Source organism: Proteus hauseri ATCC 700826 (assembly GCF_001654965.1).
GTDB classification, from domain to species: Bacteria; Pseudomonadota; Gammaproteobacteria; order Enterobacterales; family Enterobacteriaceae; genus Proteus; species Proteus hauseri.
In genome coordinates this window covers 1-57,671 of sequence record NZ_LXEV01000012.1, presented here as the reverse complement: position 1 = coordinate 57,671, position 57,671 = coordinate 1, and the positions used below count along the sequence as shown (strand labels likewise).

Here is a 57,671-nt window from a genome sequence, read left to right as displayed (position 1 = left end):
AAAATCGTAAGGCCTTAGCCGGTAAAGGGATTGAAGGCTATTTAAACAACCAACACATTTTAGTCAGCGCGCCTTCACAGTTGAAAGAAGCATCTCTTTCATCACAATGGCAACAAGAGATTGCACGCCTTGAAGATGAAGGCAAAACAGTAGTCGTGGTATTAAAAGATGATCAGCTCATTGGCGCGATTGCCATGCAAGACACCTTGCGTAGCGATGCTATTGAATCAATGAAGTTATTGAAATCGATGAATATCAATGCGGTGATGTTAACAGGTGATAATCCAAGAGCCGCAGCCGCAATTGCACAAAAACTGGGGATGGATTTCCGCGCTGGATTACTGCCAGAAGATAAAGTCACGGCAGTAATGGAAATCAGTAAAACACACAACACCATGATGGTGGGTGACGGAATTAATGATGCTCCAGCAATGAAAGCGGCAACCATTGGTGTAGCGATGGGAAGCGGCACCGATGTAGCACTTGAAACAGCAGATGCAGCATTAACCCACAACCGCTTAACTGGATTACCAGAAATTATTCAGTTATCTCGCGCAACCCGCAAAATTATTCGTGAAAACATCACTATCGCACTTGGATTAAAAGCGGTGTTCTTAGTGACCAGTTTATTAGGAATAACGGGGCTTTGGGTGGCAGTATTAGCGGATTCAGGTGCAACAGCGTTAGTTACTGCCAATGCGGTGAGATTATTAAACGTTAAATTAAAATCATCATCTCAAAACTAAATGAGATTTAAAAAATAAAAGCAAAACCCAACCCTTAAAGATTATTAGGGGTTGGGTTATTTTTTATCTTCATTGTTACTCAAAAAGCATCGTAACACCTATAAACCACTGTCTTTTTTACGAATAAGATAACGGTAAGGCGCTGATTCAATTTCTTGATTTAATAAATCATGCTCCATAAAACGGCAAAAACCTGGGATATCACGCACAGTAGCAGGATCGTCAGCGATAACTAATAATGTCTCACCTAACGCCATATTTCTTATGGTTTTACGCACTAACATCACCGGTTCAGGACAGCGTAATCCCAACGTATCGAGAGTTTTCGTTGCATCATCAAATTGGGCATTCATTCTATTAACCATTTGTTCTTTCACTTACAGATAGCGTTATTATATCGCGCTTTAACGCTGACATCACGATGCATTACGACAAAGACATTTTGCCGTAAACTTTGCTTTTGTTGCGCAACGGGCGTATTATGCGCTCCCACTCCATTGAGAGTGGATAATGAATGTCTTATTGGGTTCCCTCACCCCAATCTCTAAAAAGGTACAATTTATGTATTTGTTTACTCCCCGCCAAAAAGCGGTGGCACTGCTATGGCTTTCTTTGTTTCACATCTTGATAATTACCTCTAGTAATTATCTAGTGCAATTACCTATCTCCATTTTTGGCTTCCATACCACTTGGGGCGCATTTACATTTCCGTTTATTTTTCTGGCTACAGATTTAACGGTTCGTATTTATGGTGCACCACTTGCTCGGCGTATTATCACTGCTGTTATGCTGCCTGCATTAGCCATTTCTTATCTTATTTCTACCCTCTTCTTTCAAGGAAGTTGGCAAGGTTTTGCCTCATTAGGTGACTTTAATTTAATGGTAGCAAGAATTGCGACAGCAAGCTTTATGGCGTATGTATTAGGCCAGATTATGGATGTCTCGGTATTTAACCGTTTAAGACAACAACAAAAATGGTGGGTAGCGCCAAGTGCCGCAATGTTTTTTGGTAATTTGCTCGACACGCTCGCATTTTTCTTTATCGCTTTTTATCGCAGTACTGATGCTTTTATGGCCGCTAATTGGATTGAAATTGCATTAGTTGACTATGTCTTTAAGCTTACGATTTGCATGCTCTTTTTCTTGCCTGCTTATGGTGTATTGCTTAATTTCCTTTTGCGTTATTTTTTCTCTCAAGAAAAACAAAAGCAAGATTATGCTGAAATCAGCTCATAATCTGTCCTATCTCGCAAAATAATAATGATATCAATGTCATTATTCCCCAATAAAGCTTCATAACTCAACTTTATGAAGCTTTACTCCGATATTGTTATTTATTTTGTCTTCTTATCGGTAGAAAATGTTTTATTTCATAATTAATCGCATGATAAGTTAAGCAGCTTCTAATTTATTGTTTAAATATAGCAATGCACTTTTTGGCTTGTGTTAATATAAATATTATTAATTATTTTCAATGAAATATTTTATTCGGTGATTAAACTGATACTGTATTCCTAAATTATCTTCTCTTAATGACGTTTACTGGGATGACAATTCCCACCATAAGGATTTTTTACTCTCTTTTACGAATAGTAGGAGTCTATTATGTTAAAAGTTATTCAATCTCCAGCAAAATATATCCAAGGCCCCGATGCGCTGTACCATATAGGTAAATACACTAAACCCTTCGGCGATAGAGCATTAATTATTGCTGATAAATTTGTCATGGATCTCGTTGGTAGTACCGTAAAAGACAGTATGTCTCAATATGAGGTAAACGGGCATTTTGAACTGTTTAATGGTGAATGCACACACAACGAAATAAATCGGTTAGTTGAATTAGCAAAAAGCCAAGCATCTCAAGTAATCATTGGTGTTGGCGGCGGTAAAACTCTTGATACCGCTAAAGCAGTCGCGTTTAAATGCCATACTCCTGTTGTTATCTCCCCCACTATTGCATCAACAGATGCCCCCACCAGCGCACTGTCTGTTATCTACACTGAGTTAGGTGCTTTTGATAGTTATCTGCTTTACCCAACCAATCCTGACGTTGTTGTTATGGATACAAACATTATTGCAGCAGCACCTGCGCGTTTGCTGGTGGCAGGTATGGGCGATGCGTTAGCGACTTACTTTGAAGCAAGAGCTTGTAGTCAGGCTCAAAAACAGACAATGGCGGGTGGAAAATCAACATTAGCGGCATTAGCGCTCGCAGAGCTTTGCTACAACACATTGCTTGAGGATGGTTATAAAGCCAAACTGGCTGTTAGCCGAGGTGTTTGCACAACCGCAGTAGAAAATATTATCGAAGCCAATACATTTTTAAGTGGTATTGGTTTTGAAAGTGCAGGTTTAGCGGCGGCTCATGCAATTCATAATGGATTTACTGCTCTTGAAGAGTGTCATTCAATGTATCATGGCGAAAAAGTTGCCTTTGGTACATTAGTACAATTGGTATTAGAAAATAGTCCACTTGAAGAGTTAGAAGAATTTCTCGATTTCTGCATATTAGTAGGTTTACCCGTCACACTCGAAGAACTTGGTGTTACTGCTATCGGTGATGAACTTAATGAAAAGATCATGGCTGTTGCAGAACTGAGCTGTGCTGAAGGTGAAACTATTTATAATATGCCATTTGATATTGATTCAGATAAAGTTTATGCCGCTATTCTTACCGCAGACCAACTAGGACGGGAATGGCTTTATTAAAAAAGTCTGAGTAAATAGGGAGTTTAGTCCTCCCTATTTATGCTTACAATACAAAGGGGCTTTATGGTCAGTATCGTATTAGTTTCAAAGAGTCTTACACTCGCAAATGGTATCAAAGAACTCGTTAATCAAACGGTAGAACATCAAGTTAATTTAACTGTTGCGACAAACTATCAAACACCTTCAGATCTTGTTAACGAGGTCACGCCTGAAACCATATTGTACGCCATAAAAGAAGCCTACAACGATGATGGTGTCCTTGTTTTACTCGATACTTATCATTCAGCACATAATGCAGCCCTTGCGATAGCTAACCTTGAATATGATATCGCCGCACACGTTTCGTTATGTTCAGCACCGATAGTTGAAGGAACCCTTGCTGCGGCAAGTAGTATCTCTTTAGGGGCCTCTCTTGAAGAAGCCAAAAGAGAAGCGCACAAAACCATTTCAGTAAAAAAACTACTATTAGGCGAAAACATACCAGACTTCACTATTTTCCCTAAAAACACCAACTATGAACCCGTGAGATCAATTACTGCACCTGTTTGGCTTTATCCCTATAATCGTTTTGTTATCCCAAGAAAAAAACTTTATCCACATCTATTACTAGAAGAACAAAAACGTCTTATTAACGTAATAGAACAATCTAAAAGAGATATTGATTGGCTAACGGAAGAGGTACATAGAAAATTAGGTGAGCAATACACACATATTTTTTCGAGCCATCGTTTTTTACTTGAAAATACAGAGTTACAGCTCACAGTTTGCAGCATGATCAACAAATATCACTGTAACGCCGAGTTTGCATTACAACAAACTTTCATCGATTTAATAGATACTTACGCACAAATGGATGATGATAATATGCGTGCACGTGAAAGTGATTTAGATGATATTCTCTCCCGCATGTTACGCTATTTAACCTCGTCCCCACCGCCTTTAACTCAGCCCCCGTATCCAAATGTAATTTTAGTCACTAAACAACTCCACCCATCAACATTAATGACATTAGAACCCAATCGAATTAAAGGTATTTTATTAAGCCACGGAAACCCATTATCGAACACCACCTTATTAGCCAACGCATTAGATATTCCTATTATTAATGGCGCTGGAAAATCAGCACTTACACTTACCAATGGGCAAAATATTACACTCAAAAAAATACAGAATATGTGGCTATATCAGAATAGTTATATTTCTCATTAAAATAACTGACTATTAAAATAGCTAGTTATTAAAAGTAGCTAGCTGTTAATTTAATAATTAATAACAACATTTTTTATTTACTATCAATAATTCTATCTCAATATATTATTTATAAGTCTATTTATTAAAATAATAAAAAAGGGAATAAAAGATCCTCTTTTATTCCCAGTAGCTTGTTACCTTCGTAATCAACAACTTTATTATTATATAATCGGCGTTCTTTATAGTGCTCTTGCTAGTAAACTAATCGGGTGCTCACATTTTTTCGTGGTAGACATCTCAATTTGCCATTTACAGGTTTCGCAGTCTGTTATAACTAAATCACAACCACTTTCTTCGATTTGACGAAATAACCCCGCACCAATACCTTGAGCGACATCGTAATTTTCAGATTTAAAACCATAGGTTCCTGCGATACCACAGCATTGAGAATCTAATACAATGACTTCAACACCCGGAATACGTTTGATTAAATCAATGGAATAGGCTGTCCAACCCATTTTCTCCATATGACAAGGCGTATGATAGACCACTTTTAACGGCGTATTTTTTAACGGTAACTCACGACCTTGTTCTAATAAGCGATAAATGTAACGCGTTGCCAGCTCAATATTTTCGCGTACCTTTGAGGTATCAATATCAAGGATATGCTCATATTCATCACGAATAGTAAATGTACAAGTTGAAGAAGTAGCGACAACCGGAATATTGTTTTCAACAATTTTCTCAGTTAATGACTCTAAATTTACTGTCGCTTGTTTTTTCGCTTGTTTAACAAAACCATTAGCGATTAACGCAACACCACAACATTTTTCGCGTTTTAATAACTGAACCCCAATCTCCATTTTATTAAACACCTTAACCAAGTCTTTCCCTAATTGAGGGTGGTTGTAATTTGCGTAACAACCATGAAAAAAAGCGACTTGTTCTTTAAAGCGTTCTTGTTCTTTTACTTGTTTTTTCATCCATGTTCTGAATGTACCAAATGAATATTTTGGTAATTCACGACGATGGTCTATTTTAAGTGCCTTATCCAAGATATGGCGAACGGGTTTTAGCCCTGTAATGGTATTAACTATCGGCGCTAATGGCGTTGAAAGTGTCCCCATTAAATCGGTGTGACTTAAAATAGCATCACGCAGCTTAGGCTTTTTAGGATTATAGTTCAGCTTCGCACGTGAAATGATATCGCCAATTTTCACATCAGAAGGACACGCCACTTCACAGCGTTTACAATTGGTACAATATTTTAATGCTTCATCATAAAGCATTGGATCTTTTAAGCGTAAACGCTCACCATCTGGGCCTGCTTGTTTTGGGCCTGGATAAAGTGGATTAACTTTTGCAACCGGGCAATAGGTGGTGCAAACCGTACATTTGATGCAACTTTCGAAACTGGTATCGTGTAAACTCATAGTGCTGCCTCCACAACCGCAGATGTGGTCTGTTCTGTCTTATCCTGCTGTAAAATTTGTTGTGCTGCATACAGCGCGCTAATCATCGAAACACCGGCGCCACAACCTTCATTTAATGGATCAAACCCACCTAACACTGCACCAACAGCATAGACATTATCGAGAACTTCACCATATTTTATCGGTCTTAATTGACTGTCAGTATCAACACCAAATCGCATATAAGGTTGTTTTGCAAAAACATTAACCTGCGTCCATTCATTACGAGGTAATGTTTCTAGCATATCCAGTTCCATTAATGGCTCATAAACACGGTCAAATTCCGCGATCAAACCATTATTAAAGAAACTACCTGTCGCCAACACAATATGATCACTACGGATAGGAATATCGGTGTGGTTACGAGTATGAATTCCCACAACTTTGTTGCCGACTAAATCCACTTCTTGAGCACGATCACCCGGCATAATTAAGCCACCTGCTTTTTGAAAACGCAGTTTTAACGCTTGATGTAAGCGAATACCTAATAGTGAAGGTGGCAGAGTGGGTAATAAGCTAATAGGTTTACCGACTAGTTCTTGTAATAAATTTACGGGTTCTTCAGCATCTAGTCCAATACACGCTGGTAAAATAATGGCTTCAACGTGCTCATCAATCTGCTTAATTAGCTCTTGTGCCAATAGTTTTGTATTTTCAGGTTTATCTAAATAACGCGCAATATTAACTGCTCTAAATTCACTTGGGTTATCGCGTAATGTGTCTAATAACGGCAAATGAATATGATAAGGGATAGCTTCAATACCTTGCTCATTTAACGTGCTGCTAGCGAATTGTGGTTGGAAATCTAAAAAGCCTTCAATACCAACAACAGCAACTTTTTTCCATGCTAATGGCTGAGTAACACCATGTGTCGGTACGCGGGCTGGACTTAACCAGCTCATTCTTGAGCGCCCTACTGGCGTAATGCGATAATGGTTTTCATCACCATTACCTTGGTAAGCAAGGCCATGAGTGCTAGATAATAATGCTTGAGCTTGTTCAATAAAGGTCACAACATTGGATTCACCCATACGACTATAAGGGTGTTTTGGTGCTAGTTGCGCAAGCGCTGCTAATGCTTTTTTCGGTTGTGTGACTTCGGTACCATCAGGAAGATGAGTTAATAAATCAAGTGAACCAGATGAGAAATGCAGCGCGCTTTGTCCATTACTAATAATGGCGCAAGATTTACCTGCCTCAGCAAGACGAATGCCCGCAGTTAGCCCAGCAAGTCCACTTCCTATAATCACTACATCAAATTTCATCATCTGCCTCCGCTGACACTGTACTTTCAATCATATCGGCATCTAAACCGCATAATCCTTGATATACCCAACTAGTAAATTCACTTTCACGCAAGGCATTTCCCCAAGCAATTGGTCGAATGCCTTTCCAGCGCTCATTTAAGAAATGTGCCAGTTGTTGCTCTGATTGATGAGGGGTAGTAACTTGTAAACGATTAAGTAATCCCGCAGCACGGCAAGCACAAAGTTCACCTTGGCAGGTTCCCATACCCACACGGGTACGACGACGAAGATCAAGTAAATTATTGACGGTTAAAGAATTAACAGCATAACGTACTTCACCTGCGGTGACCGCTTCACATTCACAAACCAAACTTTTATCGATACGTTCGCTACTAAGTAATTTGTTAGCTAAATCACCGTGACGATATACCGCTGAGCCGCGAATAGGTGCAGGTAAAGAAACCACACTACGCAACGCTTGTTCTGCGGATTGGCGAGAACCCGGCAATGCTTCTTCAGCAGTAGTACATTTTGCTGAAATGTTTAACTTCTCACAGATTTTATCTGTTGCCCATTCAGCCATTAAGCGGTAAGTCATTAATTTACCACCTGTAATAGTGATAAACCCTTCTAAACCATCACGCTTAGCGTGGTCAAGTAATACAATACCGCGACTAACATTACGACCAGATGGATCATCATCGCTCGCCACTAAAGGTCGAACACCCGCGTAAGCACGTAAAATACGTGTTTGCGCTAATTTAGGTGCTAACATTGAACCTTCACGGATCAAAATATCGACTTCTTCTGGCGTCACATACATATTGTCGATTTGATCATAAGGCACACGGGTTGATGTTGTACCGATTAATGAAATCGTGTCACCAGGAACTAAAATGTCGGCATCAGCAGGCTTACGACAACGGTTGATCACCATATTGTTGATACGATGACCTAAAATTAACAGCGCCCCTTTTGCAGGAAACATGCGCACTTTTAAATCACCATATTCTGCGATTTTTTGTCCCCAAATCCCGCCAGCATTAGCGACTATTTGAGCACGGATTTCATACATATTTTTTGCTTGATGATCGTAAACGCGTACACCTTTAACTCGATCACCTTCACGAATAAGCCCCATGACTTCATGATAAGTCAGTACTTTAGCGCCGTGTTCACGGGCATCAAGCATATTAGCGGCCGTTAAACGAAATGGGTCAACAGTGCCATCAGGAACACGAACTGCACCAATCAAGTTGGGATTTACTGATGGCTCTAAACGAATAGCTTCTTCGGGTGAAATCGCTTGAGCATCAATCCCTGCCGCTTGGCAAGATTGAATAAAGGTTTGCTGAAATTCTAATGAATCTTCAGGTAAAGTGATAAACAGGCCATCCGTTTTTTCAACGCAGTGACGAGCAACCCGTTTTAAAATCATGTTTTCTTCTATGCACTCTCGTGCAGATTCAGGATCAGTCACAGCATAACGCGCTCCGCTGTGTAACAACCCGTGGTTTCGACCGGTTGCACCGGTTGCGATATCGTGTCTTTCCAGTAGGATACAGCGTAATCCACGGCGAGCACAGTCTCTTGCCATGCCTGCGCCTGTAGCGCCACCACCTATAATAATGACATCAGTTTCTGTTACTGGTGAACCGCTCATCATAAAGATGCCCTCTCACATTGCATTCAGCAAACGCTAATTATTCTTTAACGTTAATTATAGTGTATAAGATACACAAAAAATGTGGTTAATGTTTGATAATGAGCAAAAACGAAAGAGAAACGCTCACGAGGGAAAAATTAAAACCACAAGTGTGATACTAATCACAAATAATTTAACAAAATCTATTTCATAAAGTTAACATATCACTCAAAATCATCCATCTTGAAAATTTTTTCGACAACTGAGCAATACCTCACAGTAAATTTGATTGTATAAGTTTACTATTAAGTTCGTTAAAGAAAATTTTTTGATAACTTCGCTGTTCGTTTTGTCATTATTTAATGTCAACATATTAAAATAAAGCCATCGGAGGCTAATATGTTAAGTCTGTTTAGACCTGCGCCACATACTGCGCGTTTGCCAAAAGAGCAGATAGATCCTGTCTATCGTCGTTTACGTTGGCAGATCTTTATGGGGATTTTCTTTGGTTACGCTGCTTATTACTTAGTAAGAAAAAACTTTGCATTAGCAATGCCTTACCTCGTAGAACAAGGATTCTCTAAAGGAGATCTGGGTTTCGCTTTATCAGGTATCTCCATTGCTTATGGCTTCTCCAAATTTATTATGGGGTCGTTTTCTGACCGAGCTAACCCTCGTTACTTCTTACCCGCAGGTCTTATTTTAGCATCATTAGTCATGCTATTTATGGGCTTCGTGCCGTGGGCAACTTCGAGCATTATGGTTATGTTCGTTCTGTTGTTCCTTTGTGGTTGGTTCCAAGGTATGGGTTGGCCTCCTTGTGGACGTACCATGGTTCACTGGTGGTCACAGAAAGAGCGTGGCGGTATCGTTTCTATCTGGAACTGTGCGCATAATGTCGGCGGTGGTTTACCTCCATTACTGTTCTTATTAGGTATGGCATGGTTTAACGACTGGAAAGCGGCATTATATATGCCAGCTATAGCTGCTATTTTAGTGGCAATGATTGCATTCGCATTAATGCGCGATACCCCGCAATCTTGTGGTTTACCGTCTATCGAAGAGTATAAAAACGACTACCCACCAGATTATAAAGAAACTGACGAACAAGAACTGACTGCAAAAGAAATCTTCATGAAGTATGTTTTCCCTAACAAACTTCTGTGGATGATTGCTATCGCTAACGTGTTCGTTTACTTACTGCGTTACGGTGTTCTTGACTGGTCACCAACTTATCTGCGTGAAGTAAAACACTTCGCAATGGATAAATCATCATGGGCTTACTTCTTATACGAATACGCAGGTATTCCGGGCACATTATTGTGTGGTTGGATGTCGGATAAAGTATTCCGAGGCAACCGTGGTGCGACGGGTGTATTCTTCATGACCTTAGTTACTATCGCCACTATCGTATTCTGGATGAACCCAGCAGGTAACCCAAATATTGATATGGCATGTATGTTGATTATCGGTTTCTTAATCTACGGCCCTGTTATGTTAATCGGTTTGCATGCTCTTGAGCTTGCACCGAAGAAAGCAGCAGGTACAGCAGCAGGCTTTACGGGGCTATTTGGCTACTTAGGTGGTTCTGTTGCGGCAAGTGCTGTCGTAGGTTACACCGTTGACTACTTCGGCTGGGATGGCGGCTTTATGGTCATGATCGGCGGTAGCGCACTGTCTGTCGTATTATTACTTGTCGTGATGGTTACAGAAACCAAACACAAACGCGAAATGCTTCAGAAGTACGAATAATCACAAATGACAATGATGACATTCAATACATCTCATCGTTAAAACTAAGCCACATCTGCTGTCAGATGTGGCTTTTTTATTATCAACTGTACATAACCTCACTGTACCTAGAATTAAAATGGAGCAGCTTTATGAGTACATCTTTAAAACCCGTAGTTGCAGGCATTCTTTTAACTCTATCTTTAAGTGCTATCGCACAAGCAGCAAGTGATAAAGTGGTTATCGCTCACCGTGGTGCGAGTGGTTATTTACCTGAGCATACACTACCCGCTAAAGCGTTAGCCTATGCTCAAGGTGCTGACTATCTCGAACAAGATTTAGTCATGACAAAAGATAACGAACTGGTCGTCTTACATGATCACTATCTAGACCGTGTTACTGATGTTGCTGAACGTTACCCTGATCGCGCAAGAAAAGATGGTCGCTATTATGCTATCGACTTTACACTTGAAGAAATTAAAGGATTGAAATTTACTGAAGGCTTCGACATTGTTGACGGTAAAAAAGTCCAAAGTTATCCAAATCGTTTCCCTATGGGTAAATCCGATTTTCGTGTACATACTTTCCAAGAAGAAATTGAGTTTATTCAAGGCCTAAACAAATCTACTGGCCAAGATATTGGTATTTATCCTGAAATTAAAGCGCCGTGGTTCCATGAGCAAGAAGGAAAAGATATCACCACAAAAGTACTCGAAGTGCTTAAAGAGTATGGCTATACCCAAAAGAGCGATAATGTCTATTTACAATCTTTTGATGCAAACGATTTAAAACGTATCAAAACAGAGTTAATGCCTAAAATGGGTATGGACTTAAAACTTGTTCAACTTATTGCCTATACTGATTGGAACGAAACCTACGAGAAACAACCTGATGGCACATGGACTAACTACAGCTATGAGTGGATGTTTAAACCCGGTGCAATGAAAGAAGTCGCAAAATACGCTGATGGTATTGGCCCTGATTATCATATGTTAGTCGAAGACAGCTCAACGCCAGATAAAATCACCTTAACCGGTATGGCGGCGGATGCTCATGCTAATAAATTAACGATTCATCCATTTACTGTTCGTATCGATAAACTCCCTAAATATGCCAAAGATGGTGATCAGCTTTATGACATCATCTATAACCAAGCGGGGGCAGAAGGTGTATTTACTGATTTCCCTGATTTAGGTGTGAAGTTCTTACAAAAACAATCCCAGAAATAAAATTTCCTTTTTATCCTACTCCTTTTTATAAGGGGTAGGATCTTTGCGCCCATTCTGATTGTATATTGCTTTATTTTTGTCTAATTTATCCTCTATTATTGTTTAAAATAAAAATAATGATGTTTTACCATTAACCCGCGAGTGCCATTCTCACTACGCTATCGCTACTATTTTATTTATTTTCTATAAAGGAAAGGGATCACGATGACAATAACCTTAATTGTATTGGTTATTCTGGCAATCATTATTATTGGCTGGGGTATCTCAATTTATAACCGTCTTATTACGACGCGTAATCAGGTAAATAATCAATTTGCCAATATCGATGTAATACTCAAACAACGAGTAGACCAAATTCCACAATTGATCACCGTTGCTGAAAAAGCAATGGAACATGAAAAAGGATTATTTCTTTCATTAAGTGATGCGCGACAAAACTATTTCCGAGCCAAAAATATTAATGAAAAAGTGAGTGCATCCAATGAAATGGATAATGCATTACGTAGTATTATTGCGATAGCTGAAAATTATCCAACACTAATTTCGGGTGAGCAATTAACACAAATTCAAATCGCACTAAGTGAAGTAGAAAATAAAATTGCTCAACGTCGAGAAGGCTTTAATGATGCCACGACCAATTATAATACTGCGATAGAGCTCTTTCCTGACAGCATTATTGCTAATTTCTTTCACTTTGAGCCAATGCAATTACTTGAAATCCCCAAAGAAGAAATGAAATTTGAAGGCATTAAGTTTAAATAACATCATTAAGGATAGATGATTGTGATCAGCTATTTTTTTATTGGTTGTGCTGTGGGTGCATTAATTTATTTTTTACGCTCAAGAAGTACCAAAAAAAAGAAAGGCAGCCTGATTATTATTCCGTTCTTGGGAATCGCATTTATGGCTGGAAACTATATCTTCTTTTCTCGAGATAATAATTTTTATCCTATTGGAAGTTCTTCCAGCATTCATATTATTTCCTATATTGCATTTGCGGTTATTTTACTTTTTGCCCATGTTATCTCACTTCATATCACTAATATTGGCGAAAAAGCGGTTAAAAACTATCACCAATTACAAAATGATGGCGAGTCTAAATTTACAGCGCTTATCAACACAGTATTTATTAGTTTATTACTACTGTGTTTAACCTTCGGCTTTTTTATTGATCAACGATTGTTCTTTTTAAGTTTCGTTTTAATGTTCGTTTACCAATTTATGAAAAGAACACCTGAAAAGCGCTTTCTACGATTTCAAAAAATTCTCGCTACATCAAAAATTCGTTCTGTTGCTATTGGATTGGTTGAAATCGAAGGAAAAATTACCGCAGGTGAAACGCTAAAAAGCTGTTTAGGCAACAAAGCGTGCTATGGATATTTTTATTATGAATATAATGTTTCTAAAGATAAAGAAGGTAAAAAAAGTTACCACCAAACCCATAACGAGAATAAAATAAATAACTTTACGATGACCGACGATACCGGCTCTATTGAGGTTTTAGCCGCTGATAACCCTTTTATTCATTTGGGTATCGAACCGCATAAAGATTTTGAAGCAGGAAATAAACGCTATAAAGAGTATTTGATTGAACCTAATACTGATTATCTTCTAATAGGCAATGCTGAATCTATTAATGGTAAGGTTGTTATCACCTGCAAACCTCCTCATTATCTGTTAGGTTTATCTCCCTCAGACTATGTTACTCGTTGGAATAACGCGCGCCCTTTCCGTCGTAATTTATCAATAACCGTTGTTATCGCGCTACTGGTTATTGCCACTATTATCATCACCCCAATAGATTATAGAGATGGCTTGTTAACCTTCTATTTTAACAATATCTCATTTTAGGTAACTAACACTATGGAATGGCTTATTTTTATTATATTTATACTCACACTGGTTTATTTTTTAATCCGTCAGTTAGTGACTATTTATAATAATATGGTGATGCTAAAAAACAATTGCTATAAGGCATTTGCAAATATCGATGTTCTACTAAAGAAACAAGTTGATCTCTTACCAATGCTGACTGTTATTGCACAAAAAGCAATGGAACATGAAAAAAGTATTTTTGAATCACTGGCTACAAGTCGAAACAACTATATTAATGCGACATCGTTAAATACAAAAATAGATTCTGCTAATACACTTTTCCCACAACTAAAACAGTCGATATTAATTGCAGAACGTTATCCTGAGTTAATAAGTGGTAAAACCTTAATGACATTACAGTGCCAAGCAAAAGCATTAGAAGATTGTATTGCAGATCGGCGTGAGTTTTTTAATCAATCAGCCACTCTCTATAATACTGAAATACATATATTTCCTAATCTATTGTTTGCTTTTGTTTTTAAGTTTCAAGATATTCCGCTATTTTACCCTAATAGGGAGATAGACTAATGTTAACCATTCCCTTTTCACTTTTCGGTTTAACTGACTGGATCCTCAGTTTTGACGCTGCCGTAAGCATTATTATGTTTGCGACTTTTGGTGTTCTTTTTTCACTTTTTATCATTTTGCCGCTAATGAGCATAACACCATTAAAAAAATACACGATGCAAGTAACCGGTGCGTTATTTAGCTCTATCTTTATTAGTCTAATGATTTTAATTAGTTTACATTTAGTGCTTGGTGTTAATTCATCAATAAAATTATTACTTGTTTGGTGGGTAATTTTATTCTCTAGCTTAATTTTTTGGTTTGTTAATTTTAAATATATAAAAGAGGTTACTGGGAATAAGTTTTCTCAAATTAAAGAAAAAGCACAAGAGCTTGAAGCTAAAAAAAAGAAAAAATAAATTTTATATTGCCAACGATTTGTTATGTAATACCCAGAGAACAAAGTTATTCTCTGGGTTAGCCGTTCATAAAATAGCTCGACTCACTTTATGCGCGGTAGACCGGAAAAGCAATGACATCACTTAAGTGCTCCACACCTAACGCCAACATAATTAAGCGATCTACTCCCAACGCAACACCAGAACATTCTGGCAGACCTGCTTTAAGGGCAGCTAAAAAACGTTCATCGATAGGCTGCTCAGGTAGCCCCATTGCAACACGCTTACGATTATCACGCTCAAAACGATGGCGCTGTTCTTGTGCGTCTGTCAGTTCACGGAACCCATTAGCAAGTTCGACACCTTTGAAATAGACCTCAAAACGCTCTGCAACTCGATGATCTTCAGAGCTGATTTCAGCTAATGAAGCTTGCGATGCAGGGAAATGATAAATAAAAGTCGGTTTCTCAAGGCCAATATGAGGTTCAACCCCAGAAACAAAGAGAAGTTGAAGTAACGTATCTTTATCTTCTTCTGTATCGGCAATATTTGATAAATCTAATTTTGCCGCCACTTCACGTAGTTTTTCTTTATCCGCAGATAATGGGTCGATATCAAGATAACGTAAAAAAGCTTGTTGATAAGAAAGCGATTCAGAGGCCTCGCAATCTAATACTTCCTGTAACAAATCATCAACTTCATTTATTAACCGGTACATATCAAAACAAGGACGATACCACTCTAGCATCGTAAATTCCGGATTGTGATATCTACCGGCTTCCTCGTTACGGAAGCAACGCCCCATTTGGTAAATAGGACCACTATTTGCAGCAAGCAAACGTTTCATATGATATTCAGGGCTTGTCATCAAATAAAGCTTTAACCCCTGAGACGCACCGGGGCCGACAAAGGTAGTTTCAAAGGGGAAAAGATGAATATCGGTAACGGTAGCCTGACTCATCATTGGTGTTTCAACTTCTAACACACCACGATCAGCAAAAAAACGCCTGATATTACTGACTATTTTTGCCTTTTTCAGTAAATTGGCGATTGAGGCGCTTGGCTGCCAATCCGCTATTTCACTCATGAACAGAAAACTCCAAAAGAAAATGAAGCGAGCAGTTTACTCGCATCTGATCCAACAGACAAATTTCTCCCCCAAAAGGGGTCGCTGATCTTTTATAGCAGGTCATAAACTAAAGAAGCAAATACGCAGAAACACATAAGATAAATAAATGTAACTCTACAAAACATCTACTTTTTCGTAGGGCTACTCGATAAATTTAGCAAAAACAGCGCGTTTAGATGCCCAATTATCTACTCATTTATTATATTATTTATGGCTGAAGTAAATTGTAATAATTCTTTTTCTCAATTACGGATAACAAAAAACTAACACTATTCTTATATTTAAATAGATATTTTTCTCTCGCCTTTAAACTTAATTTAATATTTAAAATGACACATTTGGATTGGTACTATAAAAATTAAGAAATATTATTAATATTTTATTAACAATTAACAAGACAAATCGATTTGTTTTAGATAAATCGTAAAAAATTTATTTTAACTTTAAGCCTAATTTTTTATTTTATTATATTAAGCATCAATTAAGTAAAAATATTTCTTCTTTAAAATCAATTAATAATAAAAAAACATTGTCAATTACAATTAAACTTATCTATACTTTAAAAACAGATTTTTCATTACAATTAATTTTTTCATTTTAGAAAAATATATTTTATTTTATCTTCAAGTTTATCTGGCGTCTTATTATCTAAACCCAGAATTCTTGGTGTGGATCACACTTTTTTTGCGAAATACGGGAAAACCATCATTCATATCAAATTTCGGTGCCCAACATTTCGTTATACTAAAATTACAGTCAATGATAATAAAGATGTTATCAAGCGTAGTCACAAGGCAGTGAAACAATTTAGTTACGGATAGCTTAAAAAAATAGCATTACTAATTAATAATGTCAGTGAATTGAATTCTAGACAATTATTCCAATTTTCACTTGAACAATGGAGAAGCGCAGTGCAAACCTTTAATGCCGATATAGCGATAATCGGAGCCGGGGGCGCAGGCTTACGAGCAGCAATAGCTGCAGCGGAAGCGAATCCTCAACTGAAAATTGCTCTGATCTCAAAAGTATACCCAATGCGTAGCCATACCGTGGCTGCAGAAGGCGGATCAGCAGCAGTGACTCAGGCTCACGACTCCTATGACTTCCACTTCAATGATACCGTTTCTGGCGGTGACTGGTTGTGTGAACAGGATGTCGTTGATTACTTCGTTGAGCATTGTCCAACAGAGATGACTCAACTAGAACTCTGGGGCTGTCCTTGGAGCCGTAAAGAAGACGGGTCAGTTAACGTCCGACGTTTTGGTGGGATGAAAATCGAACGGACTTGGTTCGCAGCCGATAAAACCGGCTTCCACATGCTACATACTCTCTTCCAAACGTCTTTAAAATATCCACAAATTCAACGTTTTGATGAACACTTTGTTCTCGATATTCTCGTCGATGAAGGTCATGCACGTGGCGTTGTTGCTATTAATATGATGGAAGGGACGAAAGTTCAAATTCGTGCTAATTCAATCATTATGGCAACAGGTGGTGCAGGACGTGTTTATCGTTTCAATACCAATGGCGGTATTGTAACGGGTGATGGTATGGGGATTGCTTTACGTCATGGCGTTCCACTGCGTGATATGGAATTCGTTCAATATCACCCAACAGGCTTACCTGGCTCGGGTATCCTGATGACTGAAGGTTGTCGTGGTGAAGGTGGTATTCTGGTTAATAAAGATGGCTATCGCTATCTGCAAGACTACGGCCTAGGCCCAGAAACACCATTAGGTAAACCAGAAAACAAATATATGGAATTAGGTCCACGCGATAAAGTTTCTCAAGCATTCTGGCATGAGTGGCGCGCAGGCCGTACCATTAAAACTCACCGTGGTGATGTTGTTCATTTGGACTTACGTCATTTAGGTGCGAAAAAACTGCACGAGCGTCTGCCATTTATCTGTGAGCTAGCAAAAGCTTATGTCGGTGTTGATCCAGTTAACGAACCAATCCCTGTTCGTCCTACTGCGCACTACACTATGGGTGGTATCGAAACCAACCAACGTACAGAAACGCGTATTAAAGGCCTGTTTGCCGTAGGTGAATGTTCATCTGTTGGTTTACACGGTGCTAACCGTTTAGGTTCTAACTCACTGGCTGAACTGGTTGTATTTGGTCGCCTTGCGGGTGAAGAAGCCGTACGTTGTGCTCAAGAAGCAACACCAGCAAATGCATCAGCACTTGATGCACAAACTCGTGACATCGAAGAAAACCTTAAAAAGCTGATGAACCAAAAAGGGACTGAAAGCTGGTCACAAATTCGCGATGAAATGGGTGAGTCAATGGAAGAAGGTTGCGGTATTTACCGTACACCAGAATTGATGCAAAAAACCGTTGATAAACTGGCTGAATTAAAAGAACGTTTCAAACATGTTGAAATTAAAGACACCAGTAGCGTCTTTAATACTGATTTACTTTACAAAATCGAGCTTGGCTTTGGTTTAGATGTCGCTGAATGTATGGCTCACTCAGCAATCAATCGTAAAGAATCCCGTGGTGCACACCAACGTTTAGACGAAGGTTGTACCGAGCGTGATGATGTGAACTTCCTAAAACATACTCTGGCGTTCTATAACCCAGAAGGTGCACCTCGCTTAGAATATAGCGATGTGAAGATCACTAAATCCGCCCCTGCGAAACGTGTGTATGGTGGTGAGGCTACTGCACAAGACAAGCAGAACAAGGAGAAAGCGAATGGCTGATGACATGAAGCACATTAAAATGGAAGTCATGCGCTATAACCCTGAAGTTGACGATGCGCCATATTTCGTCACTTATGATGTCCCTTATGATGAGCAAACCTCATTACTGGATGCATTGGGTTATATTAAAGACAATTTAGCGCCTGATCTTTCTTACCGTTGGTCTTGCCGTATGGCGATTTGTGGCTCTTGCGGCATGATGGTCAACAAGGTACCTAAACTGGCGTGTAAAACGTTCGTTCGTGAATACCCAGATGGTGTAAGAATTGAAGCACTTGGTAACTTCCCAGTGGAACGTGACCTTGTTGTTGATATGACTCACTTTATTGAGAGCTTAGAAGCGATCAAACCTTACATTTTAGGTAATGATCGTAAGCCTTCAGAAGGTCCTAATAAACAGACACCTGCGCAAATGGCAAAATACCACCAGTTCTCTGGTTGTATTAACTGCGGCCTTTGCTATGCAGCCTGTCCTCAGTTTGGTTTAAACCCTGAGTTTATTGGCCCAGCAGCGATTACTTTGGCACAACGTTACAATACAGATAGTCGCGACCATGGGGCAAAAGAACGTATGCCTCAGTTAAATGGTGAGAACGGTGTCTGGTCTTGTACCTTTGTTGGCTACTGTTCTGAAGTCTGTCCAAAACATGTGGATCCTGCTGCTGCTATTCAGCAGGGTAAAGCAGCCAGTGCGCAAGACTTTGTCATTGCAATGCTGAAACCACGTTAAGGAGGAAACAAGACATGACAACAAAACGTAAGCCTTATGTTCGTGGTATGCAGCCAAGCTGGTGGACGAAACTGGGATTCTATCGTTTCTATATCACCCGTGAAGGTACTTGCCTTCCACAACTTTGGTTCAGTCTGGTTGTACTGTTCGGTGTATTTGCACTGAAAAATGGACCTGAAAGTTGGGCAGGATTTGTTACATTCCTGAGTAACCCAATCGTCTTTATTATTAATATAGTGACCTTAGTAGCAACGCTTTTCCACACGGCGACTTGGTTTAAACTCGCGCCTAAAGCCGTTGTCATCGTAGTAAAAGATGAAAAAATGCCACAAGAACCTATCGTTCGTGGTTTATGGGGTCTCACTATCGTTGTTACTGCCGTTATTCTGGCAGTAGCGCTGATTTAACCCAGGAGGAAAGTAATGAATCAGAATCAACTTCCTAAGCGCTCTGATGAACCTATTTTCTGGGGATTATTTGGTGCAGGTGGTATGTGGAGTGCAATTGTCTCTCCTGCCGTTATTATCCTGCTTGCCATTTTAATTCCAATGGGTATTGCGCCAGAAGCATTTACTTATGACCGTATCATGGCATTTAGCCAAAGTTTTATTGGCCGTATTTTCTTACTGCTGATGATAATTTTACCGGTCTGGTGTGCACTGCACCGTATTCACCATACACTGCACGATTTTAAAGTGCATGTCCCCGCAAGCAAATGGGTATTCTATGGTGGTGCAGCAATTATCAGCGTTATCGCAATTATCGGTGTCTTCACACTGTAATTGATAAGTAATTGATAATAAATTAAAAAGCCACTCGATTGAGTGGCTTTTTTTATAAATATATTTGCTATAATTAACTGGCTAATTTCAAACCAATAATACCAAAAATTATCATCGCTAAACTCAGCAAACGATAAATATTGGCAGATTCACCAAAGACCAAAATACCAAAAATCGCAGTACCAACAGCCCCTATACCAGTCCAAATCGCATAAGCCGTGCCCGCAGGTAAGCCTTTCATGGCATAAGATAGCATTCCCATGCTCACAATCATGGCCGTTATCGTAATAATGCTTGGTGTTAGTCGCGTAAATCCATGAGTGTATTTCAAGCCAACAGCCCAAACTATCTCAAGTAAACCAGCAACAAATAGAATTGCCCAGGACATAAATTACCCCTTTTATATACAACATATTTGGGGTCGTCCCCTGAATAAACAACAGAAAGCTGGGTCGTCCCAGCTTCAGAGAAATGAGATAGAATTATAAGAAAAAGTAATAAAGCATGCAATAGCTTGAAATTTATTCAAACTTGTTTAGGCGCGCCCTCTTCACCATAAAGAAAAGCAGAAACATCGTCTTCAACTTCACCCATTGCCATCAACGCATCAAGTGTTTCTTTGGCTTCTTCTTCATTGACGATACTCATGGCAAAGCCTACATGCACCAACACCCATTTTCCAATCATGGACGACGGCTCGCCCTCACAAACTAGAGCAATATTGACTTCTCGTTTAACGCCACAAACATCGACCATTGCGTTTTCAGTGATTGTTTTTCCTACTTCAACAACTTGACCCGGAATACCAAGACACATAACAACCCCTATTCGATCTCTATTTGCTTAATACGCATTGCATCATCATTTTCAACACGCAAATTTTGGCTGCCACAAGAAGGACATCCTGCGTTAAATTCAGAGACAGTAACAACCTGATGACAATCCCAACACCATGCTTTAGCAGGAATGATGTCGATATGGAGCTCGCATCCTTGAGCGAGAGTGTCTCGGCAAACAATATCAAAACAAAATTCAAGCGCACTCACTTCAATACATGAAAGTGCGCTAATCTCCATCCACACACTTTTTATCTTTTGCGCATTATTTTGTTTTGCTTGTGAATCGATAATTTCAAATGCGCTTTGGCAAAGTGTTATTTCATGCATGTCAGTACCTTATTGATGCCAGATAAATAATAGCAACTATAGTATCAGTACATAGTTGCCCTATTATTGATCTTAGAACAATAAATCAGCACCACTTTCAAAAGCGGCACGACGGCGGCGTTCTTTCACCATATCTTCAAGCGCATCTCTATCGATACACACTAACGCATGAGTAGGACATACCTCAACGCATGCAGGACCTTCTTCTCGGTGATGACACAAATCACATTTATTTGCTTCTGCTTTAAAGGAATCAATTGTATTAAGGGCAGTTAATTTACGCATGACAGGGCGAGATACCACTTCCATAGTACCGTAAGGACAAGCAATCACACAGGTTTTACACCCAATGCATTTTTCCTGATCCACATAATAATAATCTTTATTATGAATAATCGCGCCATTAGGACAAACATTGGCACAAGGGGCGTCTTCACATTGATGACAAACAACGGCGGTACTAATAGTGAACCCTTTTACAACATGAATACGTGGTTGAAAATTTTGCTCAGTGATTTGCTCAATGGCTAAATTATCTTGTTCAGCTTGTTGATGCGACACAACACAAGCAACTTCACAAGTGTGGCAACCAATGCATTTTTTAGGGTCTGCAATGATGAAACGGTTCATCATATTCTCCTGCTATCTGTTATATGGTCGTTATATATGGCGATAAACGTATTTAATTATCTAATTAAGAATAATAATTATGATATCTATGCACTTAATCTAGCATTGTTCATGCCAATATATTTACGAACTAACTATTCCTTATTTTTCAATTAAATAATTCACAAATAAAAATGATTATTAATTATCATTTAGTCACTTCGTCAAATTACTCGACAATTTTGACGATATAATAACTGGCTATATAAATAATTATATATCGAATTGATAAATTTAAATGTTCACTATTGATCGCAAACACGAAAATAGCGTACTGGATCAAAAATGATTCAGTCATTCATATAATTTTATTATAAACCTACTACAATATAGCTAATTTTTTAGGGCAATCGGTGGTGTCATGAAATTAAGCAGTAACAATGCTGAAACTATGGAAAGCCTTCGTAATGAGCGTAATCAATATCGGATCCTGGTCGATATAACCAATTCAGTATTAGCTCATTTGGATATGGATGGTCTTATTTCTGAAGTCTCTAAAGAAATACATCGTTTTTTTGGACTAAACCATATTAGTCTTATGTTAAGTCGTACTTCATCACAAAATAGTAATGAAGTTGTTCTTTATTCTAGTCGTTATCAGACTGGAAAATCCGTTATTCGTCAACAAAGAAAGTTTAGTAGCGCGAATAACAAAGCAGAAGAAATTATTAATCAAAATAAACCTGTCTTAATCGATATTAATAATGAAGATCAAGACGATGTATTGATTAAACGTCTCGTTAAACAAGACATGAAGACGGCTTTGTTATTGCCACTGGCTTTTAATCATAAACCTGTCGGGCTATTAATTCTTGCTCATGAAATAGCAGGTGTTTTTACTGAAGATACTTGCCAATTATTGCAACAAATTGCGGCTCGTATCGGTATTGCTATTGAAAATGCCGCAGCATATGAAGAAATAACGCATCTTAAAGACAGTTTAAAGAATGAAAATATTTGGCTTAATGAACAAATAGATAAAAATGCCTGCTTTAGTGAGATTATTTACCAAAGCGATGCTATGCATAATGTGCTGGAACAAATTGAATTAGTGGCTAAAAGTGATAGCACCGTTCTTATTTTAGGTGAAACAGGAACAGGTAAAGAACTTATTGCACGAGCAATCCATCGATTAAGCTTACGCAAAGATAAATCGATGATAAAAATGAACTGTGCCGCAGTGCCCTCAGGATTACTTGAAAGTGATCTTTTTGGTCATGATAAAGGCGCATTTACAGGCGCAACAAGCACGCATATTGGGCGCTTTGAAATGGCAGATCGCAGCACTCTATTTCTTGATGAAATTGGTGATATGCCAATAGAGTTACAACCAAAATTATTACGCGTATTACAAGAGCGAGAAATAGAAAGACTCGGCGGTAATAAAGTTATTCCTGTTGATGTACGTCTAATTGCTGCGACTAATAAAGATTTATGCGAGTTAACAGATGATGGTGATTTTAGAGAAGACCTTTATTATCGATTAAATGTTTTTCCTATTGTTATTCCACCACTAAGAGAACGCCCAGAAGATATTCCATTATTAGCCAAATATTTCACGCAAAAAATAGCTCGTAGAATGGATAGGAATATTGAATGCATTCCTGCCAATGCACTAGAGCAATTAACGCATTACCCTTGGCCAGGTAATGTGCGTGAACTGGAAAATATTATTGAACGTGCGGTTATTTTAACAAGAGGTTCAACATTAAATCTCCAATTAAAAGAGCTACATATCAATAAGCCCTCGCGTTTAAAACAGGTATTAACTCAGCCATCATCAATTGAAAAACGGATGCAAACTAATGCGCCGGAAAGTGATGATGAAGAGCGAGAACGAATTATTCAAGCATTAAGAGAAACAAATGGCGTTGTAGCAGGAGCTAGAGGTGCGGCATTAAAATTAGGATTAAAACGCACAACGTTATTATCACGGATGCAACGCTTAGGTATTTCAATTCCAGAAGTACTTTAATTCTAGAGTACTACCTCATTATTTCATGTAAAGAGAGTGTAATTAATTTATTACACTCTCTTTTTTGATACATTTGAAACTTATTTATCTCTTTCTATACTGTAGTTGATTATATTTTTTCAATTATTCCTATTTATTATAATTAATAATATAAACCATCAATGGAGCATATTATCTATGAACGACCTGCTTATAAATAAAATCCGTGAAATAAAAGAAGAATACAAGAAAAATAAACATGTTTTTATTCCTCAAGCCATTGTTATTGATTTAATTAAAAACTTAGGTGGCGAAGAAAAAGATATCAATGAACTAATAAATTATGGTGACTATTTAGCACAAGATCCCACACTGTCATTCCGTCATACTCGCACAGGGCGCTATCTTTTCGATAATGATATCAAGACTATCTCTCGCTTAGAATATCAGCCGTTTGTTCTTACTGAAGAAGATGGTTTTATTCGGGAAGACAGTGGCGCTCAGAGGCACTTTAGAGCGATTGATGATCGTTGGCAAAGCAATAGCGCCTATCAAGCATTATTAAAACTAAAAATGTTATTAATTGAAGGTAATACCTTTACACCTCGTCGTTTAACCAATCCATTATCACCAAAATTAATTTCAACTGTTTTTCATTTAAGATTAATTGCTCAGCCCAATTCTTTAAGCGAACTTTCTATTGAAGGTGTTCATAAAGATGGCGTTGATCACACCATGATAGTAATGATGAATAAGAATAATGTTAAAGATAATTCAGGTGCTTTACGTGTTCATTCACCCGCGGAGAAAATAGGTACGCCTTGGCAAGAAATTAATCATGAAAATATTCTCTATGAACATAATAATGCACAACATTTCGATATATTATTAATTGCTGATAATGAATTAAATCATAGTGGCACACCTATTTTTACACATGATAATAACAATCAGGCTTACCAAGATTTTATCGTTCTATTATCTCGTTATCCAACGATTGAATCTCACCCTGCTCATCAATTTGACTCAATAAATGTGCACCCTGATTTACCTTTAACAGTACATTTAAATCAGCCTTAAATAACGTTATAGCAAAACAGGTGTAATGGTAAATTAAAATCGTTGAGCTCGACTTAGTAACAAATCAATCATTAAGACTAGGTTTGATTCAAAAGAAGAGCTCTCGATAGTATCGCATTGAAAACTAATTGCATCGTCATAAATAGGAAAATGAATATCCGCAAGTTCAGCTAACGAATTAGCGCTCGCTCTAGTAAATGCGACTATTTTCATACCAATACTTTTGGCTATTTTGGCTTTTTCTAATACTTGAGCCGTTTCACCACTACGAGAAATCGCAATAAACACCGTATAGCGAGAAGCATTATTAATAAAAATATTCTTACTATCGCTTAGCCCTGAAAGAAACGCATCTTTACCAATAAGCTGTAAACGCTTACTAATGTATTCTGAAAAAATATGCGAAAAACCCGTACCATAAATAAAGAAAGAATTTTTACCATTGATTAAATCAACAAAATACTTTTTACGTTCATCGGGAATAAGTGAAAAAGTTTTCAGGTAATTAGCTAAAAACTGATCAAAAAGAGGCTCAGCAATAGTACTCTCATCGGTAACAAGCACTTTTGATATCGATGTTGTCGATAATAGCTGCTTACAATAATAAACCAGCTCGCTGTAGCCCGAAAAACCTAATTTTTGACACAGCCGCATAATCGTTGTTGTTGAAACAAAATTAACTTCTGCTAGCTGTCGAATAGTTAATTTTCCTATTTGAGATGGATTATCAATAAGATAGGAAAGAATACGATATTCTGCGCGAGTTAATTCTGTGGCTTTTGATAATAAAGATGATAATCGAGCTGACATAACTGTTACCTCATTGATACATCATCCTCATCAAAGGAAAATGCTGTTCCTATTATAGAACAGCATTTTATTCAATTATCATTTAACAGCAAGGTTTGAGATCAAACACGCTTACCCTTTACATAAGCTTTGCGTAATTCAGGCCAATACGCTTGATTTGCTTCAATCATATCATCCAAAATTTTCTTCGCATGAATCACACTAGGAACCGTTTTATTCAGCGTAAAAGCTTCGAGCGCCTTTTCGTAACTGCCTTCTAGTGTTGCTTCCACCAGCAATTGTTCTGAGGCTAATTGTTGCTCAAGCAAAGTACGGTGAAAACGTGGAATATCACCAATACGAATAGGTTCAGGGCCATGAGAAGTAATATAAGCCGGCACTTCTACCATTGCGTCATAAGGTAAATCCGCAATTGCCCCTTTGTTTTCAACAATCACTAAATGGCGCTGGCGCAAATCAAACGCCAAAGAGCAAGCAACATCGACAATAAAGGCACCATGAACACCAACATGGAATGCATCAGGTAAAATCCCCGTTTCTTTATATTCGCGAGCCGCCTCAAATAGCCGTTTTTCACGACCATCCATTACTTCATTTGCACGAGTGTAATCAGGATCCTGATGCTCAACAATATAATTTGGCATCAGATAATATTGTAAATACGGGTTTGGAATATATTCTGGAAACGCATCCATTAGCGGCTGAATATGACGCCATGTTTTTACCCATGAAGGATCAGAATGCTGAGGATCAGTTTGTGCGGCATCTTCAGTTAAAAGACCAAACTTGGCGATATGTTCACGTAACTCTGGCAGCTTTTCTTCCCCTTTTACACGAACAGAGGTAAACCAGCCAAAATGGTTTAAACCAAAATAATCAACATCTAAATCATGGCGATCAACATTTAATACCGCCGCCATATTACGCATTGCAGCAACTGGCATGTCACAGATATTGAGTACTCGCGCATTAGGACGTAAACGGCGCACACCTTCAGCCACTATCGCCGCAGGATTGGAATAGTTTACAATCCATGCTTTAGGGTTTGCATATTGTTCAACTAAATCAATTAACTCAACCATAGGTAAAATGGTACGTAAGCCATAAGCTAATCCACCCGGCCCACAGGTTTCTTGCCCTACAACACCATAACGTAGGGGAATTTTTTCATCTTGCTCACGCATTTTATATTGCCCAACACGCATTTGCGCAAAAACAAAATCAGCGCCATCAAATGCCGTTTTCGCATCCGTTGTTACCGTGAACTTTATGCTATCACTATGATCACGGATCACTTTTTCAACCACTGGCGCAATAGTGTCTTGGCGCTCTTTATCGATATCGTATAAACGAATCTCACTTAATGGAAAATCATCTAAACGAACCATTAGGCTTTTTACAATTCCCGGGGTGTAGGTACTTCCGCCGCCAGCAATGCTTAAGATAAAAGGTGATTTATTCATTTGTCTTTCTCCAATCAAAGTGCGGCTTCGACCGCTTCACGCATTTGTTTCACATGTAATCCATAAACGACCTGAACATTATTACCGTGGCGAACAACGCCTTTAGCCCCAGTTTTTTTCAGTAATTCTTCATGGATTGCATCGACATTTTTAACAATGACTCTTAAGCGGGTATAACAATTATCAACAACGTCAATATTGTCACGACCACCTAGTCCTTCAATAATTTCTTCACCTAAACTATTGATTGTTTTATTTATTTGTTCTGGCATGCCACTTTCGGCTTTCTTTTGATAATCTTCTTTGCTGTACAAACGTGTTTCTTCATCATCATCTTCACGACCCGGTGTTTTAAGATTAAGTTTTAAAATCAAAGTTCTAAAGATAACGAAGTAGAGCACCGACATAATCAAACCCACCACGATATACATAGGCCAGTTTGATTTTTCAGTTCCCAGCGGTAAGTTATATAAGATGAAATCAATTACACCATTTGCACCTATGGCGTGGACACCTAACAGGTAAAACAGCATCATGCCGATACCTGTTAATATGGCATGCACAAAAAATAGAATCGGGGCAACAAATAAGAAGGAAAACTCAAGAGGTTCGGTAACACCAAGCAAAAGAGAAGTAGCAGCAGCGGGAATTAAAATCGCCTTTGCCATCTGTTTTTTCTCTTTTTTCGCTACAGAAATCATGGCTGCTGCCGCGGCAGTTAAACCAAACATTTTAGCAATACCACGAGCATCCCAAATAACTGTGCTACTGAGTTGTTTGACTTCAGGGCACGCCATTTCAGCAAAATAGATATTCCTTGCACCTTGATAGGTCGTGCCACAAACATCAGCAACACCGCCTAATTCTGTATATAAGAACGGGGTATAAACTAAATGGTGTAAACCTGTTGGAATAAGAATACGTTCTAAGAAACCGTAAATAAGTGCACCAAATGCGCCTGAATCATGAATAATCAGCGCCATTTTGGTGATACCCGCCTGTGCAAATGGCCAAATTTCACACATTAAAACCGCAAGCGCGATAGTCAATGGGATAGCAATAATCGCGACAAAACAGTGCCCCGAATAAATCGCCATAATGCCGTTAAATTGACGACCTGAATAACGGTTATAAAGCCATCCAGATATTGCACCTGTTAAGATACCAGCAAACACGCCCATTTCGAGAACTTGAACACCAAGTACCATCCCTTGTCCAGCAGCTCGCATTTCTTCAGCACTGACCAGTTTTCCCTGTAATGTCAGCGTAATATTCATGGCATTAGTAAAAATGACAAACGTCACTAAGCCAATTAATCCAGCATAGCCCTTATCTTTTTTTGCCAATCCAACAGGAATACCAACAGCAAAAATAAGGGCGAGATTAATTAAAATGGCAACAGAGGATTTTGCCAGTAATTGTCCAACACTTTGAATAATTGGGTGATTTAAAAAGGGAACATACTCTGCAAGATTACCATTACCAAAAACATTACCCAGTGCAATATATAAACCAACTATCGGCAATATCAGTACCGGGCCGTATAAAGACTTTCCAAACGCTTGTAGGGCATTAATGAGTTTTTTCATACTGTATCTCGTTGTTGTTTTCTTACACTCATTTCCATATCAGCATCCTGCGCTGGCATAAAATAAAAAGCAATTTATCCACTTGATTTAGAAACAGATTACCTTAAAAGTAACATGTTACTTTTTTAACTGTGAACTCACTCAAGCTTGATAAACAAACTAAAAATAAGATGTTTTTAACTGATTAATAAAGAGAGAAAAAATGTCATTAAATCGAGGAGTAACAAAGAAAGACCAAATAAAACCAACAAAAAACCGACCTTAATGACATTCTATTCATTAAGGTCGGTTTTAGTAGCACAACCACCGTATTAACAAGATTAGCCTTCGGCGGCTTCTCTTAAACGGCGTTTAATATTGTTGTATTCTGTTTTCACAAAGTGTTCAGCCTGAGTCTGTTCTTTGATAGGCTCAACACAAACAGCACAATATTTATACTCTGGCGTTTTAGTGATTGGACTTAAGTTTTCTGCAACTAACTCATTACAAGCCCCAATCCACCATTGGTAAGTCATATAAATCGCACCTTTATTAGGGCGATCACTCACAGCAGCACGAGTAATAACTTTACCTTGGCGTGAACGTATCCAAACTAACTCTTGGTCTTTAATGCCCAGCTGTTTTGCATCTTCAGTGTTTAACTGAACATAGCCTGGTTCATCAGCCAATGCAGCGAGGGCTTTACAGTTACCCGTCATTGAGCGGCAAGAGTAGTGCCCAACTTCACGAACTGTTGCCAACACCATTGGGAACTCATCAGAGAGTTTATCAATAGGTGGAGCCCATTCGCAGGTAAAGAATTGACCTTTACCATTAGGTGTATCGAATTGACCGCCTTCATACAAATATTGTGTACCTGGGCTATCTTCTGTTGGGCAAGGCCATTGAATATAAGCCAAGTCCGCCATTTTTTCGTAAGTTGCACCGTAATAGATTGGGCATAGTTCACGCAACTCATCCCAAATTTCTTTGGTGTTGTTGTAATGCATTGGGTAACCCATTGCCGTAGCCATCAGACTAATGATTTGCCAGTCTGTTTTCACATCGCCAACAGGTTCAACAGCTTTGTAGAAACGTTGGAAACCACGGTCTGCTGCGGTATAAACACCTTCATGTTCCCCCCATGATGTCGCAGGGAAAATAACATCAGCAATAGCTGCTGTTTTGGTCATAAAGATATCTTGTACAATCAGCAAATCTAGTTTTTCAAAAGTTCTACGAATAGTTGCTAAATCAGGCTCAGTTTGTAATGGATCTTCACCCATAATATAGTGCGCTTTTAACAACCCATGATCGATATTATGAGGTACTTCACTTAACGCATAGCCCACTTCTTCAGGCATTGATTCAATGCCCCAAAATTTAGCAAATTTCTCACGCGCTTTTACGTCAGTGACATACTGATAACCTGGTAATGTGTTTGGTAATGCACCCATATCACAAGCACCCTGTACGTTGTTTTGACCACGAACAGGACCAACACCTACATATTTTTTACCAAAATTACCCGTTAATAATGCCAAGCTTGTCAATGAGCGAACCGTTTCAACACCTTGATAGAACTGAGTTACACCCATTCCCCAAAGAATTGTTGCTGTTTCTGCTTTCGCATACATACGCGCCGCTTCACGTATTATTTGCGCACCTAAACCTGTTGTTTCTTCAACCGATTCTGGTGTGTATTTTTTAACTAACTGACAATATTCTTCAAATTGTTCAGTATGATTTTCAACAAAGGATTTATCGTATAACTCCTCTTCAATAATCACATGAGCGATAGCATTTAATAACGCAATATTTGAACCGTTTTTCAGTGCCAAGTGCAAATCAGCTAAACGGGCTGTTTCGATGTAACGTGGGTCACATACGATAATTTTGGCACCCTTTTCTTTCGCCTTAACAATACGGCGAGCAACAATAGGATGCGAGTCTGCGGCGTTATAACCGAAGACAAATAGACATTTGGTATCCTCAATCTCAACGATTGAGTTACTCATAGCACCATTACCGACCGAACGCTGCAGACCTGCAACCGAAGGGCCGTGTCAGACACGAGCACAGCAGTCTATATTATTATTTCCGATAACCGCACGCGCGAATTTCTGCATAACGAAGTTAGCTTCGTTACCAGGTCCACGAGATGAACCGGTTGTCATAATAGATTTAGCACCGTATTTCTCTTTGATAGCAAGTAGTTTGCTACTGGCAAACTCAATGGCTTCTTCCCAAGAAACCGATTCTAGCTTTCCGCCTCTTTCACGACGGATCATCGGTGTTTTAAGGCGTGGAGTCAGTATCTTAGTATCATGGATAAAATCCCATCCATAATACCCTTTCAGACACAGCTCACCTTGGTTTGTTAAACCATTAGCCCCTTCAGCGCCAATGATTTTACCGTTTTCCACCTTCAGGTAGATTTTGCATCCTGAGGCGCAATACGGACAGACCGTGATGACTTTTTTCATCAACATTGCTCCTGTGTTCATCAACTTTCAGGTTAATACCTGATTCTCTCCTTTATCTATGCAGAGAGTGTGCCAAATAAGCAGTTATTTTTTATAACATCACAACAAATTGATATATAAAGAAAATAAAATATTAAGGAGATATTAAAAATGGAGATAATGAAAAAAATACAGGAGATAATCGACACTAATGACGATCTTTATGTCGATATTTGTTTGGGATAAAAGCAACCTTTTTTCTGTAAAAAAGAAACCATGAGGGATCTTGTCAATAACCTTTTGAGTCATCAACATTTTTAAGTAAATACGCCTATTTGTACGCCGCTATCTCACTATCAGCCTTATTATCTGGCGACAAATAGTTAATATTTCTATTTATATTCTTACTTATTGTAATTATTAGAAACTAATCATTTCAATAACAATAGGTTTAAAACAAAAAATTTTTAAATTTCAATAAAAAAAAGCACATAATACTGAACCAGAAAACAGCCTTGTGGTCTTAAAGACCTCTACACCATAAATTTTGATAATAATTTAATATGCAAAAGTTAAAGTTTTTAAGATTTTCTAAAGAAAACATTGCCCTTTTTTTAGCCATTTATATCGGTTTTTTCCTTAATCTTTCTGTTTATATTGGGCGTTTTGGTACCCAAAACACACATAACATCATCATTGATTCGTTATATTTGTTGGGTGAAATCGCAGTTAATATTGCCTTTACCTTCTTTTTACTCCGATTGCTTTCATTCTTTGGTACGCTATTTTTTAAAATAATCGCGTCTTTTATTTTAATTGTCAGTGTTTGTGCTAGCTATTACATCTCGTTTTTCGATGTGGTTATTGGCTATGGCATTATTATTTCAACACTAACAACAGACATTGATTTATCAAAAGAAGTTATTAGCTTAAATACCATGTTGTGGATTGCAGGTTTATCTATTTTGCCTTTAGTGGTTATTTGGCTATGCAAGAAACCGGATCCTAATTTAACTAATACGCAAAAAAAGAAAATATGGATAAAAAATACCATCACAATGGTTGTAATCGCTCTTGCTGTTTTTGCTTATTTAAAAACATTAGATTCAAGACAAAAAGCGTATGAAATTCGTAACAATCTTGATTTACCGAGTTACAGTGGCGGCTTAAGTTATGCGTTTTTACCAACAAACTGGATTATTCCATTGTTTCAATATGGAATAACTCGCTATGACGATACCTTTAATAACCAACAGCTGTTTAATCCAGCAGACCATTTCACCTATCAACCATCAAAAGTGAATGACGATGTGTATGTCGTGTTTATTATTGGTGAGACGGCAAGATGGGATCATATGGGGTTATTAGGCTATGAAAGAGAAACAAATCCACTATTAACACAAGAAAAAAATCTTGTTGCATTTCGTGGCATCTCTTGTGATACGGCAACTAAACTCTCATTAAAATGTATGTTTGTTCGTGAAAACGGTACTGATGATAACGACCAGCGGACACTAAAAGAAAACAATATTTTCTCTATTCTTAGACAGCTAGGCATGACATCTGAACTTTATTCTATGCAAAGCGAGCTTTGGTTTTACAATAAACTCGATTTAAATAATTACGCAATGAAAGAGATGATGACAGCAAAGAACAGCAATTTTGGTAAAGAATTAGATGATACATTGCTCATTGCTGAAACGGCGAACTCTGTGGCTCATTACCCTAAAGGAAACCATTTAGTTATCTTACATACTAAAGGTTCTCATTTTATGTATTCACAACGTTATCCTGAATCATTTAAAAAATACCAACCAGAATGCTTAAATGTCGATGATGAGTGCACTAAAGAACAATTAGTTAATGCTTATGATAATTCTATCCTTTATACGGACTATTTTATTGATGGTGTATTAGATACATTGCGCGATAAAAAAGCGATAGTGTTTTATACCTCTGATCATGGTGAATCAATTTCTGAAAATGGCGGCTTACACGGCACACCAAAAGAAATTGCACCAGAAGAGCAATTTAAAGTGCCATTCTTAGTATGGATGTCTGACAGCTATTTAGCTGAACCAGAAAACAAAAAACTCTTTGATAATTTAAAACGTAACCAAGAACAAGAGCGCGTTTTTTATCATCACAATATTTTTGATTCAATGCTGGGTTGTTTAGGTTATACCTCTACTGATGGGGGGATAAATAACAAAAATAACCTCTGTTTTGGTGATACACCATCGGCCAAAGAATAAATAATTTAAATTGAAAACATTTTTCAAATAGATAAATAAAAACCACACTCAATATTCGGTGTGGTTTTTTTATTATTTAATAAAATAAGCTTTTTCTGTTTATTTTTTACAACCCTAAATTATCCTCATTATAAATAGAATTATTTGTTCGAGTAATAAGACCTTAGCTGGATCATTCTCTTTAGTATCATCAAAGGGTAAATTATCCATACCACCTTCTATTTTGAAACTCCCCAATCAATTGATTATCTTTGAATTCTATCCAAAAATATCCAAATGTAGATTGATTTGGTTTCTCATTATTTCGGGAGTAAAGTGCACCCAATGGAGCCATTTTTACTGTGATTTTTTCTCTGATTGTATAATTTTTTCCTTTTATTTCATCTCGCGCTATAAGACCAAAATTTTTTCTAATCTTATTATTCACAACATAATCCATCATAAGAATAGTGAAGTAAAAATATAACGACATGCTTAGTATTTTGGCTTTTATATAAAAGAAAAGCCTCACTTAATTTATTTATCAAGAGAGGCTTTTAATGAGTTAAATAAACGATAACAGAAAGATTATTTAAAATCAGCGTCTGTATAAAGTTGAGTGGCTTGAATATCTTTTACTGTTTTAGCACCACCTAACATCATATTAATTTTCAATTCTTTATTTAATTGTTGGATAACTGAATTTACACCTTCAGCTCCCCCTAAATTTAAGCCATAAAGAATTGGACGACCTATCGCAACAACATCAGCACCACTGGCTAATGCTTTAAATACGTGAGAGCCACGACGTACACCACTGTCAAAAACGATAGGTACACGTTTGTTCACAACTTTTGCAATGGCAGGTAATACATCAATAGTAGCTGGCGCACTATCTAACTGTCGACCACCATGATTTGATACCCAAATTGCATCAGCTCCGGCTTTAATTGCAGTGTCAGCATCTTCTGGTGATTCGATACCTTTCACAATGACAGGTAAACCAGACATTTTTTTCACATACTGAATATCTGCTGGGGTAAATGCTTGTTTAGCTTGCGCGTAAATTTCGCTAATACCCGCGCCTTTACCCGTTTTCGATTTATCATCACTAATTTTGGCAAATGCTTCTAAGTTGGCAAAACCTAATGGGAATTGAAAATTATTTTTCACATCATCCTCACGATAACCACCTACTGAAGAGTCGATAGTCATAATGATCCCTTTAGCGCCATACTGTTTCGCTTGAGACAAAATATATTCATTAAAAGCGTCGTTCTTACTCATATAAAGTTGGAAGAAGAACGGATATCCTGGCTTAGCATCAGCCACTTCTTTAATGGTTTTATTACCATAAGTACTTAATGAGAAAATAGAACCTGCTTTAGCCATACCTTTTGCTGTGGCGACTTCGCCTTGTTGATGAGCAAGCCCTTGAGCTGCCATCGGTGCCTGAATAATAGGCGTATCTAATTTAATACCTAAGAATTCTGTTTTTAAATCTAAATCAGAAAATTCGATGCCTTGTAGTGCGCGAGGCATAATATATTTTTTATCAAATGCTTTTGTGTTGGCACGTAAATTATTTTCATCTTCAGCACCACCGCGAATATAGCCAAAGGCGCCTTTTTCCATATTTTCTTTAACTTGATTTTCCATTGCATTCAAGTTAACTATTTTTATTGGACCTTCAGCTGTACTTGCTTTATATTCCGCAGCTTGTGCAACGCCAATGCTTAATGCCATTGCAATAGCCGTTGTCTTTAATATTTTGTTTTTCATTTCTTATCCAGCGTATTATAAATAAAGGGCTTACACTTATTAATTAATAAAATAGTTTTATTAACCAATATCTGTAGTGATAAATATAAGCCCTATTTTTACGGCGAACTTAAATTAATCGCTTATTTTTTTGTTAAAGCATCATAGCTTGTCATTAAATTACGATAGTCAGGAATATGATTTGCAAATAGCGTTCCTAACCCTTCAACATCATTACGCCAATCACGGTGTAATTCACAGGCTAAACCAAACCAGTTAATCAGTTGAGCCCCCGCTTTTGACATTCTGTCCCATGCTGAATCGCGAGCTATTGAGTTAAAAGTACCTGAAGCATCGGTGACAACAAAAACCTCAAAACCTTCTTCAAGTGCTGATAACGCTGGAAATGCAACACAAACCTCAGTAACGACACCCGCAATAATCAGTTGTTTTTTACCTGTTGCTTTTACTGCTTTGACAAAGTCTTCGTTATCCCATGCATTAATTTGACCTGGACGGGCAATATAAGGTGCATCAGGAAACATCGCTTTAAGTTGAGGCATTAATGGACCGTTAGGGCCATTCTCAAAAGAGGTAGTTAAGATAGTTGGTAAATTAAAATATTTTGCAGCATCGGCTAATGCTAAAACATTATTATTAAATTTATCAGGCTCGATATCTCTTACTAAAGAAAGTAATCCAGCTTGATGGTCTACCAAAAGAACGGCGGCATTATCTTTATCAATACGATGATATTTATAGCTCATAATAATCTCCGATAGTTTAATAGGGTAAGACTCAAATAAATGATAGAAGAAAATCCATATTCAAATACTCCTCAAATATTAAGATTGATTTAAATTTATATGTAAATTTACTTTCTTATTAATTAATAAGAGATTTATCAATCTTTAATTTTAATTAAATATCACGATATTTAATTAAATATTTATTTGGTTTATATAAATTTTCTTGTTTCGTTGAAAATAATTATAGTGCAATAATTGTTAAATGAATCTAAAGATTATTGTTTTAACCCTTCAAATTTTTTGTTCAAGATTTTTAGGTAATGAAGCATAAAAAAACCCCCGGCGGGCGGGGGTGAGATAAGCGCAATTAAAAGGTCTCTAAATTACTATCAGGAGATGGGGCGTTGCTTAATGACGATTACGCACGATTTGATAGCGGCGAGTTAAATATTCAACAGGCACGCTCCAAATATGTACTAAGCGGCAGAATGGGAATAATAAGAAAATTGTCATTCCTAAGAAGATATGCAATTTAAACACTAATGCCACACCTTCTAAATTGGCTGATGCACCACCGTGGAATGTCACAATAGATTGTGCCCAAGCCACCAGCTTCATCATTTCGCTGCCATCCATATGCTGAGCAGAAAATGGAATTGTGAGCAATCCTAACGCAACTTGAATAACCAAGAGTGTTAAGATCATGATGTCACCAAATGACGATGTCGCACGCACTCGTGGATTGGTTAAACGGCGCTTTAGTAGCATTACACCACCTATTAGCATTAACACACCACAAGTACCGCCCCCAACCATAGCCATTATCTGTTTGTATTCTATCGGTAAGAAAGATTCATACATCCAATGAGGTGTTAACATACCGAGAAAGTGGCCAGCAAAAATACCAATGATCCCAATATGAAACAGGTTAGACGCTAAACGCATGTTTTTCTTATCTAACATCTGGCTAGAGCCAGCACGCCATGTGTATTGTCCGTAGTCGTAACGTAACCAACTACCAATAATAAACACCGCACCTGCAATATAAGGATAGATATCAAACAATATCATATTGATGTAATTCATTTTTGTGCTCCCGTATCCAATGAACTCCCAAGATTGAGATATTGCACTGTCGTCTCTTTTGCAAAGCGACGTTGATGTTGGCTGATATCACTACTGCCACACTGAGCGCCCTCACCAAGGAAGGTAACTTGTTCTTCTTCCCAAACTGCATCTAAAGCGGCTGGCGTATCATCTTGAGGTTCATTTTCTACCTGACCTGCCAGTTGAGATGCTTCTAATCCACTTTCCGATAAGCATAGCAACACATCAAACAGCACATGATAATCACTGCCGCGCTGTGTTAAACGTTGCCCTAGCAGAGCCAAAATAGGGGCAATATTATTTAAGCCTTCAATACCTTCTTTGGCTGGCAGCAAAGTTAAGTATTCAAGGTAAGTTGGTAAGTAATCAGGTAATTCACGGCTATTTAGGGTGATCCCTGCTTGTTGATATTGATTTAACAGATCAACCATTGCCTGACCACGGGAGCGAGATTCACCATGAACATGTTCAAATAGCAGCAAAGATCTTGCTCTGCCTCTATCAAATAATTCGCTGTAACTAGATTGTGCATCTAATAACTCTTGTTGCGTTAACGTACGAATAAACGCCATTAATTTTGCAACCTGAGTAACAGGAAGCTCATCAGCTTCCTGTAATGCATCAATCAATTCATTGCAATTTTCCCATAAATCTTCTGTGGGATAATCCAACAAGTGAGAGATAACTTTCAGAGAAATCATTATATTTTCTCCTCTGAACGACGTTCGTCTTGTGGTGTTTTCGACGTAATATCGATGGCATCAATACGATGGCTATTAAACAAATTAAATTTACTGTCGCTACCATGACAACCATCGCCAAAGCTAAAACCACAGCCATTACGTTCAGGGAATGCTTCTCTTGCTAATTCACGATGACTTGATGGAATAACAAAGCGATCTTCATAATTAGCTATCGCAAGGTAACGATACATCTCTTGAGCTTGAGCTTCAGTTAACCCAACTTGCTCTAATGCGCTCAGATCTGTAATACCTTCAACAGTTTCAGCGCGTTTATAATGACGCATTGCCAACATACGTTTTAATGCTAATAAAACAGGTTCCGTATCACCCGCAGTGAGTAAATTAGCTAAGTATTGAACCGGAATACGTAAGCTTTCAACATCAGGTAATACACCTGTATGAGGTAATACACCCGCATCTGCCGCTGATTGAATCGGTGACAAAGGTGGAACATACCACACCATAGGGAGGGTGCGATATTCAGGGTGAAGCGGTAATGCTAATTTCCAATCTACCGCCATTTTATAAACAGGTGAACGCTGTGCCGCATCTATCACACTAAGTGGGATCCCTTGTTCTTCCGCTGCTGCAATAACTTCAGGATCAAAGGGATCTAAGAAGATATCTAATTGGCTTTGGTACAGATCTTTCTCATTATCAGCACTTGCTGCTTGTGAGATCTTATCTGCGTCATAAAGCATGACACCAAGATAACGAATACGACCCACACAGGTTTCAGAACACAGAGTCGGCTGACCGGCTTCAATTCGTGGATAACAGAAAATACATTTTTCTGATTTACCGCTTTTCCAGTTAAAGTAGATTTTTTTGTATGGACATCCGGTTAAACACATGCGCCAACCACGACATTTATCTTGGTCGATAAGCACAATACCATCTTCAGCGCGTTTATAAATCGCGCCACTTGGGCAAGTTGCAACACAAGCCGGATTCAGACAGTGTTCACATAAACGTGGCAAATACATCATGAATGTATTTTCAAACTGTCCATACATCTCTTTTTGCATATTAGCAAAGTTAGTATCCGCTGCACGTTTGCTAAATTCGCCGCCTAAATCATCTTCCCAGTTAGGGCCATTTTCGATTTTAGTCATGCGCTGACCCGTTATCAGCGAACGTGGTCGTGCTGTTGGTAATGAGCCTTCTGGCGCATTTTTCAGATGCTCGTAGTCATAATCAAATGGCTCGTAATAATCATCTAATGCAGGTACATCTGGGTTTGCGAAGATCTTAGACAATAGACCAACACGGTTACCCATTCTTGGTACTAATTGGCCTTTGATATTTTTGATCCAGCCACCCTTCCACTTTTCTTGGTCTTCCCAATTTTGTGGATACCCTATACCCGGTTTGGTTTCAACGTTATTAAACCAAGCGTATTCAACACCCTCACGACTAGTCCAAACGTTTTTACAGGTAACAGAACAGGTATGGCAACCGATACATTTGTCGAGGTTCAGTACCATGCCGACTTGTGAACGAATTTTCATTATGCCTTCTCCTGTCCATTCAGGGTTTGTTGATAAGCATCGCCTTCACCATCAAGCCAATCAATCTGTTTCATCTTACGTACCACAACAAATTCATCGCGGTTAGAACCCACAGTGCCATAATAGTTAAAGCTATAAGAAAGCTGCGCGTATCCACCAATCATATGAGTTGGTTTTGGACATACACGCGTTACCGAGTTATGGATCCCACCACGCATGCCGGTTATTTCAGAACCAGGCAAATTAATTTGGCGCTCTTGCGCGTGATACATATAAATCATGCCATCTGGAATACGCTGGCTGACTATCGCTCTCGCCGTTAATGCCCCGTTGCTGTTATAAGCTTCAACCCAATCGTTATCACGAATTCCCATCTCTTTAGCATCATCTTCACTTAGCCAAACTACAGGGCCACCACGACCTAGCGTTAACATTAATAAATTGTCGCTATAAGTAGAGTGAATACCCCATTTTTGATGAGGAGTCAGGAAATTCAGTGCTTTTTCAGGGAAACCATTTGGTTTTTTACCTTTTACTGAATCTATTGCTTTAGTATCAATAGGTGGGCGATAAACTACCAGGCTCTCGCCGTAAGCGCGCATCCACTCATGATCTTGATACAATTGCTGACGACCACTAATGGTACGCCAAGGGATCATTTCATGAACGTTGGTATAACAAGCGTTATAAGAGACATGTTCATCTTCTAAACCAGACCATGTTGGGCTAGAGATAATTTTGCGTGGTTGAGCAACAATATCGCGGAAACGAATTTTTTCATCTTCTTTAGCGGTCGCTAAATGAGTATGGTCACGCCCTGTGACTTTACTCAGTGCATCCCATGCTTTTACGGCAACTTGACCGTTAGTTTCTGGGGCTAAAGAAAGGATCACTTCGGCAGCATCAATAGCGGTTTCTATCGCAGGACGTCCTTTGGCGACGCCATCGTGACGTACACGATTGAGTTTCTTCAGGAAATCGACTTCTGTCTGTGTATTCCAACTGATCCCTTTACCGCCATTACCTAATTTATCCATCAATGGACCCAATGAGGTAAATCGCGCATAAGTATTTGGATAATCACGCTCTACAGGAATAAGATGTGGTGCTGTTTTCCCCGGAATAAGTTCACACTCACCTTTTTTCCAATCTTTGACATCAAAAGGTTGCGCCATTTCAGCAGCAGAGTCATGCTGAATAGGCAGTGTCACTAAGTCTGTTTCCACACCTAAATGACCAACACATAATTCAGAGAAAGATTTCGCTATCCCTTTATAGATTTCCCAGTCTGTTTTAGATTCCCAAGCGGGATCTACTGCGGCAGTTAATGGATGAATAAATGGATGCATATCCGATGTATTCATATCATCTTTTTCATACCATGTGGCTGTTGGTAAAACGATATCAGAGAACAGGCAGGTGCTTGACATACGGAAGTCCAAAGTCACCACTAAATCGACTTTACCCTCGCCACCTTTATCTTGCCATTCCACTTCTTCTGGTTTGACTTGGCCTTGCTCGCCTAAATCTTTACCTTGTAATCCATTTTCTGTACCCAGCAGATACTTAAGCAAATACTCATGCCCTTTACCTGCTGAACCCAACAAGTTTGAACGCCAAATAAATAAGTTACGAGGGAAGTTTTGTGGATTATCGGGTTGTTCGGAAGCAAAGCGAATTTCGCCTGATTTCAGAGCATTAACAGTATAGTCAGCCGCACTCACGCCTGCTTGTTGCGCTTTTTTCGCAATCGATAATGGGTTTAAATTTAATTGTGGTGCAGAAGGCAACCAGCCCATACGTTCAGATCGCACATTCATATCTACCAAGCTGCCGCTAAAGCGTGATTTATCTGCTAATGGCGATAATAATTCAGTTGGTGATACCGTTTCATAACGCCACTGACTTGAGTGGTTATAAAAAAACGATGTACTATTCATATGACGAGGAGGACGCTGCCAATCTAGACCAAAGGCCAATGGCAACCAACCTGTTTGTGGACGCAGTTTTTCCTGTCCAACATAATGTGCCCAACCGCCACCACTTTGACCGACACAACCACAGAAAATCAGCATATTGATAATGCCGCGATAGGTCATATCCATGTGATACCAATGGTTAATACCTGCCCCCACAATCACCATTGAGCGACCGTGTGTTTTTTCTGCATTATCAGCAAATTCGCGCGCAATACGGGTGATATCTTGACGGCTAACACCTGTTACTTTTTCAGCCCATGCTGGGGAATAAGCTTTTACTTCATCATAAGTGGCTGCACAATTTTCATCATTTAAGCCACGATCAACACCATAGTTTGCTAACAATAAATCATAAACAGTGGTGACATACTTCTCTTCACCATTTGCAAGCGTGATACGTTTCGCTGGCAATTTATGAACTAACACATCATCAAGAGCAACACCTTCAAAATATTCACTTTTAATGCCACCAAAATAAGGGAAAGCGACCTCAACAACATCATCATGGTTGTCTAATAACCCCAATTGGAATGTGATCTCTTCACCTGTTTTGCCATCTTTAGGTTCGAGATTCCATTTAGCTGCACCTTCCCAACGAAAACCCATAGAACCTTGAGGAACCACCAATTGCTGAGTTTTTTCATCAATGGCGATAGTTTTCCACTCAGGGTTTTTCTCTTGGTCGAGATTATTCACTAAATCAGAGGCACGCAGCATACGACCTGCAACTAAATTGCCAGAGTCATGTTTATCTAACATCACCAACATTGGCATATCAGTGTAAGTGCGCACATAGTTGCGGAAATACTCTGCTTGGCGCTTAACATGGAATTCGTTAAGAATAACGTGTCCCATCGCCATCGCCATTGCGCTGTCTGTACCTTGTTTTGGATTTAACCATTGGTCACAAAGCTTAGCGATTTCAGCATAATCCGGCGTTACTGCAACTGTTTTAGTCCCTTTATAACGCACTTCTGTGAAGAAATGCGCATCTGGTGTACGTGTTTGTGGAACGTTAGAACCCCAAGCAATTAAATAAGAAGAGTTATACCAATCAGCCGATTCAGGAACGTCAGTTTGCTCACCCCAAGTCATTGGTGATGCAGGTGGTAAGTCGCAATACCAGTCATAGAAACTTAAGCAAGCACCACCAATCAATGACAAATAACGTGCACCTGCGGCATATGACACCATCGACATTGCTGGAATTGGCGAGAAACCGATAATACGGTCAGGGCCAAACTCTTTTGCCGTAAATACGTTAGAAGCAGCAATGAGTTCATTAACTTCAGACCATGAGGAGCGAACAAAACCACCACGGCCACGCGCTTGTTTATAGCTTTTTGTTTTTTCAGGTGAGCTAACAATAGAAGCCCAAGCATCAACAGGATCACGGTGCTCTGCTTTTGCTTCACGCCATAATTTAATCAGGCGTTTACGCACCATTGGGTATTTGACGCGGTTAGCACTATATAAATACCAAGAATAGCTTGCACCACGAGGACAACCGCGAGGCTCATGATCTGGCAGATCAGGGCGTGTACGTGGATAATCCGTTTGTTGCGTTTCCCATGTCACTAAGCCGTTTTTAACATAGATTTTCCAGCTACATGAGCCAGTACAGTTTACGCCATGCGTAGAACGCACAATTTTGTCATGTTGCCAGCGACTACGATAACCATCTTCCCAATCGCGATTAACATTTAACTCTTGCCCGTGATCCTTAGAAAAAGTATCACCAAGCTGCTTAAAATAGCGAAATCTATCGAGAAACTTACTCATCAGATGCTCTCCCAATGCGCACGATAGCGCTCACATTGCATATAATTTGTCATTATTTTTTGTTGTGATTGCGTCCGTAGACCAACCAAGTAATCAGAACGCAGGCGATATAAAACAGGACAAAAATTTTCATTGCCCCAGCAGGTGAGCCTGTCATTGCTAACGAAGTACCAAATGCTTTTGGAATAAAAAAACCGCCTATCGCACCAATGGCTGAGATAAAACCAAGGGCGGCAGCACTTTCTGTTACTGCTTCTTTTTGAGCAGCCTCATCTGTTGCACCTTGTGCTTTCATACGGTCAACAGTGATCTTGCGAAATACGACAGCAATCATTTGGAAAGTAGAGCCACTGCCTAAACCTGCGGTTAAAAACAGCACCATAAACACGCCATAGAAAGCGATAAAAGAGCCACCAGCACCGTGTTCAGGTAAGGTTAAGAAAAGCAGAGCGGAGAAAATAGCCATAAGAATAAAGTTAATCAGTGTGACTCTAATACCACCAAACTTGTCAGATAACGCGCCTCCGACAGGGCGTGCCAAAGCACCTAATAAAGGTCCAAAGAACGCATAGTGCAAAATCACCACATCAGGAAATTGGGTTTTTGATAACATGGCAAAACCGGCAGAAAACCCAATAAACGAACCAAATGAACATAAATATAAAATGCTCAATAACCACAAGTGACCACGTTTCAGTACCGGTAATTGTTGGCTTAATGAGGCTTTATTTGCGGCTAAATCATTCATGCCAAACCAAGCAGCAAAGGTGAAAATTAATAAAAAGGGCACCCAAACCCACGCGGCATTTTCTAGCCATAAACGAGAACCATCTGGCTGTAGAACACCAGGGCCACTAAACATAGCAAAAACACCCACACCAATAACTAATGGTGCGATTAACTGCATAACGCTAACACCCAGATTACCTAAACCACCATTTAAACCTAATGCACCACCTTGGCGTGCTTTAGGAAAGAAAAAGCTGATATTGGCCATACTTGATGCGAAGTTTGCACCAGCAAAACCACACAATAGTGAGATAACAATAAAGGTAGAATAAGAGGTGTTGGTATCTTGAACTGCCATGCCTAACCATAAGCAAGGAATAATCAAGAAAATGGTGCTAATTGCAGTCCAACGACGACCACCAAAGATGGGAATAACAAAGGAATAAGGAACGCGTAAAATCGCGCCTGACACAGAAGGCAGAGCCGTCAGCATAAATAGCTGATCAGTGGTAAAATTAAAACCGACCTTGTTTAAATTAACTGCCACCGCACTAAAAAGCATCCATACGCAGAATGATAAAAGTAAACAAGGAACTGAAATCCATAAATTACGCGAAGCGATTTTTTGACCTGTTTTTTCCCAAAAAGCCTTATCTTCAGGATGCCAGTCTTCGATCACCCCTTTTCTCATTTTTTCCGGGTGTTGAGTGAGTGCCATAGCGACCTCTATTAACAATTAAATTGGCACCTTTTTACGATTAGAATTGTTAACGAGTCATGATCTGAATCAAGCAAACATTTGTTTGATTTTTAAGCTAAAATGCTAATATCCACCTAAGTATTAATAGGGTTACATTAATATTTACATTTATAATCAATAAATTAAAACAAAGTCATTATAATTTACCAATGAAATTATCCACCTCGTCTATTAAGGGGTAACACTTTAGTAGTATGTGACTTTTAATAAGTTTTTAAGGCAAGATAGCAGCAGAATAAATATGGGAAATATAGAGATGACAGTAAACCGAGTACGATGGAATTACCGTTTTTCAATAATTAATCAAATCGCAATATTAATGCTGCTATTCACCTTATTAGGTGTCGTGGGCATGGCTATCTCTAACCATATTGTTTTAAGTGTTCAAGGAAATGCTCATGCGATAAATAAATCTGGCTCTTTACGTATGCAGAGCTATCGCTTGTTAGCATCTTTGCCTTTAGATAAAGCTCATCGTTATTATATTGATGAATTAGAACGTGATTTAGATAGCGAAGAACTGCTTCAGGTTATTAGTACATCATCGTTAAAATCACAATACAGTACTCTGACTCACTATTGGAAAGAAACACTAAAACCTACGTTATTATCCGCTAAACAAACCCAAGATGTGCAGCAAGAGGTCATTAGTTTTGTCGCACAACTGGATAAATTAGTGCTTAGTATTGATCAGCTAACGGAGCAAAAAATTAGGCTGGTGGCTTATACTCAACTTATTTTTACTGCCCTTACCTTATTACTGCTTTTTGGCTCTGTTTGGCATTTTCGCCGTCGTTTGTTGCATCCTTGGCAACAATTAATGGCAATGGCAAATTCTATTGGCCATGGTAATTTCTCTGCACGTTTTCATCAACGAACACACCATGATGAAATAGCCACATTAGGTATTGCTTTGAATACGATGTCTGAGGAGCTCTCTACTCTTTACAGCGAATTAGAAAAAAGAGTGGTAGAAAAAACCCATGATTTACAACAAAAAAACCAAGTACTTTCTTATTTATATCACTCTAGTCAACAATTGCATTCCCAAGCCCCACTTTGTGCCCGTTTACGACAAATTTTACATGAATTACAAATAATTATTCCCGATGCTTATTTGCAAATTCGACTCTACGAAGATAATCATCACACTCTTTTTAATGAGATAAATTTAGCACCTCAATCACGACCAGAGCACTGCCCTGATCAACAGTGTGACCGCTGTGAAGAAAACCTGCCTATTAAGCTACAACCAAAGAGTGAGTTATTACATTGGGAATTAGCTGATCAAATCCATCGTTATGGATTATTTGTCATGCAGCTACCTGAAAATATTACGCTAACAGATGAACAGAATAATCTTATGCTATTGTTAATCAAACAAATTTCAGCGATGTTAGCGATGGAGCAACAAAATGAGCAGCAACAACAACTGTTATTAATGGACGAACGATCTGCTATTGCTCGTGAATTACATGATTCTATTGCGCAATCGCTCTCATGTTTAAAAATGCAAGTAAGCTATTTGCAGATGCAATCTGAAACCTTACCAGAGAACTGTCAAAAGCTCTTAAAAGAGATGCGAGAAGAGTTAAATGTAGCCTATCGTCAATTGCGGGAATTATTAACGACATTTCGTTTAAAACTCACTGAACCGGGGCTGTTAGCCGCACTAGAAAGTACATTAAATGAATTTAACCAACGACTCGGTTTTTCAATTAGTTTTGATTATCAGTTACCCGCTAAATGTGTCAATTCACACCAAAGTATTCATGTAGTACAAATTGTTCGTGAAGCCTTAAACAATATTTTACAGCACGCCAATGCTAATTGGGCAGAAGTGTCTCTGAGCCTACATGAAGGCGCTGTTGAACTAAGAATTAATGATAATGGTGAAGGGATTGCACCTAATCCTGAAAAGCTTAATCACTATGGTCTGATTATTATGCGTGAGCGCGCACATAGCCTAAATGGCTCTTATACTATCAAGGTACGTGAACAGGGCGGTACCCAAGTATTTGTTAAATTTCCATTGATAACTACTCATAAAGATCCTGTCGAAAATGGAGCAAGTCGTAATGAATAATATGGAATCTATCGCAGAGAAAGCGACAATTTTATTGATTGATGATCACCCGATGTTACGCAATGGCGTAAAGCAGTTATTAAGCCTTGATAATACTCTCACTGTTGTTGGTGAAGCAGGCGATGGTATTCAGGGCGTTAAATTAGCTGAAGAGCTCGATCCTGATTTAATCTTGCTTGATCTTAATATGCCAGGAATGAATGGATTTGAAACGCTGGATCAACTGAGATTAAGATCATTATCAGGGCGGATCGTAGTATTTAGTGTTTCTAATTACAGTGACGATCTGGTGACGGCATTAAAACGCGGAGCCGACGGTTACTTACTAAAAGATATGGAACCAGAGGAACTACTCTCTTCACTCAAACAAGCCGCGGCAGGAAAAATGGTATTAAGCCCAGCGCTTACACCTATTTTAGCAGAGTCATTACGCGAAGATAGATCTGAAGGTGAGCGTGATATCGAGCAGCTCACTCCACGCGAGCGCGATATTTTAAAATTAATCGCTCAAGGGCTATCGAATAAAATGATCGCTCGTAAGCTTGATATCACAGAAAGCACCGTTAAAGTGCATGTAAAACATTTACTGAAAAAAATGAAATTAAAATCACGTGTTGAAGTGGCGGTTTGGGTTCATCAACAACGCGTTGATTAATTAATATTAGGCATAGTGGGCTGATGAATATTCATTAGCTCAACTAATTCTTTCGCTCCTTTTTGCAATGACTCCCCTTTTAACCACATTGCATGAATAGGCAAACGTAACTCATTTTTTGTATTCTTAAATTGAAGCTGTTTTAATTTACCTTTTTGCAGCTGAGTATAAATCAGTGAATAAGGCAAATTACCCCATCCCATACCGGCTTCAACCATACCTAATGCCATTTGGAAGCTGTCAGTTTGCCAATAGTTGGTCGCGACTAAAGAGCGTACATCTCGTAATTCTTGAGTATGGCTAGCAATAATAATTTGGCGAACATTCACTAAATCTTCAATAAATACACCTGCTGGATGAGCAAGAGCTATGTGGCTCGCTGATATTGTGGCAACAAGTGATTCAGAACCTAAATATTGAAATTGCTCATCACCATTAACGTACATTCCCCCATATACTAAACAGAGCTGTATTTTGCGCAAATGAAGCATTTCAATAATGTCATCTTGCGCTGCCGTTATTACATTGACATTGAGTAGTGGGTAACGCTGAGTCAATTCTGATAATGCTGGTAATAAATAATCTGGGTTAATATCAGCAGCAACACCGATATTTAACACACTCTCAAGATCCATCGATAATTCCTGAGCATGTGCCTGTAATAATTTTAATTGCTCGGCAATCATTCTTGCATGAGGTTCAAGCGCTTTGGCTTTTTCTGTTGGTTGTGGCTCACGCGATGATCGTTCAAAAAGCGCATAACCTAGCTCTGCTTCCATATTAGCAATTGCCATACTGACTGCCGATGGAACGCGTTTTAACGAACGTGCAGCCGCAGAGAAAGAACCTTTGTCCATCACTGCTAAAAATAACGCAATATGTTCACTAGAGAACTGCATGTTCACTCCTGATGTTTCAGTTAAATTGATACTAGCTGACTTTTTCTGTCATTTTTGTTGATTTATCTTACGATGCTTAACGTCACTTATCCATAGAAAAAGAGAGCAAGATGCAAGGAATTAAACGAAAAATTATTTACGTTACCGCTTATGAAATTTTTGGCTGGATAATTTCTTCGGTGGGATTAGCCTTGCTTGCAGATAGCTCAACCGCAGTAACAGGGCCATTGGCATTAGTGATAACAACAATTGCTGTAAGCTGGAACTTTATTTATAACTGTCTGTTTGAATTCTGGGAAAGCCGCCAAGTTTCAAGAATTCGAACGTTTAGACGTCGACTGGCTCATGCTATCGGATTTCAATTAACGCTGGTACTTTATTTAATCCCATTAATTGCATGGTGGTTAAGTGTTTCATTATGGCAAGCATTAGTGATGGATTTTGCACTGATTATTATTATTCCTTGCTATACCTTTGTTTATAATTGGGTTTTTGACAAAGTATTTGGATTACCCAAATCGGCATTACCTGAAAATTCGCCAGTAGCCTAACGTGTTGAATAGTATAAATAGAGTGATCCTTTATAGGATCACTTTTCAACCGCATAAATATCTTCTAACGCAAATTGCTCAATCCCGCCTTCTAACTCACAACGACCTAACCCCATATTTTTATCATCTGCTGTTGTTCTTTTTAGCAATTTACCTGTTACTTGCCCTAAATCTTTATCAAGCTCAATAACACGGTAATACTCTTTCATATAGCTCTCTTCACCTAATGCCATATAAACTAAAAATTCATCACCAATTTTAATGTTCATGCTTTTAGTTACTCACACTTAATCGTTAATCGAAATAAAATAGTGAGGTTCAGTCTAACTAAAGCTTCTCTAAGATAAATTGACTCACTCGATATTACATTAAGTTAGTTTATCAATTTCCAACTCATCATTATGATGCTGATCAGAATAAATGAGAGCGTAAGATACTGAAAAAAGCGTTCAGATAAATAAACCAAAAGATAACGCGCTAAAGGAATAGAAAAAAGAGAACCTAAACAGAGGATCAGTGCTGTATGAACATCGGTATATCCACCTGCACTATAAGCAATTGCAGAGCCGCCAGAAAGGATCGTGGTAATAAAAATAGAGGTACCTATTGCCTCTTTAATTCCCATTTGAGCAAAACGCATTAATACAGGTAACACCACTAATCCACCTCCAACGCCAGTCGCACCTAATACAAAACCGGCACTCATTCCTGGAACAAGTAGTGATGAAACAGTTATCGCACTCGGTGGTGTTAATAATGTTAAGGGATCAATAGAAGATTTTCTTATCATTCGCTGTAAAAAAAGGATGAGTGAAAAAACGATAGCCACGATCATCAAGATATTTATGCCCGATTCTACTCGCGCATAATATTGGGGTTGGTTACCTAACCATGTTACGCCATAACTGGCTAAAAAAGTGGCCGGAAACATAATACCTAAAATAAGTAGCGCCGGTTTTAGCGGGATATTACCTAAACGAAAATGAAGATAAGAAGATGATAATTTCATTAGCATCGAGAGCAAATTAGCGGTTGCAACAGCCGCTAATGCATTCATACCAAAAAGATAAATAAGTACAGGCAATAAAATAACACCACCACCAACACCTGTTGTTGTAATAACTAAACCAATCACAGAACCAATGAGGAGTTGTGTTACTAACAGCATCTTATTCCCTTTTCACCATGCTCTAAATATGGATAGATTATAAGCAATATAACTTATAACCAAAAGGAATTAGATATAACAAATAGGAATATGAATTACGTTATTATAAAAAAGCATCTTAGCTTGCTGAAAATCAAAACTAAGATGCTTTATAATTAAAGATAATATCAATATTAATCAATGGATTACTGATGTTAGATTAATTAATTTCAGCTAAAATAGCTTCTGCTGAGAAATATTCACCCGTTTTGGCTTTTTGCTGTAAAACACCATTACGAGAAGCAATAACCTGTACTTCCATTTTCATTGCTTCCATTATTGCAATTACATCACCTTCATTCACATTTTCACCATCAGACAAAATCCAGCTATGTAATACACCTGAAATTGGCGCAGTTACTGCTTTTTCATTTTCTTCTTTCTCATTACTCATGCTGATTGCTGTTGGTATTAGCGCAGATAAAGACAAAAGCTGCGCTGGTAATGCAAGTTGATGACGACGACCATCAATTTCAATAAAGGTACGCACTAACTCCTCATTTTTTGCTGCCGTACTACGTGGAAATTGAGTGTTAGTACTATTAAAATCAGTTTCTATCCAACGAGTATGCACTTTAAATTCATCTGTAAAATCATGTTGTTCCATCATTGCTCGATGAAAAGGTAATACACTTGCCACGCCTTCTATTTTAAATTCAGCCAATGCGCGACGAGCACGAGAGATAGCCTGTTCACGCGTTGCCCCTGTTACAATCAATTTTGCCATCATCGAATCAAACTGGCGCGATACTTGATTATTTTCAACCACCCCACTATCAACTCGCACGCCGGGGCCTGAAGGCTGAGTAAAATGCGTAATTAATCCTGGTGTAGGTAAAAATCCTTTAGCCGGATCTTCCGCATTAATTCTAAATTCAAAGGAGTGGCCACGAGGTACTGGTGTTTTATCAATACTTAATGGCAAACCTTCTGCAATACGTAGCTGCTCGATAACTAAATCGATGCCAGCAGTCTCTTCAGTAACTGGATGTTCAACTTGTAGCCGCGTATTCACTTCAAGGAATGAAATAGTGCCATTCGCACTTAATAAAAACTCTACAGTGCCAGCGCCAACATAGTTTGCTTTAGCGCAGATATCTTTTGCTGATTGATGAATGCGTTGGCGTTGTTCATCACTTAAATAAGGTGCTGGTGCTTCTTCAACTAATTTCTGATTACGACGCTGTAAAGAACAATCTCGCGTCCCAACAACGACGACATTACCTAATTTATCCGCAATAATTTGTGCTTCAATATGGCGAGGTTTATCTAAAAATTGTTCGACATAGCATTCACCACGGCCAAATGCCGTTACCGCTTCTCGTACTGCTGAATGATAAAGTTCTTCAATTTCATCCATTTTATAAGCGATTTTTAACCCTCTGCCACCACCACCAAATGCGGCTTTTATCGCAACGGGTAAACCATATTGTTTAGCGAAATCGTAGACTTCTTTGGCATCATTAACCGGATCAGCTGTACCATTTACTAATGGCGCACCAACGGATTGGGCAATTTTACGCGCCTGTACTTTATCACCCAGTACTTCTATTGTTTCAGGATTAGGGCCGACCCAAATAAATCCTGCATCTTGAACTGCTTTTGCAAAATCAGATCGTTCAGAAAGAAAACCATAACCGGGGTGGATCATGGTTGCTTTAGCCTTCTGAGCAATAGCGATAATTTTCTCAATATCGAGATAACTCTCTTTGGGTAAATTACCCTTTAATCCATAAGCTTCATCGGCAAGGCGAACATGTAACGCATCAATATCGTCATTAGCATAAACTGCTATCGAAGTGGCGCCATAGTCTTGGCAAGCACGAATAATACGAACAGCGATTTCACCTCTGTTAGCAATAAGTACCCGATGCTTCACTCTGCTATTTTGGTTAGTTATTGTCATGAGTGATATGCTCCTATCAATATTCCTGAAATGGGGTGATGGGGTTAAAACGAATGTTTGCATTAACAGGAATTTGCCCTGCTAGTGGTAAGTGGTATTCAGCAACAGCGCCAATAACAGGGTAACCACCCGTTAACGGGTGATCATTAAGGAATAAAACGGGTTGACCATTGATTGGTACCTGAATTGCACCAATACAAGTCCCTTCACTTGAAAGTTCTTGTTTTTGCTCTCGCTCTAAAGGTGTGTTCCCTAATAAACGTAATCCTATACGATTAGATTGCGGAGTCACTTGCCACAATTGCGAGGTTAACGTTTTTATTGCATCAGCAGTAAACCAATCAGCGCGAGGCCCTAAAATAACGTCAAGCGTAACGGTATCACCTGATTTAGGTAATTCAGTTAATGGCTGTTCTTCAACAATTATGCCACTTAGCTCAGTTTCACTATTTAGATGTAATACATCCCCTTCTCGTAATGCATTTGGGCCAATTTGCGCTAATGTATCAAACGCGTGACTACCTAGTATTTTTGGTAGAGAAAAACCCCCTCTAACCGCCAAATAGCTGCGTACGCCAGCAATAGGTACACCAATAGTAAGCTCATCACCACAGCGAATATCTAGCGGTTGATATCCACTAAAGCGCTCAATATCACCTGCTTCATGCTTTAAGCTGATAACACAATCTGCGCCTGTTAATGCCATTACACAATCTTGTCGTGCTTTGAGTGTTAACCCACCTTGCGTAATTTCAAGCACAGCTAAAGTTGGGGGATTTCCTACTAAACGATTCGCAGCATGTAATGCGGGTTTGTCTAATGCACCTGAAGCTGAAACCCCCATTGATGCAGCCCCAATACGTCCTTCATCTTGAAATAGTGTTTGTAATCCCGCTGAAATAACATAAAGCCCTTGAGTACTAAATAAGGGTGATAAATGAGTGTCCTGCGTTTTTTCTGGCAATGAAATAGTTGTTGGTACTTTTTTTGCATCCACAAAATGAACTTCATTACCAGGTAATAAGAATGCGGGTTGTTCACGAGAAAGATCCCACATTTTTATTTCGGTAGTACCGATTAACTGCCAACCACCGGGGCTTTGTTGTGGATAAACACCACTAAATTCGCCAGCAAGCCCCACTGAGCCAGCTGGGATACGTGTGCGAGGTGTTTTTTTACGAGGAACATACAACGGCGTTTCTTCAGAAATAAGGTAAGCAAATCCCGGAGCAAATCCGGTAAATGCAACTTGGTAAGTTTGTTCTGTATGTTTACGGATCACATCACTAATGCTGATCCCTAATAATTCGGCAACTTCATTAAGATCCTCCCCTTGATAATCAACAGGGATCGTTAATGATCGAGTTTGTCGAGATAACACGGCTTTTATTTCTAACTTTCGCACCATTAACACAAGTTCTTCGGCACTGATTAGCCACGGTATATAGTGAATTAACAGTGTCTTAGCTGCGGGTACCATGTCTTGTATCGCAGGAATATCAGCCTGTTTTATTGATTCATATAACGCCAGAGTCTCTTTTAAAGATGAAAGCTCAACAAGTAAGTGAGATAAATTAACCGGCAAAAAACGCATAAGATATCTCCTTTTTAAACATGGTAAGCAGCATCAGGCACATCCGTAATAAACATATGTCCTGGTGCGTGGCTTAATGCAAAAGGAACACCTGAGCGCATAACAGCCGCTTGTGGTGTTACCCCACAAGCCCAAAATACAGGTATTTCACCTTTTTCTATTCTGACTGGCGAACCAAAATCAGGTGACATAATATCGCTAATTCCCAATGCGAGAGGCTCACCAATATGCACAGGTGCACCATGAACAGAGGGAAAACGACCACTTATCATCACAGCATCAGCGACACGATCTGCCGGGATAGGACGCATCGAAACAACTAATTCCCCTTTTAAGCGCCCTGCGGGGCGACATAAACGATTTGTTTTATACATCGGCACATTGCAATTATCAGTGATATGACGAATTTCAATACCCGCGTCTAGCATGGGTGTTTCAAACGTAAAACTACAGCCAATCAGAAAAGTGACTAAATCAGGATGCTGCGCCCAAATATCTGTCGCATCTGTTATTTCATCAACTAATTTGCCATTTTCCCAAACCCGATAAAGCGGAATATCAGTCCGTAAATCAGCACCTTCAGCTAAAATAGTGTGATAACTTCCTGCGTCACAAACATCTAAAATAGGGCAACTTTTGGGGTTACGCTGCGCATAAAGTAGAAAATCAAATGCCCAATCGCGAGGCAGGCTTATCATATTAGCTTGTGTCATTCCTTTCGCCATTCCCGCTGTAGGTATGGCTAAGCCATTGCGAATGGCTAATCTGGCTTCTTGCGCTTGCCTCACTGCATCAGCTGTTGCTTTCATTAATATCGTCATCATTTACACCTTTGTTACCATTAAAGAAGGCGCAAATGGCTTAATTTCTACACCATGATGAACTAAAAGTTCTTTGACGCTTTTCGCTAAATTAACCGCATCTGGGCTATCGCCATGAACACAAATCGAATCTGCTTGTATTGGTGTAAATATGCCTTCAATTGATTCAACCCCACCTTCTTGCACCAGTCGCAACATACGTTGTGCAACAAGTTTTGAGTCATGTAAGACAGACCCTTCTTTTTTTCGTGAAACCAATGTGCCATCTGAATGATAAGCCCTGTCCGCAAAAGCTTCTGCTATAACACTAAGCCCTTTTTCTTTCGCTAAAGCGATTAATGGTGATCCTGCCAATGCAACTAGCACTAACTGAGGATCAACAGCGAGTATTCCTTCAATGACAGCTAATGCTTGGCGTTTATCATGGGCAATGGTGTTGTAAAGTGCGCCATGAGGTTTGACATAAGTGACTGTCATATCTGCGGCTTTAGCTAAACCTTGTAAGGCACCTATTTGATAAATCACATCAGCGATTAATTCATCACTGGCAATATCCATATTACGACGACCAAATCCCACTAAATCGGGATAAGCAACGTGAGCACCAATGGCTGTATTGTGTCGCTTGGCTGCTTTTAATGTTTTTAAAATACCGTCAGGAGAACCCGCATGAAACCCACAAGCAATATTAGCGCTGCTGACAATTTCTAATACTGCGGCATCATTACCCATTGTCCATTGACCAAAGCTTTCGCCTAAATCACTATTTAAATCTATCGCCTTTATCATCGTTGTTATTCCCCTAAGCAATATTGAGGTAATTGAAGATAGCGCCTACTGACATAACACCCATATACCATGTTAATGAGCAAACAATGATGCCTGACCATAACAGCCATGCAGGGTATTTATAGCCATTCATTAAATCTTTACGACGCCATGCAACGAAAATAAATAACGTCATACCAATAGGTAAAATTAAGCCATTAAAACCGCCAGCAAAAACCAGTAACGCCGCAGGTGCCGTGCCCATAACCATATAAATAACTAATGATACAGCGATGAAAATAATGGTTGCGATATTACGTTGACGTTCAGTAACACCTTTTTTAAATACAGTGATAAATGACATCGAGGTATAAGCAGCACCAATAACACTTGTTAGCGCTGCGGCCCATAAGATCAAACCAAAGACACGTAATCCAGTAAGTCCTGAGGCATGTTGAAATGCTTGAGATGCTGGATTAGCTGCATGGCTAGAGATATCAAGCGTTACACCGCTAGAAACAACACCAAGGATCGCAAGGAATAAAATGTAGCGCATCAAACCAACGACTAAAATACCTTTAGTTGCTGCACTCGAAACCACCTCAATGTTCTCAATACCAGTAGTGCCTTTATCAAGCAGTCGATGAGCTCCGGCATAACAGATATAACCCCCAACAGTTCCCCCAACAATAGTTGTGATAGTGGCGAAGTTAATTTCATCAGGCAAAACAGTTTGTCTTAGTGCTTCGCCTATAGGTGGATTTGAGGCAATCATGACAAATACAGTCAGTAAAATCATAACTACGCCAAGAATAATAATCATCCGGTCAATAAAATTACTGGCTTTACGTGATGAGAAAATATAAATCGCAAGCAAGGCACTTAAAATCCCGCCCCATTTAGGATCAAGCCCAACCATGGCATTTAATCCCAATCCTGCTCCCGCAATATTACCAACGTTAAAAACCAATCCACCAAAGATAACTAATACGGCTAATAAATAACCACTTCCCGGAATTGCTTTATTTGCAATATCAGATGCGCGCATATTAGTGACGGTAATAACTCGCCATATGCTTTGTTGCACAATGTAATCAATAACAATAGAAGCGAGGATCCCAAAAGCAAAAGCTGCGCCCATTGTCGCGGTAAATGTTGCTGTTTGAGTAATAAACCCAGGACCAATTGCAGAGGTCGCCATTAAAAAAATGGCAGCAATTAATGAAGAGCGCCTATTTTTTATAAACGAAGTTGGAGCTGTATTTGCAGTATCTTGTGTAGCCATCGGCTACCCCCTTTATCATCATTATTTTAATTATTATCACTTAGGCAATTAACGTGCCATTGTTGAGCACAACATCTATATTGTTAATCATATGATATTAGATTGTTGAACAATTAATAATAATAGATGAATAAATAAGCAAATAGATTTAAATATGAGATTGTAAAAGTGCAAACAAGATCACTTTTTTAACATTTTTTTGACATTTAATCGTGCTTAATAAGTGATAAAAATGCACTCAAATAAAGCATCAAAATTTAGCATGATCAAAAATGGTGCATTTTATTGATAGCTGATTTAGCTTAATTATTAAAATTTTCGAAGAAAGAGACTAATGATCGTTGATAAAAATAGAAATAAATAGGGAACTCTATCAGTGAGAAATGCGACATACTGGCACAATAGAGGTTATATATTTTAGAACTCGCTGGTAGAATGGGCACTCCTATCGAGGATCTATAGCAAAAGATGACGCAAAAAAAATCGCACCACAAATTCTTTCCCAAAAAGTTGCTGAGATTATTCGGCAAAAAATCACTATTGGAGAATTACCTCCTGGTGAAAAGCTTTCTGAAACCGCCTTAAGTGAAACTTTAGAAATTTCGCGTAACACATTAAGAGAGGTTTTTCGCATACTCACAGAAGAAGGTCTTCTTACTTATAAACCTAATCGTGGCGTGTTTGTTTCTGTACCAGATATGGCAACTATTATGGATATTTACCGGGTAAGACGATTAATTGAATGCGATGCTTTGCGCCATTCTTATCCTATGCATCCTGCAATAAATAAGATGATAGATAAAGTTAACGAAGCTAAAATTTTTCAAAATCAACAAGATTGGAATGGTGTTGGAACATGTAATATGCATTTTCATACCGCAATTGTTGAGCTTTCTGATAGCCCTCGATTATTTAAGCAATATCAGTTAATTTCAGCTGAATTACGTCTAGCTTTTGGTTTGTTAAACGATCCCCAACTTCTTCATGCCCCATATATTGAAAAAAATAGGTATATTTTAAAGTTATTGATGGATGGAAAAGCACAAGAAGCAGCTCTTGCAATGGAAGAGTATTTAGATATTTCAGAACGAACTGTTCTCGCGGCATTTTCTCGCCAAAATCTCTGCTAAAAATGCCCTAAATTAGGGCTAATTTTATTGTTTTAACCCTTATTTTAACTATAGTTTTAACAATGAATATTCAGATTATTTTTTATTCATGTTTAAAAGTAGATAACTTAATATAAACTAATCACAAATTTTATAAAAAA

At 38.6% G+C, this 57,671-nt stretch carries 50 protein-coding genes (1 of these 50 running past the window's edge); 21 read left to right on the top strand and 29 right to left on the bottom strand.

The features are described from left to right. Nucleotides 1-746 carry the final stretch of a zinc/cadmium/mercury/lead-transporting ATPase gene (locus M997_RS03920; protein WP_064718810.1) on the top strand. Its footprint begins 1,630 nt before the window's first position, so 746 of the gene's 2,376 nt are visible here — the last part of the coding sequence; its start codon lies beyond the left edge, outside the window; the stop codon is at nt 744-746. A 98-nt stretch (nt 747-844) separates the two neighbouring features. Here M997_RS03920 and tusA read toward each other — a convergent pair whose 3' ends face one another. Next, nucleotides 845-1,099, bottom strand: coding sequence for a sulfurtransferase TusA (tusA, locus tag M997_RS03915; protein WP_064718809.1), 255 nt, complete (start codon nt 1,097-1,099; stop codon nt 845-847). Between the two features lie 208 nt (nt 1,100-1,307). On the opposite strand from tusA, the gene M997_RS03910 reads away from it, so the two are divergent. From M997_RS03910 to M997_RS03900, 3 genes are all read left to right on the top strand, one after another. Then, nucleotides 1,308-1,982, top strand: a complete 675-nt coding sequence (locus tag M997_RS03910; protein ID WP_064718808.1) for a 7-cyano-7-deazaguanine/7-aminomethyl-7-deazaguanine transporter — start codon at nt 1,308-1,310, stop codon at nt 1,980-1,982. 369 nt (nt 1,983-2,351) lie between these two features. After that, a complete protein-coding gene (locus M997_RS03905) occupies nt 2,352-3,455 on the top strand; it encodes a glycerol dehydrogenase (RefSeq protein WP_064718807.1) in 1,104 nt (367 codons plus the stop codon). 63 nt (nt 3,456-3,518) lie between these two features. Beyond that, complete coding sequence (locus M997_RS03900) at nt 3,519-4,664, top strand: phosphoenolpyruvate-utilizing N-terminal domain-containing protein (RefSeq protein WP_064718806.1); 1,146 nt, start codon at nt 3,519-3,521, stop codon at nt 4,662-4,664. A 221-nt stretch (nt 4,665-4,885) separates the two neighbouring features. On the opposite strand, the gene glpC is transcribed toward M997_RS03900, so the two are convergent. From glpC to glpA, 3 genes are read right to left on the bottom strand one after another with little or no spacing between them, the layout of a single operon-like run. Continuing rightward, on the bottom strand, nt 4,886-6,079 hold the full coding sequence (glpC, locus tag M997_RS03895) for an anaerobic glycerol-3-phosphate dehydrogenase subunit GlpC (protein WP_064718805.1): 1,194 nt from the start codon (nt 6,077-6,079) through the stop codon (nt 4,886-4,888). After that, nucleotides 6,076-7,383: a glycerol-3-phosphate dehydrogenase subunit GlpB gene (gene glpB / locus M997_RS03890; RefSeq protein ID WP_064718804.1), complete on the bottom strand. Its 1,308-nt coding sequence runs from the start codon at nt 7,381-7,383 to the stop codon at nt 6,076-6,078. Before glpB ends, glpC begins: the two co-directional genes overlap by 4 nt. Next, the gene (gene glpA / locus M997_RS03885) at nt 7,373-9,031 is read right to left on the bottom strand and encodes an anaerobic glycerol-3-phosphate dehydrogenase subunit A (protein WP_192876389.1); all 1,659 of its coding nucleotides are present in this window, start codon (nt 9,029-9,031) and stop codon (nt 7,373-7,375) included. The genes glpB and glpA overlap by 11 nt, the downstream gene beginning before the upstream one ends. Nucleotides 9,032-9,409: 378 nt before the next feature. Between glpA and glpT the strand changes: the two genes are divergently transcribed. The 6 genes from glpT (at nt 9,410) to M997_RS03855 (ending at nt 14,771) form a co-directional block, all read left to right on the top strand. Continuing rightward, complete coding sequence (gene glpT, locus M997_RS03880; RefSeq protein WP_064718803.1) at nt 9,410-10,762, top strand: glycerol-3-phosphate transporter; 1,353 nt, start codon at nt 9,410-9,412, stop codon at nt 10,760-10,762. A 131-nt stretch (nt 10,763-10,893) separates the two neighbouring features. Further along, nucleotides 10,894-11,970: a glycerophosphodiester phosphodiesterase gene (gene glpQ, locus M997_RS03875; RefSeq protein WP_064718802.1), complete on the top strand. Its 1,077-nt coding sequence runs from the start codon at nt 10,894-10,896 to the stop codon at nt 11,968-11,970. 204 nt (nt 11,971-12,174) lie between these two features. After that, the gene (locus M997_RS03870; RefSeq protein WP_064718801.1) at nt 12,175-12,732 is read left to right on the top strand and encodes a LemA family protein; all 558 of its coding nucleotides are present in this window, start codon (nt 12,175-12,177) and stop codon (nt 12,730-12,732) included. Between the two features lie 21 nt (nt 12,733-12,753). Then, nucleotides 12,754-13,821: a hypothetical protein gene (locus tag M997_RS03865; protein ID WP_109406177.1), complete on the top strand. Its 1,068-nt coding sequence runs from the start codon at nt 12,754-12,756 to the stop codon at nt 13,819-13,821. A 12-nt stretch (nt 13,822-13,833) separates the two neighbouring features. Continuing rightward, nucleotides 13,834-14,373 carry a LemA family protein gene (locus M997_RS03860; protein ID WP_064718799.1) on the top strand — a complete coding sequence of 180 codons (540 nt, stop codon included), beginning with the start codon at nt 13,834-13,836 and terminating at the stop codon, nt 14,371-14,373. After that, nucleotides 14,373-14,771 carry a hypothetical protein gene (locus M997_RS03855; protein WP_064718798.1) on the top strand — a complete coding sequence of 133 codons (399 nt, stop codon included), beginning with the start codon at nt 14,373-14,375 and terminating at the stop codon, nt 14,769-14,771. The genes M997_RS03860 and M997_RS03855 overlap by 1 nt, the downstream gene beginning before the upstream one ends. Nucleotides 14,772-14,859: 88 nt before the next feature. Here the strand turns inward: M997_RS03855 and epmA are convergent, their stop codons facing one another. Beyond that, complete coding sequence (gene epmA / locus M997_RS03850; RefSeq protein ID WP_064718797.1) at nt 14,860-15,837, bottom strand: elongation factor P--(R)-beta-lysine ligase; 978 nt, start codon at nt 15,835-15,837, stop codon at nt 14,860-14,862. Nucleotides 15,838-16,790: 953 nt separating this feature from the next. On the opposite strand from epmA, the gene frdA reads away from it, so the two are divergent. From frdA to frdD, 4 genes are read left to right on the top strand one after another with little or no spacing between them, the layout of a single operon-like run. After that, nucleotides 16,791-18,587, top strand: a complete 1,797-nt coding sequence (gene frdA / locus M997_RS03845) for a fumarate reductase (quinol) flavoprotein subunit (RefSeq protein ID WP_064718796.1) — start codon at nt 16,791-16,793, stop codon at nt 18,585-18,587. After that, nucleotides 18,580-19,317, top strand: coding sequence for a succinate dehydrogenase/fumarate reductase iron-sulfur subunit (locus M997_RS03840; RefSeq protein ID WP_064718795.1), 738 nt, complete (start codon nt 18,580-18,582; stop codon nt 19,315-19,317). Before frdA ends, M997_RS03840 begins: the two co-directional genes overlap by 8 nt. Nucleotides 19,318-19,331: 14 nt before the next feature. Then, nucleotides 19,332-19,724, top strand: coding sequence for a fumarate reductase subunit FrdC (gene frdC / locus M997_RS03835; RefSeq protein ID WP_064718794.1), 393 nt, complete (start codon nt 19,332-19,334; stop codon nt 19,722-19,724). 15 nt (nt 19,725-19,739) lie between these two features. Then, on the top strand, nt 19,740-20,099 hold the full coding sequence (gene frdD / locus M997_RS03830; protein ID WP_064718793.1) for a fumarate reductase subunit FrdD: 360 nt from the start codon (nt 19,740-19,742) through the stop codon (nt 20,097-20,099). Between the two features lie 73 nt (nt 20,100-20,172). Here frdD and sugE read toward each other — a convergent pair whose 3' ends face one another. The 4 genes from sugE to hydN all read right to left on the bottom strand — a co-directional run bounded on the left by sugE (nt 20,173) and on the right by hydN (nt 21,895). Beyond that, nucleotides 20,173-20,487, bottom strand: coding sequence for a quaternary ammonium compound efflux SMR transporter SugE (sugE, locus tag M997_RS03825; RefSeq protein ID WP_064718792.1), 315 nt, complete (start codon nt 20,485-20,487; stop codon nt 20,173-20,175). A 137-nt stretch (nt 20,488-20,624) separates the two neighbouring features. Continuing rightward, nucleotides 20,625-20,915, bottom strand: a complete 291-nt coding sequence (gene hybG, locus M997_RS03820; RefSeq protein ID WP_064718791.1) for a hydrogenase maturation factor HybG — start codon at nt 20,913-20,915, stop codon at nt 20,625-20,627. A gap of 8 nt (nt 20,916-20,923) precedes the next feature. After that, entirely contained in the window at nt 20,924-21,265 is a 342-nt protein-coding gene (gene hypA / locus M997_RS03815) for a hydrogenase maturation nickel metallochaperone HypA (protein ID WP_064718790.1), read from the bottom strand. A 72-nt stretch (nt 21,266-21,337) separates the two neighbouring features. Further along, nucleotides 21,338-21,895 carry an electron transport protein HydN gene (hydN, locus tag M997_RS03810; RefSeq protein ID WP_064718789.1) on the bottom strand — a complete coding sequence of 186 codons (558 nt, stop codon included), beginning with the start codon at nt 21,893-21,895 and terminating at the stop codon, nt 21,338-21,340. 400 nt (nt 21,896-22,295) lie between these two features. Between hydN and M997_RS03805 the strand changes: the two genes are divergently transcribed. Together M997_RS03805 and M997_RS03800 are read left to right on the top strand one after the other, a co-directional pair. Then, nucleotides 22,296-23,909 (top strand): sigma 54-interacting transcriptional regulator, encoded by a 1,614-nt coding sequence (locus M997_RS03805; protein ID WP_064718788.1) that lies wholly within the window; start codon nt 22,296-22,298, stop codon nt 23,907-23,909. A 177-nt stretch (nt 23,910-24,086) separates the two neighbouring features. Then, entirely contained in the window at nt 24,087-24,968 is an 882-nt protein-coding gene (locus M997_RS03800) for a 2OG-Fe dioxygenase family protein (RefSeq protein WP_064718787.1), read from the top strand. A gap of 33 nt (nt 24,969-25,001) precedes the next feature. Here the strand turns inward: M997_RS03800 and M997_RS03795 are convergent, their stop codons facing one another. The 4 genes from M997_RS03795 to fdhF form a co-directional block, all read right to left on the bottom strand. Then, nucleotides 25,002-25,778 (bottom strand): MurR/RpiR family transcriptional regulator, encoded by a 777-nt coding sequence (locus M997_RS03795; protein WP_064718786.1) that lies wholly within the window; start codon nt 25,776-25,778, stop codon nt 25,002-25,004. A gap of 101 nt (nt 25,779-25,879) precedes the next feature. Further along, entirely contained in the window at nt 25,880-27,241 is a 1,362-nt protein-coding gene (locus M997_RS03790; RefSeq protein WP_064718785.1) for a 6-phospho-alpha-glucosidase, read from the bottom strand. Between the two features lie 14 nt (nt 27,242-27,255). Continuing rightward, nucleotides 27,256-28,830 carry a PTS transporter subunit EIIC gene (locus tag M997_RS03785; RefSeq protein WP_064718784.1) on the bottom strand — a complete coding sequence of 525 codons (1,575 nt, stop codon included), beginning with the start codon at nt 28,828-28,830 and terminating at the stop codon, nt 27,256-27,258. 320 nt (nt 28,831-29,150) lie between these two features. Continuing rightward, nucleotides 29,151-31,295, bottom strand: coding sequence for a formate dehydrogenase subunit alpha (fdhF, locus tag M997_RS03780; RefSeq protein ID WP_082918381.1), 2,145 nt, complete (start codon nt 31,293-31,295; stop codon nt 29,151-29,153). A 542-nt stretch (nt 31,296-31,837) separates the two neighbouring features. On the opposite strand from fdhF, the gene eptB reads away from it, so the two are divergent. After that, nucleotides 31,838-33,529 (top strand): kdo(2)-lipid A phosphoethanolamine 7''-transferase, encoded by a 1,692-nt coding sequence (gene eptB, locus M997_RS03770; protein WP_064718782.1) that lies wholly within the window; start codon nt 31,838-31,840, stop codon nt 33,527-33,529. Between the two features lie 202 nt (nt 33,530-33,731). Here the strand turns inward: eptB and M997_RS03765 are convergent, their stop codons facing one another. The 8 genes from M997_RS03765 to M997_RS03730 all read right to left on the bottom strand — a co-directional run bounded on the left by M997_RS03765 (nt 33,732) and on the right by M997_RS03730 (nt 44,587). Continuing rightward, entirely contained in the window at nt 33,732-33,956 is a 225-nt protein-coding gene (locus tag M997_RS03765; protein ID WP_109406176.1) for a hypothetical protein, read from the bottom strand. Nucleotides 33,957-34,096: 140 nt separating this feature from the next. Then, a complete protein-coding gene (locus M997_RS03760) occupies nt 34,097-35,290 on the bottom strand; it encodes a lactate oxidase (RefSeq protein ID WP_064718780.1) in 1,194 nt (397 codons plus the stop codon). A gap of 122 nt (nt 35,291-35,412) precedes the next feature. Then, complete coding sequence (ycaC, locus tag M997_RS03755) at nt 35,413-36,036, bottom strand: isochorismate family cysteine hydrolase YcaC (protein ID WP_064718779.1); 624 nt, start codon at nt 36,034-36,036, stop codon at nt 35,413-35,415. A 390-nt stretch (nt 36,037-36,426) separates the two neighbouring features. Next, nucleotides 36,427-37,104, bottom strand: coding sequence for a respiratory nitrate reductase subunit gamma (narI, locus tag M997_RS03750; RefSeq protein WP_064718778.1), 678 nt, complete (start codon nt 37,102-37,104; stop codon nt 36,427-36,429). Continuing rightward, nucleotides 37,101-37,826, bottom strand: a complete 726-nt coding sequence (narJ, locus tag M997_RS03745; RefSeq protein ID WP_064718777.1) for a nitrate reductase molybdenum cofactor assembly chaperone — start codon at nt 37,824-37,826, stop codon at nt 37,101-37,103. Before narJ ends, narI begins: the two co-directional genes overlap by 4 nt. Continuing rightward, on the bottom strand, nt 37,826-39,379 hold the full coding sequence (narH, locus tag M997_RS03740) for a nitrate reductase subunit beta (protein WP_064718776.1): 1,554 nt from the start codon (nt 39,377-39,379) through the stop codon (nt 37,826-37,828). The genes narJ and narH overlap by 1 nt, the downstream gene beginning before the upstream one ends. Further along, entirely contained in the window at nt 39,379-43,140 is a 3,762-nt protein-coding gene (locus tag M997_RS03735) for a nitrate reductase subunit alpha (protein ID WP_064718775.1), read from the bottom strand. Before M997_RS03735 ends, narH begins: the two co-directional genes overlap by 1 nt. A gap of 52 nt (nt 43,141-43,192) precedes the next feature. Beyond that, nucleotides 43,193-44,587 carry a NarK family nitrate/nitrite MFS transporter gene (locus tag M997_RS03730; protein ID WP_064718773.1) on the bottom strand — a complete coding sequence of 465 codons (1,395 nt, stop codon included), beginning with the start codon at nt 44,585-44,587 and terminating at the stop codon, nt 43,193-43,195. 283 nt (nt 44,588-44,870) lie between these two features. Between M997_RS03730 and narX the strand changes: the two genes are divergently transcribed. Both narX and narL read left to right on the top strand, forming a co-directional pair. Beyond that, nucleotides 44,871-46,715, top strand: a complete 1,845-nt coding sequence (gene narX, locus M997_RS03725; protein ID WP_428838605.1) for a nitrate/nitrite two-component system sensor histidine kinase NarX — start codon at nt 44,871-44,873, stop codon at nt 46,713-46,715. Nucleotide 46,716: 1 nt separating this feature from the next. Next, the gene (gene narL / locus M997_RS03720) at nt 46,717-47,370 is read left to right on the top strand and encodes a two-component system response regulator NarL (protein WP_109406178.1); all 654 of its coding nucleotides are present in this window, start codon (nt 46,717-46,719) and stop codon (nt 47,368-47,370) included. Here the strand turns inward: narL and M997_RS03715 are convergent. Further along, on the bottom strand, nt 47,367-48,269 hold the full coding sequence (locus M997_RS03715; RefSeq protein ID WP_064718767.1) for a LysR family transcriptional regulator: 903 nt from the start codon (nt 48,267-48,269) through the stop codon (nt 47,367-47,369). The genes narL and M997_RS03715 overlap by 4 nt on opposite strands. Nucleotides 48,270-48,379: 110 nt before the next feature. On the opposite strand from M997_RS03715, the gene M997_RS03710 reads away from it, so the two are divergent. Continuing rightward, nucleotides 48,380-48,820, top strand: coding sequence for a PACE efflux transporter (locus M997_RS03710; RefSeq protein ID WP_064718765.1), 441 nt, complete (start codon nt 48,380-48,382; stop codon nt 48,818-48,820). Nucleotides 48,821-48,858: 38 nt separating this feature from the next. Here the strand turns inward: M997_RS03710 and M997_RS03705 are convergent, their stop codons facing one another. The 7 genes from M997_RS03705 to M997_RS03675 form a co-directional block, all read right to left on the bottom strand. Continuing rightward, nucleotides 48,859-49,089 carry a hypothetical protein gene (locus tag M997_RS03705; RefSeq protein ID WP_064718763.1) on the bottom strand — a complete coding sequence of 77 codons (231 nt, stop codon included), beginning with the start codon at nt 49,087-49,089 and terminating at the stop codon, nt 48,859-48,861. A gap of 104 nt (nt 49,090-49,193) precedes the next feature. Further along, on the bottom strand, nt 49,194-49,988 hold the full coding sequence (locus M997_RS03700) for a sulfite exporter TauE/SafE family protein (protein ID WP_064718761.1): 795 nt from the start codon (nt 49,986-49,988) through the stop codon (nt 49,194-49,196). A gap of 199 nt (nt 49,989-50,187) precedes the next feature. Further along, entirely contained in the window at nt 50,188-51,933 is a 1,746-nt protein-coding gene (locus M997_RS03695) for an acetyl/propionyl/methylcrotonyl-CoA carboxylase subunit alpha (RefSeq protein WP_064718759.1), read from the bottom strand. A 16-nt stretch (nt 51,934-51,949) separates the two neighbouring features. Then, nucleotides 51,950-53,527 carry a 5-oxoprolinase subunit B/C family protein gene (locus M997_RS03690; protein ID WP_064718758.1) on the bottom strand — a complete coding sequence of 526 codons (1,578 nt, stop codon included), beginning with the start codon at nt 53,525-53,527 and terminating at the stop codon, nt 51,950-51,952. Between the two features lie 14 nt (nt 53,528-53,541). After that, nucleotides 53,542-54,348 (bottom strand): putative hydro-lyase, encoded by an 807-nt coding sequence (locus M997_RS03685; RefSeq protein ID WP_064718757.1) that lies wholly within the window; start codon nt 54,346-54,348, stop codon nt 53,542-53,544. A gap of 3 nt (nt 54,349-54,351) precedes the next feature. Further along, nucleotides 54,352-55,137 carry a LamB/YcsF family protein gene (locus M997_RS03680; RefSeq protein WP_064718756.1) on the bottom strand — a complete coding sequence of 262 codons (786 nt, stop codon included), beginning with the start codon at nt 55,135-55,137 and terminating at the stop codon, nt 54,352-54,354. A gap of 13 nt (nt 55,138-55,150) precedes the next feature. Further along, nucleotides 55,151-56,401 carry an NRAMP family divalent metal transporter gene (locus M997_RS03675; protein WP_064718755.1) on the bottom strand — a complete coding sequence of 417 codons (1,251 nt, stop codon included), beginning with the start codon at nt 56,399-56,401 and terminating at the stop codon, nt 55,151-55,153. Between the two features lie 458 nt (nt 56,402-56,859). Between M997_RS03675 and M997_RS03670 the strand changes: the two genes are divergently transcribed. Continuing rightward, nucleotides 56,860-57,531 (top strand): GntR family transcriptional regulator, encoded by a 672-nt coding sequence (locus M997_RS03670; RefSeq protein WP_064718754.1) that lies wholly within the window; start codon nt 56,860-56,862, stop codon nt 57,529-57,531. The last annotated feature ends 140 nt before the right edge of the window (nt 57,532-57,671 follow it).

Excerpts from the sequence above, each read along its gene's own strand:
- M997_RS03700 (WP_064718761.1), bottom strand. The coding sequence starts at position 49,988 with ATGCTGTTAGTAACACAACTCCTCATTGGTTCTGTGATTGGTTTAGTT.
- narX (WP_428838605.1), top strand. The coding sequence starts at position 44,871 with ATGGGAAATATAGAGATGACAGTAAACCGAGTACGATGGAATTACCGT.
- M997_RS03685 (WP_064718757.1), bottom strand. The coding sequence starts at position 54,348 with ATGACGATATTAATGAAAGCAACAGCTGATGCAGTGAGGCAAGCGCAA.
- hypA (WP_064718790.1), bottom strand. The coding sequence starts at position 21,265 with ATGCATGAAATAACACTTTGCCAAAGCGCATTTGAAATTATCGATTCA.
- M997_RS03760 (WP_064718780.1), bottom strand. The coding sequence starts at position 35,290 with ATGAAAAACAAAATATTAAAGACAACGGCTATTGCAATGGCATTAAGC.
- M997_RS03840 (WP_064718795.1), top strand. The coding sequence starts at position 18,580 with ATGGCTGATGACATGAAGCACATTAAAATGGAAGTCATGCGCTATAAC.
- M997_RS03900 (WP_064718806.1), top strand. The coding sequence starts at position 3,519 with ATGGTCAGTATCGTATTAGTTTCAAAGAGTCTTACACTCGCAAATGGT.
- glpQ (WP_064718802.1), top strand. The coding sequence starts at position 10,894 with ATGAGTACATCTTTAAAACCCGTAGTTGCAGGCATTCTTTTAACTCTA.
- sugE (WP_064718792.1), bottom strand. The coding sequence starts at position 20,487 with ATGTCCTGGGCAATTCTATTTGTTGCTGGTTTACTTGAGATAGTTTGG.
- M997_RS03705 (WP_064718763.1), bottom strand. The coding sequence starts at position 49,089 with ATGAACATTAAAATTGGTGATGAATTTTTAGTTTATATGGCATTAGGT.
- M997_RS03790 (WP_064718785.1), bottom strand. The coding sequence starts at position 27,241 with ATGAATAAATCACCTTTTATCTTAAGCATTGCTGGCGGCGGAAGTACC.
- M997_RS03680 (WP_064718756.1), bottom strand. The coding sequence starts at position 55,137 with ATGATAAAGGCGATAGATTTAAATAGTGATTTAGGCGAAAGCTTTGGT.
- M997_RS03730 (WP_064718773.1), bottom strand. The coding sequence starts at position 44,587 with ATGGCACTCACTCAACACCCGGAAAAAATGAGAAAAGGGGTGATCGAA.
- M997_RS03870 (WP_064718801.1), top strand. The coding sequence starts at position 12,175 with ATGACAATAACCTTAATTGTATTGGTTATTCTGGCAATCATTATTATT.
- glpA (WP_192876389.1), bottom strand. The coding sequence starts at position 9,031 with ATGATGAGCGGTTCACCAGTAACAGAAACTGATGTCATTATTATAGGT.
- ycaC (WP_064718779.1), bottom strand. The coding sequence starts at position 36,036 with ATGAGCTATAAATATCATCGTATTGATAAAGATAATGCCGCCGTTCTT.
- M997_RS03675 (WP_064718755.1), bottom strand. The coding sequence starts at position 56,401 with ATGGCTACACAAGATACTGCAAATACAGCTCCAACTTCGTTTATAAAA.
- M997_RS03855 (WP_064718798.1), top strand. The coding sequence starts at position 14,373 with ATGTTAACCATTCCCTTTTCACTTTTCGGTTTAACTGACTGGATCCTC.
- M997_RS03695 (WP_064718759.1), bottom strand. The coding sequence starts at position 51,933 with ATGACAATAACTAACCAAAATAGCAGAGTGAAGCATCGGGTACTTATT.
- glpC (WP_064718805.1), bottom strand. The coding sequence starts at position 6,079 with ATGAGTTTACACGATACCAGTTTCGAAAGTTGCATCAAATGTACGGTT.
- M997_RS03860 (WP_064718799.1), top strand. The coding sequence starts at position 13,834 with ATGGAATGGCTTATTTTTATTATATTTATACTCACACTGGTTTATTTT.
- M997_RS03735 (WP_064718775.1), bottom strand. The coding sequence starts at position 43,140 with ATGAGTAAGTTTCTCGATAGATTTCGCTATTTTAAGCAGCTTGGTGAT.
- M997_RS03715 (WP_064718767.1), bottom strand. The coding sequence starts at position 48,269 with ATGCAGTTCTCTAGTGAACATATTGCGTTATTTTTAGCAGTGATGGAC.
- M997_RS03710 (WP_064718765.1), top strand. The coding sequence starts at position 48,380 with ATGCAAGGAATTAAACGAAAAATTATTTACGTTACCGCTTATGAAATT.
- hydN (WP_064718789.1), bottom strand. The coding sequence starts at position 21,895 with ATGAACCGTTTCATCATTGCAGACCCTAAAAAATGCATTGGTTGCCAC.
- narJ (WP_064718777.1), bottom strand. The coding sequence starts at position 37,826 with ATGATTTCTCTGAAAGTTATCTCTCACTTGTTGGATTATCCCACAGAA.
- hybG (WP_064718791.1), bottom strand. The coding sequence starts at position 20,915 with ATGTGTCTTGGTATTCCGGGTCAAGTTGTTGAAGTAGGAAAAACAATC.
- narH (WP_064718776.1), bottom strand. The coding sequence starts at position 39,379 with ATGAAAATTCGTTCACAAGTCGGCATGGTACTGAACCTCGACAAATGT.
- glpT (WP_064718803.1), top strand. The coding sequence starts at position 9,410 with ATGTTAAGTCTGTTTAGACCTGCGCCACATACTGCGCGTTTGCCAAAA.
- narL (WP_109406178.1), top strand. The coding sequence starts at position 46,717 with ATGGAATCTATCGCAGAGAAAGCGACAATTTTATTGATTGATGATCAC.
- narI (WP_064718778.1), bottom strand. The coding sequence starts at position 37,104 with ATGAATTACATCAATATGATATTGTTTGATATCTATCCTTATATTGCA.
- M997_RS03690 (WP_064718758.1), bottom strand. The coding sequence starts at position 53,527 with ATGCGTTTTTTGCCGGTTAATTTATCTCACTTACTTGTTGAGCTTTCA.
- frdD (WP_064718793.1), top strand. The coding sequence starts at position 19,740 with ATGAATCAGAATCAACTTCCTAAGCGCTCTGATGAACCTATTTTCTGG.
- M997_RS03905 (WP_064718807.1), top strand. The coding sequence starts at position 2,352 with ATGTTAAAAGTTATTCAATCTCCAGCAAAATATATCCAAGGCCCCGAT.
- M997_RS03910 (WP_064718808.1), top strand. The coding sequence starts at position 1,308 with ATGTATTTGTTTACTCCCCGCCAAAAAGCGGTGGCACTGCTATGGCTT.
- M997_RS03805 (WP_064718788.1), top strand. The coding sequence starts at position 22,296 with ATGAAATTAAGCAGTAACAATGCTGAAACTATGGAAAGCCTTCGTAAT.
- epmA (WP_064718797.1), bottom strand. The coding sequence starts at position 15,837 with ATGAGTGAAATAGCGGATTGGCAGCCAAGCGCCTCAATCGCCAATTTA.
- M997_RS03800 (WP_064718787.1), top strand. The coding sequence starts at position 24,087 with ATGAACGACCTGCTTATAAATAAAATCCGTGAAATAAAAGAAGAATAC.
- eptB (WP_064718782.1), top strand. The coding sequence starts at position 31,838 with ATGCAAAAGTTAAAGTTTTTAAGATTTTCTAAAGAAAACATTGCCCTT.
- glpB (WP_064718804.1), bottom strand. The coding sequence starts at position 7,383 with ATGAAATTTGATGTAGTGATTATAGGAAGTGGACTTGCTGGGCTAACT.
- M997_RS03795 (WP_064718786.1), bottom strand. The coding sequence starts at position 25,778 with ATGTCAGCTCGATTATCATCTTTATTATCAAAAGCCACAGAATTAACT.
- tusA (WP_064718809.1), bottom strand. The coding sequence starts at position 1,099 with ATGAATGCCCAATTTGATGATGCAACGAAAACTCTCGATACGTTGGGA.
- M997_RS03785 (WP_064718784.1), bottom strand. The coding sequence starts at position 28,830 with ATGAAAAAACTCATTAATGCCCTACAAGCGTTTGGAAAGTCTTTATAC.
- frdC (WP_064718794.1), top strand. The coding sequence starts at position 19,332 with ATGACAACAAAACGTAAGCCTTATGTTCGTGGTATGCAGCCAAGCTGG.